The organism is Moritella sp. Urea-trap-13 (genome assembly GCF_002836355.1).
In the GTDB taxonomy this organism is placed as follows: domain Bacteria; phylum Pseudomonadota; class Gammaproteobacteria; order Enterobacterales; family Moritellaceae; genus Moritella.
The window spans coordinates 1,499,461-1,557,131 of record NZ_PJCA01000031.1 but is presented as its reverse complement, the minus strand read 5'-3'; the positions used below and the strand labels follow the sequence as shown (position 1 = coordinate 1,557,131).

Annotated in this window: 52 protein-coding genes and 5 tRNA genes (2 of these 57 only partly in view); 38 read left to right on the top strand and 19 right to left on the bottom strand. The window is 39.2% G+C overall.

The features are described from left to right. The 7 genes from CXF93_RS14950 to purF all read left to right on the top strand — a co-directional run. Window positions 1-401, top strand: the 3' portion of a protein-coding gene (locus CXF93_RS14950) for a FimV/HubP family polar landmark protein (RefSeq protein ID WP_101063265.1). It extends 1,993 nt beyond the left edge of the window; the window shows 401 of its 2,394 coding nt (coding positions 1,994-2,394); its start codon lies off the left edge, out of view; the stop codon is at window positions 399-401. Between the two features lie 184 nt (window positions 402-585). Further along, window positions 586-1,377: a tRNA pseudouridine(38-40) synthase TruA gene (truA, locus tag CXF93_RS14945; protein WP_101063264.1), complete on the top strand. Its 792-nt coding sequence runs from the start codon at window positions 586-588 to the stop codon at window positions 1,375-1,377. Window positions 1,378-1,721: 344 nt separating this feature from the next. Next, the gene (gene accD / locus CXF93_RS14940; RefSeq protein ID WP_101063263.1) at window positions 1,722-2,678 is read left to right on the top strand and encodes an acetyl-CoA carboxylase, carboxyltransferase subunit beta; all 957 of its coding nucleotides are present in this window, start codon (window positions 1,722-1,724) and stop codon (window positions 2,676-2,678) included. 23 nt (window positions 2,679-2,701) lie between these two features. Next, window positions 2,702-4,027 (top strand): bifunctional tetrahydrofolate synthase/dihydrofolate synthase, encoded by a 1,326-nt coding sequence (gene folC, locus CXF93_RS14935; RefSeq protein WP_101063262.1) that lies wholly within the window; start codon window positions 2,702-2,704, stop codon window positions 4,025-4,027. 6 nt (window positions 4,028-4,033) lie between these two features. Continuing rightward, window positions 4,034-4,645: an SPOR domain-containing protein gene (locus tag CXF93_RS14930; protein ID WP_101063261.1), complete on the top strand. Its 612-nt coding sequence runs from the start codon at window positions 4,034-4,036 to the stop codon at window positions 4,643-4,645. 104 nt (window positions 4,646-4,749) lie between these two features. Next, the gene (locus CXF93_RS14925) at window positions 4,750-5,259 is read left to right on the top strand and encodes a CvpA family protein (protein ID WP_101063260.1); all 510 of its coding nucleotides are present in this window, start codon (window positions 4,750-4,752) and stop codon (window positions 5,257-5,259) included. 58 nt (window positions 5,260-5,317) lie between these two features. Further along, window positions 5,318-6,832, top strand: coding sequence for an amidophosphoribosyltransferase (gene purF, locus CXF93_RS14920; RefSeq protein WP_101063259.1), 1,515 nt, complete (start codon window positions 5,318-5,320; stop codon window positions 6,830-6,832). 106 nt (window positions 6,833-6,938) lie between these two features. Here the strand turns inward: purF and CXF93_RS14915 are convergent, their stop codons facing one another. Then, the gene (locus CXF93_RS14915) at window positions 6,939-7,679 is read right to left on the bottom strand and encodes a UDP-2,3-diacylglucosamine diphosphatase (RefSeq protein ID WP_101063258.1); all 741 of its coding nucleotides are present in this window, start codon (window positions 7,677-7,679) and stop codon (window positions 6,939-6,941) included. Window positions 7,680-7,759: 80 nt separating this feature from the next. Beyond that, window positions 7,760-8,257 carry a peptidylprolyl isomerase gene (locus CXF93_RS14910; RefSeq protein ID WP_101063257.1) on the bottom strand — a complete coding sequence of 166 codons (498 nt, stop codon included), beginning with the start codon at window positions 8,255-8,257 and terminating at the stop codon, window positions 7,760-7,762. 246 nt (window positions 8,258-8,503) lie between these two features. Between CXF93_RS14910 and cysS the strand changes: the two genes are divergently transcribed. Together cysS and CXF93_RS14900 are read left to right on the top strand one after the other, a co-directional pair. After that, a complete protein-coding gene (cysS, locus tag CXF93_RS14905; protein ID WP_101063256.1) occupies window positions 8,504-9,895 on the top strand; it encodes a cysteine--tRNA ligase in 1,392 nt (463 codons plus the stop codon). A gap of 80 nt (window positions 9,896-9,975) precedes the next feature. After that, the gene (locus CXF93_RS14900; protein WP_101063255.1) at window positions 9,976-10,449 is read left to right on the top strand and encodes an FKBP-type peptidyl-prolyl cis-trans isomerase; all 474 of its coding nucleotides are present in this window, start codon (window positions 9,976-9,978) and stop codon (window positions 10,447-10,449) included. A 216-nt stretch (window positions 10,450-10,665) separates the two neighbouring features. On the opposite strand, the gene folD is transcribed toward CXF93_RS14900, so the two are convergent. Further along, entirely contained in the window at window positions 10,666-11,523 is an 858-nt protein-coding gene (gene folD, locus CXF93_RS14895) for a bifunctional methylenetetrahydrofolate dehydrogenase/methenyltetrahydrofolate cyclohydrolase FolD (protein ID WP_101063254.1), read from the bottom strand. Window positions 11,524-11,679: 156 nt separating this feature from the next. On the opposite strand from folD, the gene CXF93_RS14890 reads away from it, so the two are divergent. Next, window positions 11,680-12,276 carry an NUDIX domain-containing protein gene (locus tag CXF93_RS14890; protein WP_101063253.1) on the top strand — a complete coding sequence of 199 codons (597 nt, stop codon included), beginning with the start codon at window positions 11,680-11,682 and terminating at the stop codon, window positions 12,274-12,276. A 136-nt stretch (window positions 12,277-12,412) separates the two neighbouring features. On the opposite strand, the gene CXF93_RS14885 is transcribed toward CXF93_RS14890, so the two are convergent. From CXF93_RS14885 to CXF93_RS14835, 11 genes are all read right to left on the bottom strand, one after another. Beyond that, a complete protein-coding gene (locus tag CXF93_RS14885; protein WP_101063252.1) occupies window positions 12,413-12,970 on the bottom strand; it encodes a DUF3833 domain-containing protein in 558 nt (185 codons plus the stop codon). Continuing rightward, on the bottom strand, window positions 12,970-13,503 hold the full coding sequence (locus CXF93_RS14880; RefSeq protein ID WP_101063251.1) for a chalcone isomerase family protein: 534 nt from the start codon (window positions 13,501-13,503) through the stop codon (window positions 12,970-12,972). Before CXF93_RS14880 ends, CXF93_RS14885 begins: the two co-directional genes overlap by 1 nt. Next, window positions 13,496-14,014 (bottom strand): DUF2878 domain-containing protein, encoded by a 519-nt coding sequence (locus CXF93_RS14875; RefSeq protein ID WP_101063250.1) that lies wholly within the window; start codon window positions 14,012-14,014, stop codon window positions 13,496-13,498. The genes CXF93_RS14880 and CXF93_RS14875 overlap by 8 nt, the downstream gene beginning before the upstream one ends. Before the next feature lie 87 nt (window positions 14,015-14,101). After that, complete coding sequence (locus CXF93_RS14870) at window positions 14,102-15,400, bottom strand: cyclopropane-fatty-acyl-phospholipid synthase family protein (RefSeq protein ID WP_101063249.1); 1,299 nt, start codon at window positions 15,398-15,400, stop codon at window positions 14,102-14,104. A gap of 2 nt (window positions 15,401-15,402) precedes the next feature. Then, window positions 15,403-16,149, bottom strand: coding sequence for a DUF1365 domain-containing protein (locus tag CXF93_RS14865; RefSeq protein WP_101063248.1), 747 nt, complete (start codon window positions 16,147-16,149; stop codon window positions 15,403-15,405). Continuing rightward, the gene (locus tag CXF93_RS14860; RefSeq protein WP_101063247.1) at window positions 16,146-17,414 is read right to left on the bottom strand and encodes an NAD(P)/FAD-dependent oxidoreductase; all 1,269 of its coding nucleotides are present in this window, start codon (window positions 17,412-17,414) and stop codon (window positions 16,146-16,148) included. The genes CXF93_RS14865 and CXF93_RS14860 overlap by 4 nt, the downstream gene beginning before the upstream one ends. Window positions 17,415-17,463: 49 nt before the next feature. After that, entirely contained in the window at window positions 17,464-18,183 is a 720-nt protein-coding gene (locus CXF93_RS14855) for an SDR family NAD(P)-dependent oxidoreductase (protein WP_101063246.1), read from the bottom strand. Window positions 18,184-18,239: 56 nt separating this feature from the next. Continuing rightward, entirely contained in the window at window positions 18,240-18,704 is a 465-nt protein-coding gene (locus CXF93_RS14850) for a nuclear transport factor 2 family protein (RefSeq protein ID WP_101063245.1), read from the bottom strand. A 220-nt stretch (window positions 18,705-18,924) separates the two neighbouring features. Next, entirely contained in the window at window positions 18,925-19,602 is a 678-nt protein-coding gene (locus tag CXF93_RS14845) for a ChrR family anti-sigma-E factor (protein ID WP_101063244.1), read from the bottom strand. Then, on the bottom strand, window positions 19,599-20,165 hold the full coding sequence (locus CXF93_RS14840) for a sigma-70 family RNA polymerase sigma factor (protein ID WP_101063379.1): 567 nt from the start codon (window positions 20,163-20,165) through the stop codon (window positions 19,599-19,601). The genes CXF93_RS14845 and CXF93_RS14840 overlap by 4 nt, the downstream gene beginning before the upstream one ends. Window positions 20,166-20,346: 181 nt before the next feature. Further along, on the bottom strand, window positions 20,347-20,955 hold the full coding sequence (locus CXF93_RS14835; RefSeq protein ID WP_101063243.1) for an LON peptidase substrate-binding domain-containing protein: 609 nt from the start codon (window positions 20,953-20,955) through the stop codon (window positions 20,347-20,349). 184 nt (window positions 20,956-21,139) lie between these two features. On the opposite strand from CXF93_RS14835, the gene CXF93_RS14830 reads away from it, so the two are divergent. From CXF93_RS14830 to CXF93_RS14800, 7 genes are all read left to right on the top strand, one after another. Then, window positions 21,140-21,679, top strand: a complete 540-nt coding sequence (locus CXF93_RS14830) for a hypothetical protein (protein WP_101063242.1) — start codon at window positions 21,140-21,142, stop codon at window positions 21,677-21,679. Window positions 21,680-21,871: 192 nt separating this feature from the next. Further along, window positions 21,872-21,948: transfer RNA gene (locus tag CXF93_RS14825), tRNA-Pro, on the top strand. Window position 21,949: 1 nt separating this feature from the next. Next, window positions 21,950-22,026, top strand: a tRNA-Arg gene (locus CXF93_RS14820). Between the two features lie 63 nt (window positions 22,027-22,089). Further along, window positions 22,090-22,165: transfer RNA gene (locus CXF93_RS14815), tRNA-His, on the top strand. 71 nt (window positions 22,166-22,236) lie between these two features. After that, a tRNA-Leu gene (locus CXF93_RS14810) sits at window positions 22,237-22,321 on the top strand. Between the two features lie 4 nt (window positions 22,322-22,325). Then, a tRNA-Pro gene (locus tag CXF93_RS14805) sits at window positions 22,326-22,402 on the top strand. A 141-nt stretch (window positions 22,403-22,543) separates the two neighbouring features. Next, the gene (locus CXF93_RS14800) at window positions 22,544-22,879 is read left to right on the top strand and encodes a hypothetical protein (protein WP_101063241.1); all 336 of its coding nucleotides are present in this window, start codon (window positions 22,544-22,546) and stop codon (window positions 22,877-22,879) included. Between the two features lie 133 nt (window positions 22,880-23,012). Here the strand turns inward: CXF93_RS14800 and CXF93_RS14795 are convergent, their stop codons facing one another. Next, window positions 23,013-24,101 (bottom strand): cell division protein FtsZ, encoded by a 1,089-nt coding sequence (locus CXF93_RS14795; RefSeq protein WP_101063240.1) that lies wholly within the window; start codon window positions 24,099-24,101, stop codon window positions 23,013-23,015. A 293-nt stretch (window positions 24,102-24,394) separates the two neighbouring features. On the opposite strand from CXF93_RS14795, the gene CXF93_RS14790 reads away from it, so the two are divergent. From CXF93_RS14790 to CXF93_RS14745, 10 genes are all read left to right on the top strand, one after another. Then, window positions 24,395-25,234 carry a DNA translocase FtsK gene (locus CXF93_RS14790; protein WP_101063239.1) on the top strand — a complete coding sequence of 280 codons (840 nt, stop codon included), beginning with the start codon at window positions 24,395-24,397 and terminating at the stop codon, window positions 25,232-25,234. 131 nt (window positions 25,235-25,365) lie between these two features. After that, entirely contained in the window at window positions 25,366-26,187 is an 822-nt protein-coding gene (locus CXF93_RS14785; RefSeq protein WP_101063238.1) for a hypothetical protein, read from the top strand. Further along, the gene (locus tag CXF93_RS14780; protein WP_101063237.1) at window positions 26,184-29,243 is read left to right on the top strand and encodes an ATP-binding protein; all 3,060 of its coding nucleotides are present in this window, start codon (window positions 26,184-26,186) and stop codon (window positions 29,241-29,243) included. The genes CXF93_RS14785 and CXF93_RS14780 overlap by 4 nt, the downstream gene beginning before the upstream one ends. Window positions 29,244-29,294: 51 nt before the next feature. Further along, on the top strand, window positions 29,295-29,942 hold the full coding sequence (locus CXF93_RS14775; RefSeq protein ID WP_101063236.1) for a hypothetical protein: 648 nt from the start codon (window positions 29,295-29,297) through the stop codon (window positions 29,940-29,942). Beyond that, a complete protein-coding gene (locus CXF93_RS14770) occupies window positions 29,942-30,583 on the top strand; it encodes a hypothetical protein (RefSeq protein ID WP_101063235.1) in 642 nt (213 codons plus the stop codon). The genes CXF93_RS14775 and CXF93_RS14770 overlap by 1 nt, the downstream gene beginning before the upstream one ends. Window positions 30,584-30,635: 52 nt before the next feature. Beyond that, on the top strand, window positions 30,636-31,370 hold the full coding sequence (locus tag CXF93_RS14765) for a hypothetical protein (protein WP_101063234.1): 735 nt from the start codon (window positions 30,636-30,638) through the stop codon (window positions 31,368-31,370). Next, window positions 31,367-34,129 (top strand): hypothetical protein, encoded by a 2,763-nt coding sequence (locus CXF93_RS14760; RefSeq protein ID WP_101063233.1) that lies wholly within the window; start codon window positions 31,367-31,369, stop codon window positions 34,127-34,129. The genes CXF93_RS14765 and CXF93_RS14760 overlap by 4 nt, the downstream gene beginning before the upstream one ends. A 167-nt stretch (window positions 34,130-34,296) precedes the next feature. Next, entirely contained in the window at window positions 34,297-37,644 is a 3,348-nt protein-coding gene (locus tag CXF93_RS14755) for a DEAD/DEAH box helicase family protein (protein WP_101063232.1), read from the top strand. Window positions 37,645-37,775: 131 nt separating this feature from the next. Continuing rightward, window positions 37,776-39,314: a class I SAM-dependent DNA methyltransferase gene (locus tag CXF93_RS14750; protein WP_101063231.1), complete on the top strand. Its 1,539-nt coding sequence runs from the start codon at window positions 37,776-37,778 to the stop codon at window positions 39,312-39,314. After that, a complete protein-coding gene (locus CXF93_RS14745; RefSeq protein ID WP_101063230.1) occupies window positions 39,311-40,519 on the top strand; it encodes a restriction endonuclease subunit S in 1,209 nt (402 codons plus the stop codon). The genes CXF93_RS14750 and CXF93_RS14745 overlap by 4 nt, the downstream gene beginning before the upstream one ends. A gap of 70 nt (window positions 40,520-40,589) precedes the next feature. Here CXF93_RS14745 and CXF93_RS14740 read toward each other — a convergent pair whose 3' ends face one another. Continuing rightward, window positions 40,590-40,928, bottom strand: coding sequence for a YkvA family protein (locus CXF93_RS14740; protein WP_101063229.1), 339 nt, complete (start codon window positions 40,926-40,928; stop codon window positions 40,590-40,592). Between the two features lie 327 nt (window positions 40,929-41,255). Between CXF93_RS14740 and CXF93_RS14735 the strand changes: the two genes are divergently transcribed. The 11 genes from CXF93_RS14735 (at window position 41,256) to CXF93_RS14685 (ending at window position 52,192) form a co-directional block, all read left to right on the top strand. Next, entirely contained in the window at window positions 41,256-41,708 is a 453-nt protein-coding gene (locus tag CXF93_RS14735) for a hypothetical protein (protein WP_101063228.1), read from the top strand. Between the two features lie 337 nt (window positions 41,709-42,045). Beyond that, entirely contained in the window at window positions 42,046-43,455 is a 1,410-nt protein-coding gene (locus tag CXF93_RS14730; protein ID WP_157824455.1) for a DUF726 domain-containing protein, read from the top strand. Between the two features lie 329 nt (window positions 43,456-43,784). Next, on the top strand, window positions 43,785-44,081 hold the full coding sequence (locus CXF93_RS14725; RefSeq protein WP_101063227.1) for a hypothetical protein: 297 nt from the start codon (window positions 43,785-43,787) through the stop codon (window positions 44,079-44,081). Between the two features lie 129 nt (window positions 44,082-44,210). Next, window positions 44,211-45,152, top strand: a complete 942-nt coding sequence (locus CXF93_RS14720) for a DUF726 domain-containing protein (protein ID WP_101063226.1) — start codon at window positions 44,211-44,213, stop codon at window positions 45,150-45,152. 41 nt (window positions 45,153-45,193) lie between these two features. Continuing rightward, on the top strand, window positions 45,194-46,078 hold the full coding sequence (locus tag CXF93_RS14715) for an EcsC family protein (protein WP_101063225.1): 885 nt from the start codon (window positions 45,194-45,196) through the stop codon (window positions 46,076-46,078). Window positions 46,079-46,213: 135 nt separating this feature from the next. Beyond that, the gene (locus CXF93_RS14710) at window positions 46,214-46,852 is read left to right on the top strand and encodes a hypothetical protein (RefSeq protein ID WP_101063224.1); all 639 of its coding nucleotides are present in this window, start codon (window positions 46,214-46,216) and stop codon (window positions 46,850-46,852) included. 208 nt (window positions 46,853-47,060) lie between these two features. After that, entirely contained in the window at window positions 47,061-48,179 is a 1,119-nt protein-coding gene (csm6, locus tag CXF93_RS14705) for a CRISPR-associated ring nuclease Csm6 (RefSeq protein ID WP_101063223.1), read from the top strand. A 192-nt stretch (window positions 48,180-48,371) separates the two neighbouring features. Continuing rightward, entirely contained in the window at window positions 48,372-49,448 is a 1,077-nt protein-coding gene (locus tag CXF93_RS14700) for a hypothetical protein (protein ID WP_101063222.1), read from the top strand. A gap of 159 nt (window positions 49,449-49,607) precedes the next feature. Then, the gene (locus tag CXF93_RS14695) at window positions 49,608-50,510 is read left to right on the top strand and encodes a YafY family protein (RefSeq protein WP_198551666.1); all 903 of its coding nucleotides are present in this window, start codon (window positions 49,608-49,610) and stop codon (window positions 50,508-50,510) included. Between the two features lie 175 nt (window positions 50,511-50,685). After that, window positions 50,686-51,636, top strand: a complete 951-nt coding sequence (locus CXF93_RS14690) for a sensor domain-containing diguanylate cyclase (protein WP_157824454.1) — start codon at window positions 50,686-50,688, stop codon at window positions 51,634-51,636. Window positions 51,637-51,856: 220 nt separating this feature from the next. Beyond that, window positions 51,857-52,192: a hypothetical protein gene (locus CXF93_RS14685; protein ID WP_101063219.1), complete on the top strand. Its 336-nt coding sequence runs from the start codon at window positions 51,857-51,859 to the stop codon at window positions 52,190-52,192. Between the two features lie 119 nt (window positions 52,193-52,311). On the opposite strand, the gene CXF93_RS14680 is transcribed toward CXF93_RS14685, so the two are convergent. The 3 genes from CXF93_RS14680 to CXF93_RS14670 all read right to left on the bottom strand — a co-directional run. After that, complete coding sequence (locus CXF93_RS14680; protein WP_101063218.1) at window positions 52,312-55,287, bottom strand: Six-hairpin glycosidase-like protein; 2,976 nt, start codon at window positions 55,285-55,287, stop codon at window positions 52,312-52,314. Between the two features lie 310 nt (window positions 55,288-55,597). Next, window positions 55,598-56,929: an AarF/ABC1/UbiB kinase family protein gene (locus CXF93_RS14675; protein WP_101063217.1), complete on the bottom strand. Its 1,332-nt coding sequence runs from the start codon at window positions 56,927-56,929 to the stop codon at window positions 55,598-55,600. 159 nt (window positions 56,930-57,088) lie between these two features. After that, window positions 57,089-57,671, bottom strand: the 3' end of a protein-coding gene (locus CXF93_RS14670; RefSeq protein WP_101063216.1) for an FAD-dependent oxidoreductase. The gene runs 728 nt beyond the window's last position; the window shows 583 of its 1,311 coding nt (coding positions 729-1,311); its start codon lies off the right edge, out of view; the stop codon is at window positions 57,089-57,091.

Genomic DNA, 57,671 nt, shown 5'->3' with positions numbered 1-57,671 from the left:
ATGATATTGAAGCGATGCTAGCAGAATATAGCCCTAATGCATTTAGCGAAGCACCAAGCCAGCAAGCTCCCATTGATGTTGAAGCGGCAAAAGCGGAAGAGTTTATTGATATCGACAAATTGTTGAATGACGCCTCTCAGCAGCCAGCATCGATTGAAGATGAACCTTATGATCAAGTGAAACTAGATGTCGGCCTTGATGAGTACAGTAATTCACTGTTTGATAGCGATACAGCGGCTATTGATGACGATAGTAACCGCCTAAGTGCACAATTAGACCTAGCGCGCGCTTACCTTGAAATTGAAGATACAGATGGTGCTAAATCTATCTTAGAGCCATTAGCAGGTGTCGGTGACGCTGCTACGCAAGCTGAAGTGAGCAAGCTTTTGAGTAGATTGTAATTATTTTATAACGCCGAGTAATGTAAAGTTGAACTGAGATTATTGAACCTTAGCTACTTTCAAGTTTTACCTTGAAGCGTTATAATCGGCAGATAGAAGTATTGTGTTATATAGCGTAAAGCGGTGGCGAAAGTCACCGCTTTTTGTTTTTAAAAATTAATGAAAGTATAAAGTTGGAAGAAAAATGCGAATTGCACTGGGTATAGAGTATGACGGTAGTAAATATTACGGCTGGCAGCGTCAAAAAGACGTGATGAGTGTACAACAAAAGCTGGAAGAGGCTTTATCTCGAGTTGCCAATCATCCTGTGATCGTACATTGTGCGGGACGTACTGACTCTGGTGTACATGGTACCGGTCAAGTTGTTCATTTTGATACCGACGCTGTGCGCCAAGACGTTGCTTGGACATTGGGTGTTAATGCTAATCTACCAGATGATATTGCGGTTCGTTGGGCGCAAGAAGTGGATGAAGAATTCCATGCCCGCTTTAGCGCTACAGCTCGACGTTATCGCTATATTATCTTTAACAGCCAATTACGCCCTGCAATTTTAAGTTCTGGTGTTAGCCATTACTATGGTGACATTAATGTTGATTTGATGCATGAAGCTGCACAGCAACTAATTGGTGAGCATGATTTCACCTCTTTCCGTGCGAAACATTGTCAGGCCAAAAGCCCGATTAAAACCATGCACCACATTAACGTGATACGCCAGAATTCGTACATTATTATTGACGTCAAAGCGAACGCGTTTTTACACCATATGGTTAGAAATCTCGCGGGTTCATTAATGGAAGTGGGCAAAGGTAACAAACCTGTATCTTGGATTGCTGAGATATTAGCCGGAAAAGACCGTTCAGTTGCCGCGGCAACAAGTAAAGCTGCAGGCCTGTACATGGTCGAAGTTGATTACCCAAGCCAGTTTAACTTACCAAGACCTGCAGTGGGTCCGTTGTTTTTACCGGAACAGTTTTAACTGATTGCTTTGATTGAAATAAAAAAGATTACACTGTGAACTTTTTAGTATTGTCAGCATCCAAAAAAAAGCGTTATAAATGACTAATATTTATTTCGCTTTATGATTTTTTATTAAATTTGGATGGAAAGTCACAAGGGTATGACCAGTTTTATATAAACATATTGTAAAATCTGTGATTTAATTGTGATACACGATAAATGTGGAGTATTGTTGAGTTTGATAATCATCGACTTAACGCATTAATTTTTGTTAATTGATCCGGGATGTTTTTCCTGATCTTATTAGCAACGCATTTAACATCATATACTTCAATTAATTAGAATAAATTATAAGTAGGGTTCATGAGCTGGATTGAAAAAATACTACCAAAAAGCAAGAGCGCAACGGCGCGCCGTAATATCCCTGAAGGTGTTTGGACTAAGTGTGGCTCTTGTGATCAGGTTTTATATCATGCAGAACTTGAGCGCAATTTAGGCGTCTGCCCTAAGTGCGATCACCATATGCGCGTGAATGCACGTGAACGCCTGAATAAATTACTTGATAAAGATGGCCGTATTGAAATCGGTGCTGAATTTGAACCAAGTGATAAATTAAAATTCCGTGATACCAAGAAATATAAAGATCGTTTAGCGAGTGCACAAAAGGCAACCAATGAAAAAGATGCGTTGGTTGTTGAAAAAGGCACAATAAAAGGTATCCCTGTTGCCGTGTGTGCGTTTGAATTCTCATTTATGGGTGGTTCAATGGCGACGGTTGTTGGTGCACGTTTTGTTGCGGCGATTAATGTATGTATGGCTGAAAACCGTGCACTCATTTGTTTTTCTGCTAGTGGCGGTGCGCGTATGCAGGAAGCGTTATTCTCGTTAATGCAAATGGCAAAAACAAGTGCGGCATTAGCAAAACTATCAGCGAAAGGTCTGCCTTATATCTCTGTGCTTACTGATCCTACCATGGGTGGTGTATCGGCAAGTTTAGCTATGCTAGGTGACATTAATGTTGCTGAACCAAAAGCATTAATTGGTTTTGCTGGTCCACGTGTTATTGAACAAACAGTACGTGAAAAATTACCTGAAGGTTTCCAACGTAGTGAATTTTTGCTAGAAAAAGGCGCGATCGATATGATTGTTGATCGTCGTGAAATGCGTGATAAACTTGCAGGCTTATTAGCGAAGATGATGAACTTGGAAACGTCTGATAACATCGCGACTGCAGTAGCAAGTTCAGAAGCAACGCCAGTTATTGTACCTGCCGCCGATGAAGTTAAGACGCCAAGTGACGCTACCGATAATCACGCGTAAACACTGACGAGTAACTATTACCGATGTTGAACAGTATTAATAAAAGCCAGTCTCTTGCAGACTGGCTTTGCTATTTAGAAAGTATCCATCCCGTTAATATTGAAATGGGCTTAGGGCGTATCGGACGCGTTGCTGCTGACTTAGCATTAACGACATTTGATGCCAAAGTAATTACGGTTGCTGGCACCAATGGTAAAGGTTCTACTTGCGCCTTCTTAGAGCGTATTTTACTTGATGCAGGCTTCAATGTCGGTGTTACCAGCTCTCCACATATTCAAGATTACCGCGAGCGCGTTCGCGTAAACGGTAATATGCTAACCGCACAAGCACACGCTGATTCATTTGCATTTATTGAAGCTGGGCGTGGCGATACTACATTAACTTATTTTGAATTTACGACATTGTCAGCCTTGAAGCTATTTCAAGATGCCGCCTTAGATGTGGTGATCCTTGAAGTCGGTTTAGGTGGTCGTTTAGATGCATCAAACATTGTTTCGGCTGATGTGGCCGTTGTGACGACCATTGATATTGATCATGCTGATTGGTTAGGGTCGGACAAAGCGATTATTGCCCGCGAAAAATCCGGTATCTTCCGTGCAGGTAAAAAAGCTATCTGTGGTGTGATTAATCCGCCATTAACGATTGCAGCCTATGCCGATGAAATCGGTGCCTACCTGATCGCGGTTAATCGTGACTACCATTACACGCCACATGCGAACAGCTGGGATTGGCAATTAAGTGCTAGCGAACAGCAACATGATCCTGTATTGGCATTTACTGGATTAGCCATTCCACAATTACCATTACAAAATGCCGCGACTGCGATTGCAGCAGTACAAGCTTTGGGACTAACAGTACCTGAACGTGCAATTCGTAGTGGTGTTGCTAACGCAAGATTACCTGGGCGCATGCAGCAACTGGGGTCATCTCCTCAGCAGTATTTAGATGTCGCACATAATCCTGAATCAGCGCGTTATTTGGCAACTCAGCTTAGCGGCTTAAAACAACAAGCCAATTCAGCCGTTAAGGTGATAGCTGTTGTTGGTATGCTTAAAGATAAAGATATCGCCGCAAGTTTAGCTGCGTTAACAGGTGTTGTTGACAGTTGGCACCTTGCGCCATTGCAAAGTGAACGTGCCGCGCCCTGCCAGCAGATAGAGCAGGGATTAGCTGATGCAATGGCGCAGAGTGGTAAAACCCGTGATAGCTTTAGGCAGCAGCCTATGAGTCATGATACAATAGCGAAAGCTTGGCAATCAGCAAACCAAAGTGCTGATTGTAATGACATTATTATTGGTTTCGGCTCATTTTTCACCGTAGCGGAAATTACCCAACATATAAGTGGTTAAATAAACGTGGCATCGACATTTCAACATCGCTTAGTCGGCACTATTATTTTAGTGGCGATTGGCATTATCTTTTTACCTGACTTACTTGATGGTCAGAAGATAACGTATCGTGAGAATACCGCGAGTATACCTTTGCGCCCAGCGCTTGTTGAACTTGCTGATCCGGTTAACTTTGATTCACTCGACAATGCTTCTATCGACAAAGAGTTAGTCGATACTGAATTACTGGTTGAGCCTGCACCAACAGTCAACTTAACCTCTGCAAAGCAGGTTAATAAAACGGAAGGAACACTCAAACCTATCACTAAAGCGCCGAAGTTGGTGCCATTAGTTAAACCTGTTACTACGGTAAAAGTTATCCCAGCCGTCGGAAATAGTTGGAATGTTCGCTTAGGCACATTCAAAAATTCTGCAGCGGTCGATGATCTGGTCAAGAAGATCAGGAAGTCTGGTTTTGATGCTTATCGACTACCACGCTATAAACAAGCTGGGCAGTTAAACAGGTTATATGTTGGCCCCAATACCGATAAAGATGAACTAAAACGTTTATTGCCAAAACTACAAAAAATCACTGGTTTAAAAGGCGTTATTGAAAAATTTGACCCTCGAGACAAGTAATTAAAAAGCCGACATTTATGTCGGTTTTTTTTGTTTATAACTATTATCAATCTGGTATTTTAGTTGTTACAATGGCGCGAATTTCAAAATGAGAAGAACAAAACATGGCGTGGATTGATTACCTGATTATGGGGATAGTTGGTTTATCTTCAGTAATAAGTTTAGTACGTGGTTTTGTCAAGGAAGCGTTCTCTCTTTGCACTTGGTTCTGTGCTTTCTTTATATCTCGTTTTTATTATCAAGATATTGCTGCTTACTTAGAAAATTTTGATGCGTTTAGTGCCGCATTCAGTGAACAGTTAGTTAAAAATGGCGTTGCGATAGCGCTATTATTTATTTCGACCCTTATTTTAGGGGCTTTGCTAAATTACATACTTGGTCAGCTAGTGGATAAAACCGGCTTGTCAGGTACGGATAGATTGCTCGGTGTATGTTTTGGCATTGCCCGAGGAGTATTAGTGGTGTGTGTGTTACTGTTATTTTTACAGTTATTTACCAGCTTCCCGGAAACGGTTTGGTGGCAGGGCTCGCCACTAATAACAGAGTTGAAACCACTCATTAAATGGTTTTTTGAACATCAAGCTTCTGCATGGGACAATATGCAGGGTTTATGACAAGCGAAACGTTATAAATAGCATTTTATCGAAAGCACAGTAAACGAGGATTTAGGTTATGTGTGGAATTGTTGGCATTGTTTCTACAACCCCTGTTAATCAGTCTATCTATGACGCATTAACAGTATTACAGCATCGTGGACAGGATGCTGCAGGGATTGTAACCTTAAGTGATGGAAACTTTAGGCAGCGTAAAGCAAATGGTTTAGTGAGCGATGTATTCGAAGCTAAACATATGCAACGTTTGAAAGGTAATATTGGTATCGGTCATGTTCGATACCCGACAGCAGGAAGCTCGAGCGCCGCTGAGGCTCAACCTTTCTATGTTAACTCTCCGTTCGGTATTTCCCTTGCTCATAACGGAAATCTAACCAACGCCGCGCAATTAAAAGAAGATCAATTTCATAAAGCCCGTCGTCACATTAATACCACGTCTGATTCAGAAGTATTACTTAATGTTATGGCGCATGAATTAGATAAATGCCCTAGTTTACATTTAACTGCAGAGGATATTTTCACTGCAGTTAAAGCGGTACACAAGCAAGCACGTGGTGCTTATGCTGTCGTAGCTTTGATTATCAATCATGGTCTTGTTGCGTTCCGCGATCCTAACGGTATTCGTCCGTTAGTATTAGGTATGCGCACAGAGAATGGCCATCAAGAGTATATGGTTGCTTCTGAATCTGTTGCACTTGATGCAGTTGGTTTTAAGTTTTTACGTGATGTTGAACCAGGTGAAGCGGTTTATATTACTGACGAAGGCGAGCTATTTAGCGCGCATTGTGCTGAGAATGCACAACACAGCCCATGTATCTTTGAGTTCGTTTATTTTGCACGTCCAGACTCTACAATAGACAAAGTATCGGTTTACGAATCACGCCTTGCTATGGGCGAGAAACTCGGGCATAAAATTAAGCGCGAGTGGGCAGATGTTCAAATTGATGTTGTGATCCCTATTCCTGAAACATCATGCGATAGTGCGTTAGAAATTGCCAAAGTACTGGATTTACCATACCGCCAAGGTTTTGTTAAAAACCGTTATATTGGCCGTACGTTTATCATGCCTGGACAAACGTTACGTCGTAAGTCTGTACGCCGTAAATTAAACGCAATTTCATCGGAATTTGTCGGTAAGAACGTACTGTTAGTTGATGATTCAATTGTCCGTGGTACTACATCAGAGCAGATTATTGAAATGGCTCGTGAAGCGGGTGCTAAGAATGTTTATTTAGCTTCAGCTGCGCCAGAAGTGCGCTATCCGAACGTTTACGGTATTGATATGCCAAGCACTGACGAGCTCATTGCACATGGTCGAGATGTCGAGGAGATTGCCACGATGATCGGTGCTGATGCACTTATTTTCCAAGACCTCGATGATTTAATCGCTGCTGTGTCAAAATGTAATCCTGAAATTAAGCGATTCGAAGCTTCTGTGTTTAGCGGAGAATACGTGACAGGTGATATTGATGCGGATTATTTACAGCGTCTTAACGATGTTCGTAGCGATGGTGCTAAAACAGTCAAAGAAAAAGAAGAAATTGCTAATTTAGAAATTCATAACGAAGGCGAGTAAGCTTTACTGTGAATGGTATAATTTAGTTTATTACTTTAAGCATAAATAGATCGTAAAAGGAGCGTAATGCTCCTTTTTTACAGCTGTAATTTATAAAAAGTGTAATTTATTCAAGGTCTTTTAAAAATGCCCGCTGTTGCAGATCATATTGACCCTCGTTCCAAACAAGTACACTACCTTGTTCAAACCAATCACCTAACACAATACGCTTGCCTATTTTATCACTCGATAAAGACACATCATGAATATTAGGTTTGTGGGTATGGCCATGAATTAAAATATCACACTGGTATTCTTGCATTTTATCAATCACTTCAGACTCAGTTACGTCCATGATTGTCATGCTTTTTTGTTGATTGCCTGCTTTACTTTTGCCACGTATTTTATCGGCGATGGCTTCGCGCACAAAGATAGGTAAGCAGGTAAATAGTGTCTGGCGCCAAGGGATATTAACCGCAGTTCGAAACGCTTGGTATTTTTCATCAAGGGTACAGAAAGTATCACCATGGGCAAGTAGGACTTTTTGACCATCGAGTTCTATCGCGGTGTAATCGCCGAGAATGGTAATGTTTGTGCGTTTGGCAAAACGTTTGCTCACCAAGAAGTCACGGTTACCTTTTACTAAGAAGCACTTAACGCCGCTTTCGGTTAAGGCTTTAAGTCCATCTTGAACGCTATCGTTAAGTGGGTTGCTAATATCATCACCGGACCAAAATTCAAATAGATCGCCTAAAATATAGAGTGCGTCTGCTTGGCGTGCTTCTGTAGCAAGGAAATGCAAAAATAATGCGGTAATTTGCGGACGGCGTTCATCAAGGTGTAGATCTGAAATAAATAAAGTAGTCATATTGGTGCTTTCATCCTTGTCGAGAATAAAAAAATACACTACCTAAGCAGTGTATTTATTTTAAGAGACTGAGTGAGCGATTAAGCTTCTTCTACAGTTACTTTAGTGATGATAATGTCTTCTAGTGGTACGTCACCGTGGCCACGTTTGTTGCCTGTAGCAACTTTTTTCATTTTTTCAACAATGTCCATGCCTTCAACAACTTCAGCAAATACACAATAACCCCAACCTTGTGACGTTTTGCTTGAGAAGTCTAGGAAGCTATTGTCTTTTACGTTAATGAAGAACTGCGAGCTTGCTGAATGCGGATCAGAAGTACGTGCCATTGCTAATGTACCTAGCTTATTAGACAGACCGTTGTCTGCTTCATTTTCGATACATGCATTTGAATCTTTCTCTTCCATACCAGGAAGCATGCCGCCGCCTTGAACCATGAAACCATCGATTACACGGTGAAAGATAGTACCTTCGTAGAAGCCGCTTTTTGCGTATTCTAGGAAGTTAGCAGCTGTTTTTGGTGCAGCTTCAAAGTTAAGTGCGATTTTGATATCACCGAAATCTGTATGTAGAGTTATCATTTTAATGATCCTTTGGTTAATTAACTGCTAAATTCTATCCTAAAGCCCTGCGATCGAAAAGCCTTAACCTTCACAAGCAAGCTCTGCGGTTCAATTTATCCTGCCATTTGGCTGATTTATACACTTTTTTAGTGGTTGAGCTAAATTTAGCGGTTTTATGCTACTGCAAAGCTAGTAATCATTAGTGCGAATGGTAAAATCAGTCAATTAATTGCATTTTACTGTTTGCGCAAGGATCACTATTCGATGCTGAAGATTTACAACACACTGACTCGCCAAAAAGAACAATTTAAACCTATCACCGAAGGTGAAATCGGTATGTACGTATGTGGTGTGACTATCTACGATTACTGTCACATTGGTCACGGTCGTACTTTTGTGGCGTTTGATACTGTGGTGCGTTACCTTCGCCATCGCGGTTATACGGTGAAGTTTATTCGTAATATTACCGACGTTGATGACAAGATTATTAAACGCGCTAACGAAAACGGTGAAACTTGCGACCAGTTAACGATGCGTTTTACGCAAGCAATGCACGAAGATTTTGATGCGCTGCATATGCTCCGTCCAGATGTCGAACCTACGGTAACAGGCCATATGCCTGATATTATTGAGATTATCGAAAAGCTAGTCGCTAAAGGCCATGCCTATGTCGCTGACAGTGGCGATGTGCTGTTTGAAGTGAAGACATTTGCAGACTACGGCAAACTAAGTGGTCAAGACTTAGATATGCTGCAAGCTGGCGCGCGTGTTGAAGTTGAAGTTGATAAGCGTAATCCAATGGATTTCGCATTATGGAAAATGGCGAAACCGGGTGAACCAAGCTGGGTTTCTCCTTGGGGTGAAGGCCGTCCTGGTTGGCACATTGAATGTTCAGCAATGAATAATAAACTATTGGGTGACGTATTTGACATTCACGGTGGTGGTTCTGATTTAATGTTCCCACATCATGAAAATGAAGTCGCACAATCATGCTGCGCGCACAACGGTGAGTACGTAAATACTTGGATGCATTCAGGTATGGTGCAAATCGATAAAGTGAAAATGTCGAAATCACTGAATAATTTTTTCACTATTCGCGATGTATTAGAAGAATACGATGGTGAGTCTGTACGCTATTTCTTATTATCGGGTCATTATCGTAGCCAGTTAAACTACTCTGAAGACAATTTAAAGCAAGCGCGTTCAAGTTTAGAACGTTTGTATACCGCATTACGCGATGTAACTGTGGCTGACGTTGATGGTGTTATACCGGGCTGTGAAGCTTATGTTGAAACATTCAAAGCGGCAATGGATGATGACTTCAATACACCTGAAGCATTTCCTGTGTTATTTGAGCTTGCTAAAGAAATAAACCGTATTAAAGAAACTGATGCGCAACGTGCGGGCGAGCTAGCTGCACAATTAATTCGTTTTGGTGATGTACTTGGTCTGCTGTCACAAAACCCTGAAGCTTTCTTGCAAGGTGATGCTGGTGAAGATGATGAAGTGGCAGAAATTGAAGCGTTAATTAAACAGCGTAATGATGCACGTGCAAGCAAAGATTGGGGTATGGCGGATGACGCGCGTGACAAGTTGAATGCATTGGGTATCGTCTTAGAAGATGGTGCTAACGGTACTACTTGGCGTCGAAAATAAAAAATTACGATTTTTAATGCCATGCTCTGTTGTTTAAATCTAAGCAGTAATTGGCATTTTTATTATATAAGGGATTAAACATGTTTAAAGTTATTTCGGTTATCATTGGTTGTGCGTTGATTTTCTTTGTGATGCAACGTATGGGTGGTAACAAGAAACAAGCGGCGGAAAACATTGAAGCGGGTAAATTGTTTTTAGCGGCGAATTTAGAAAAAGAAGGCGTTGAAGCAACGGCTTCTGGCTTGCAATCAATGGTATTAACAGAAGGTACTGGTACCGAGCACCCAACGGGTCGTTCTAAAGTAACGGTACATTATCACGGTACGTTATTAGATGGCACTGTGTTTGATAGTTCTGTACAACGCGGCGAGCCAATTACGTTTGGTTTAAACCAAGTGATCCCGGGTTGGACTGAAGGTGTACAGTTAATGGTCGTGGGTGAGAAGCGTCGTTTCTTTATTCCAAGTCGTTTAGCGTATGGCAACCGTGGCGCGGGTAGTATCCAAGCCGGTTCAACACTGATTTTTGAAGTAGAGCTGATTAGCTTTAAATAAAATGATAGTTCGATAGGCGTATTGGTTGAAGACGCTCTGCACGCCGTAAACCCATCCCTGGGGGCTTGAGGCTGAGCAACAGCAGACTTACTTCAACGAATACTCTATGCAGTATTGTGGCTTGAATTTAGCTCACAAAAAAGCCGCATGACCTAAAGGTTATGCGGCTTTTTCTATTATTGATTATCTACTATTCTCTATATTACTGCTTAGTAATTACTTTGAATGGTAATCACGGCAAGAGATTAGGGTATTTTCAATCAAGCTTGCAACTGTCATTGGACCAACACCACCTGGTACAGGGGTAATGAAAGAAGCGTTTTCTTTTGCTACTTCAAAGCCAACATCACCAACAAGTTTGCCATTTTCTAAACGGTTAATGCCCACATCGACTACCATCGCGCCTTTCTTGATCCATTCACCTGGAATAAAGTTAGGGCGGCCAACAGCAACCACAACTAAGTCAGCACGACGTACATGCTCTTCTAGGTTCAGGGTGAAGCGGTGACATGTCGTGGTGGTACAACCTGCAAGTAATAATTCCAGCGTCATTGGACGACCAACAATATTAGATGCGCCAACAACAACAGCGTCAAGACCATGTAGGTCAACACCTGTTGATTCAAGTAGCGTAATAATACCTTTTGGTGTGCAAGGACGTAATGCAGGAATACGTTGTGATAAACGACCGACGTTATACGGATGGAAACCATCAACATCTTTGTCTGGGCGAATATGTTCCAACACCACTGTTGTATCAATATGCGCAGGTAAAGGCAGTTGCACTAATATACCGTCAATTGTGCTATCTGCGTTTAGCTCATCAATCAATGCTAATAAAGCTTCTTGTGAGCTATCTTTTTCAAGATCATAAGATTTAGAAACGAAGCCTACTTCTTCACAGGCACGACGTTTACTCCCAACATATACTTGTGATGCCGGATCGGCACCCACTAAAATCACAGCAAGACCCGGAGCGCGTAATCCTTGTGCAGTACGCGTAGCCACTTCTTCAGCAACTTTCTGACGAACTTGCTGAGAAATATTTTTTCCATTAATGATTTGAGCAGTCATTGAGTTTTATTAATCTCTTGGTTAGAAAGTTGCGCTATTTTCGCACTAATATACTTGTTTGTCAGTAAATGATATGGATAATTAATCATCTAATAAGGGTGACAAATAGGGCATATTTAGTTATAAAGATGCTTTGAATTATTTAGGTATATAACAGTGAAACACCAAGAGCATATTATTTCCGTTTTTGCAGACGTAGCAGCACCCTCAACCCGTTTAATTGACAGCGCGACTGTTAATATCGAAAGTAAAGATGTTGTTATTATGCAGCGTGCGCTGTTAGAAACGAATCCTAAATTTCGCCAACTTATTCCTTATGTAGTGGTAAAGCAAGGTGATAAATATTTAGCCTATGAACGCTCTAAAGCAGGCGGCGAATCACGTTTACATAACTTATTCAGTATCGGTATTGGCGGGCATGTTGATGCCGTTGACGCTGTTTATGATGCGAAAGGTGTGTTCCAATTAACGGATACATTACGTGCCGGTATGTATCGTGAATTGCACGAAGAGTTAGGCTTAACAGAAGCTGACTTTTTGGGGATGACGACAATTGGTTATCTTTCTAAAGATGTAACACCTGTAGATGAAGTACATCTTGGTATTGTACTGGTTGCTGAAGTACATGCAGACTTAGTTATTACTAGTAAAGAAGATGCATTGAACTTAGCGGGTTTCCTGACTGCAGATGAATTGGCTAAGCTAAACTTAGAATCATGGTCTGAAACTGTGGTTGATCATCTAACTGCCTAATTATTACCGCAGTTATTATCGCTATTGTAGTAATTATTGCAGTCGTTATTGTAGTAATGGCCGTTATAAATAGTAGCGATATGAGTAAAGAAGCCATGCTAACCAATAGCATGGCTTCTTTGTATTCTGAGGAACACTAGTTTTGCTTTTCGATGACGAGGTTGATCTCACCGACCTTAATGCCAAACTTGATAATATCGGTTTTGTTGAATAAACGTTTCTCATCTAATAAATACATCCAGTCATCAAGCCCAACTTCATAGTCAGACCCGTCGACATTTATCACTAAATCATACTGCCAATGTAATGCCGCACCTTGGGTCCTGCCTTGGGCAATGCCGATTACATCGCTGGCTGTGCCTTCATATAAATTAGCTGACTGTTTGGTTATGCTCCAAATGCGTGTTGATTTCTCTCCATCATCAAAGGTAAACCATTCTTTAATTGTGCCCTGGTTACCTTGCCATTTCGCGGTTAGATCAACATGAAAACGGCGTGTCATTTTACCGTCGCGATCAAATACAATGCCATAGGCAATAAGTTCGCCATCAAAGAAGGAGTCGAACGCGAACACCGGGGTGGTTTGTTGATAATCCTCTAGTGTCGGAGAGCTGCAGGAGACAATAAACAACAGCGCAAATAATGCTGTTGTTATCGGCTTTATTTTACCGCGCATATGGTTTAATAATGTCATTATTCATATCCTATTAGCTGCGTGCGTAATTCAGGTCGTGATGTGTTTTTTGATAACCAAATGGCTAAAAACGATGAGCCGAAGACTTGGTTATCGAAGCGACCCAATGTCGTGACGTCATTGTTGTTGGATAAATAAAAATGACTCACTTGCTGTTCATCAACAATCAGGGTGATGACATCACCTTCGTTAACGTCCGGCCATATGGTGCCTAAATCCTTAAGCCATTGGTCTTCATCGGGTAAGTTTAATCCCAGTTCTTGCCACTGTTTTTGAGTCGCTTCAATCAAGTCTTGTTGTGATATATCGCGTAAGTAAGTTATTTTTAACGCTTGTGGATAGCGCTTAATATCAAAATCTGGTTGGCTCGAATATAGTTCTGCTTTATACAGCGTCCAAAACAGAAAACTCATCTCGCCTTCACCATGTTTGTACATGTCATTGAGTAACGGCATTGCAGCTACACGCAATGGCATAAATAGCTGTAATAATAACAGTGCCAACAGGCAAATTATCTGAGTTATTTTACTCATGGCTGATCCTATGGTCATACGTAATGATTTGAGCTAAATGGCTTAATAACGGCAATAGCAGCAGCCATACAAGTGCATAAATGGCCACGTAACCGACTGTCGTTATTGGCGTATCTAATGCCCCGGTTTTCAATGCTGAGTAATAGCTGAGTGGACCCGCTATTGCCCCCGTCAGCATGATATACAAAGGTCTTAGTGTTGTTATCCAGCGCAGACTATGATTAAAGGTTAGAGCTAAGGCACACCATAGCAATAGCAGGTAAAATGGAATAATGCCGCCATCTACATCGAGTACATTCATGGCGACTAATACTTGGTCTACAGTTGCCCCAATCAATGCTAATAACATAAATTGCATGTCTTGTTGTCGACTAGGGCTAAGCACAAAGTGTAATACCAGCAGCATTAACATAAAGTTCACGGCGCTATGCTGGTAAAATAGCGCCAGTAGCAATGCTGCTTGATAGATAGCAAAATTGATAATGTTGAAGTAACGATGAATCATGGACATTTTTAGCAGACCCTGTATTTGTCACTAGCAATCGAGACAACAACGCTTTGCTTAATACTGACCGCGTTATTTAGCCCCGTATTTAGCTCATAAGTAGTCAAGTATAACTTCATCATCATATTCCTTATTGAGTGGCTTTCTGGCGACGATATGATGGGTACTAATCACCCGTTCAATAAATGCACCTTCGCAATAGCCAAAGTAGTAATGCCACAGACGTTTAAATGCATCATCGTAACCAAAGGATTGTATTTCGCTCCAATTGTCATCAAATTTAATACGCCAATCATTTAAAGTTCGCGCGTAATGTAAACCTATATCTTCAATATTATCGATCATCATATCGGTCGATTTGGCAATATGTTGACTCATCACAGATACAGAGGGCAGGCAGCCACCCGGGAAGATATATTTTTGGATAAAATCAATGTTCTGTCGGTAGCTATCGTAGCGTTGGTCGGCAATGGTGATCGCTTGAATGAGCATCTTGCCATTGGGTTTGAGTAAGCTATTACATTTCTCAAAAAAGCTGGGCATAAATGCATGGCCAACGGCTTCAATCATTTCGATAGAAACTAATTTATCGTATGTGCCTTCCAGCAATCGATAATCTTGTTTTAGCAGGGTAATTCGATCGTCGAGTTGCAGTGATTTTACCCGTGCTTGTGCGTAGCTATATTGCTCTTCAGATATTGTCGTCGAGGTGACTTTACAGCCATAATTACTGGCGGCATATATGGCTAACGCGCCCCAACCTGTGCCGATTTCAATCAGCGTGTCTGACGGTTTTAAATTAAGTTTGTCGCAAATGGTTTTTAATTTCAGTATCTGCGCTTGTTCTAAAGTGCTGTGCTGCGGTGAATATATCGCACATGAATACATCATTTCAGGGTCTAAGAAACGCGTGTATAAATCATTACCAAGATCATAATGGGCGACAATATTTTTCTTTGAACCCGCTTGGGTATTGGTATTTTGATAATGTAAAAATTTATCTTTGAGCTTATTAACTAAACTACCGTTATTTTCAATATCATCGAGGGCATTTTGACTGCGCGCACAAACGCGTATCACCGCAGTTAAATCAGGACTTGACCATTTTTCGGTGAGATAACCCTCCGATGCACCAACACTACCACCACGAATAAAATCAATGTATAACGAGGGATCGTGAACAATCATCGTCGCCTTAAGGTTAGCATTAGGGTTACCTAGCTCAATGATGTCGCCATGCTCTTCAATTTGTAAGCAGGCATCTTCCATCTTATTTAATGTCGATAAGACTAATGAGCGGCATTTATTATTAAACCAACTTAATTTTGTTTTCACATTCGCACGTTCAGTGCTCGATGCTGGTTTTAAGCCTAATGTATTAGATGTTGTCATTATTAATCTCCGTGCTTTTGATAAGAGATAAAGGGGATACGCTTGGCCACTAATTTAAGTGCTTGCCAGTAAATAAGGCACAGCACTTTGATGACACTAAAAGGTAACGTTATCCAGCTCTTACCGAGTTCAATTGTGGTTATTTTAGTTTTGTCTAAGCGCATTGATACAGCAAACAGCTTATTATCGTTTAAATCAATGTTGTCGATGTTGACCTTCACTTTCTGTCCAGGTGTGGTTAATCGCCAGCGGTACTGCATGTCCAATGTCATAAACGGTGATACATGAAATTCCTTTGGCGTTAGCGCGCTAGACTGCATATCAACTAGATAGTAGTGGCGTTGATTCCAAGGGGTGTTACTGACTTCTGCTAACATGTATTTGCAGTCACCTGATTGCTCAAAACAGTAGTACAAATTAATCGGGCTAAAGTAGATCCCCAAACAGCGACATTGCGCTAACATCAACACTCTTGAACCATCCCAATCGCCCCCGAGTTTCGCTACTTTATTGTTAATACGTTGGCGCAGCGTACCAGGATCATTTTTTAGGTAATCTTTTTCAAAAAAGCGGATTGGGTTAAACCAGTTCTTACCCAATAACCAATGCTGGTCAATGACATCCTCTAGCTCGTCCAGATCTAGGCCGAGCATGGCGATCTGATAGGTAAAGCTGTTTTTCCTTGGGCTAAACCGACGATGTGTGACTGAGCCTTGGTAAAGGCCACTGTGATGGGTTATGTCTGTCATAAGCTAATACCAAAACGTTGGGCCACGATAACGGCACTGTTGACGCCGTCTTCATGGAAACCATGGTGCCAGTAAGCGCCAGTGAAGTGGGTGCGATTTTGACCACAGATTTCTACTCGACGTTGTTGCGCGGCTAAGCTGAGGTGATTAAATACGGGGTGGTGATAGACAAATTTCTGAATGATCTTTTGTGGTTCTATTTGTTCGGTTTGATTCAATGTCACACAGAAGGTATGTTTTGATTCAATGCCCTGCAGTATATTCATGTTGTAAGTAACACAAGATGGCTTGGTTAATTGTGCTTGTTTATCTTCACTGAGTAAGTAATTCCAGCTTGCCCATGAACGGGTGTTTCTAGGCAGAATATTAATATCTGTGTGCAGTACTACTTCATTTCGGCTATAAGGAATAGCGCCTAAAATAGCGGTTTCTTGCGATGATGGATCGCCGAGCAAGGCTAACGCTTGATCGGAGTGACAGGCAAACACCACTTCATCAAATAGTTGTTCACAGCCATCAGCGAATTGTATGCTGACATGAGTAGAGGTTCGGGTGACACGGGTAATATTGATGTTTAGCTGGATCTTGTCTTTAAATGACTCAATTAAAGGGCTGATATATTCTCGTGAACCACCGGGTATCACATACCATTGTGGTCGGTCTTGGATATTGAGCAAACCATGATTAAAGAAAAAACGTACAAAGAATTTAAGCTGGAAGTCTTTCATTTCGTTTAAGCTGGTGGACCAAATAGCAGCGCCCATCGGCAAAATATAATTCTGACAAAAGTAATCGGAAAAACCGTTATCAGTTAAGAATGCGCCTAGCGTGTGTTGGTCATTAATATCATCGGCATGATAGTGGGCTTTACAACGTTTATTAAAATTCAAAATTTCTGTGATTAACCGCCAAAATTTCCAATTGAAAATATTCCGACGTTGTGAGAATAAGCCATTTAAATCACAGCCGTTGTATTCCAAATTATTATTCTTATTGAATACACTAAAGCTCATCTCGGTATCTTGCAGTGGCACATTGAGTTGCTCGAGTAGCTTTAAAAAATACGGGTAGGTTTTGTTATTACAGACGATAAAACCGGTATCAATGGCATAATCTTGGCCATCATAATGAATGTCTTTGGTTGCGGTATGGCCGCCGATGTAATCATCTTTTTCAAACACAGTGATATTATGCTGCTGATTTAATAAATAAGCACTGGTGAGTCCAGAGATGCCAGTACCAATAATCGCAATATTTTTTTTCATCGTAAGACTTCCTTGTAGTGCTATTTGTAGATGTATCTGTAAATGTTGGTTAGGACATTCTCAGGGCGATTTTTTGCCACAATGAGAAAGGCAATAAACGTATGATTTTCATGATCCAAATAAAATAACGTGGAAAGTTAATTTCCATCTTATTGTTATCAAGTCCTGATGCGATATAACTCGCGGCGCGTTCTGCAGTGACAATTTGTGGCATAACAAAGGTGTTTTTTTGCGTTAATGGCGTATCAACAAACCCTGGGTGAATAACTGATACATGGATGTTATGCGCTTTTAAATCGATGCTTAATGTTTTTGCTAGATAGCTAAGACCGGCTTTTGAGGCACCATAAGCTTCGGCGCGGGGTAGGGGCAAAAAAGCAGCACTAGAACTGGTTAATGCTAGCTTGCCACCTGACTTGATTAACTTTAACCATGCTTGCAGGCAGTAGCCGACGGAAATCAAATTGGTGGTGATGATACGGGCAAACAAATCACCATCAAAATCCTTGGCATCATCAATATATTCACAGTCCCCTGCATTGAGGATCAGTACATCTAATGGCGGTAAGCTTAAACTTGCCTCTCTGATACTTTGTTTAGATGTCACATCGCAAACTAAGGGGGTAATATTGTCATAACCCGCGCTGAGTTTATTGAGGCGTTGTATATTACGACCGCCAGCAAAAACCTGATAACCCTTGTCGGCATAATGAGTCGCTAACGCTTCGCCAATACCAGATGACGCCCCTGTAATTAATATCGATTTCATTATTTAATACTCCTAATTCAATATCCTTTATTCAATATCTGTTATGAAATACATTCTCATCCAATATTATTTTTTACATAACGCACCATGTGACCCAGTACTGGCACATGTTCATATAACATAGCGCCGACATCGAGATAATCGCGATGGTAGATGACTTTACCGTCAAGCGCTTTAAGGTGTGAATGGCCAGATACTGTGATTGCTTTACCGGCATTTAATTTAGGGTGGGTGTAGGTCATATCCCAGTAAATAGCGGCTTCTTTATCACTAAGGATTTGGTAGGTAATATCGAATGTACAGCTGGCTAAGTTGGTGTAGAGGTTTTCAAAATAGCTGATTAGTTGGGCAATGCCTGCTACTTTATGCAAGGGATCTTGAAATTGAATATCACTGTGATAAATGTTTTCAAGTGTGTGTAAATTGGTTTTATTTAAGCTCGTATAGGTATCAGCAAAATTTCTGAGCCACAGTCCCTGATCTTGTTCCAACTTGGTATTACTTAGCGTGGTATTTATCATTGTCAATTCCATCTAATGATTAAGCTATGTTAATAAGTGTTATGTCTTTAATACGGTTGGAAGTAGAGAAGGGATCACATCAATAACTATTTTAATGAGAAAGCAGGTTTAATCAAAAACCAGTTTGAGTGACAAATACTATTTTAGTGAAGAAAATGACAAGCTGCATATTAATTAGTGACAGTTTATCAATTGATTATCGATAAACTGTCACTCAGTCTTAATAAATAAAGTTACCCAGTGGATTGAGAATTTTCGCCATGCCTTCAGTGAATGTCAGCGGACTATCAACTACGGTATAGCAGAGGCAGCCATGTTTGGTAATAGGGCTGTGAGTATGGTCACTATTAAGCAGAATAAAGTCGCCTTTATTGTATGTGCCCATTTCGTCTTCAAAACTGCCTTCAAGCAACAAGGTTAATTCGCTGCCTTTATGCGTATGATTGGGGATACAGCCGCCAGCTTGAATATGCAGTAAACTTACATGTATCGCGCCTTCATTAAGGTCTAATCGAGATCGCGTCAACTTGCCTACGTGAAGTTGTTTACCTAAGACGATATGTTGCAATGCACGAGGTAGCTGATATGCAGTGTCATTAAAGCTTACCGATTGCGGCGTTGTTGCTGTCGCATGAATGCTCTCAGTGTCGTCAGTTATAGCACTGATCAAACTGTCCATTTCCCAGTCATTAAATAACATGTCCGCTGTTAAATAATGATCTTCATCGGCAACAGAGGTGAAGGTATTATTTGCATGGGTAGACTCTAACTGCGCCACCTTGTTGCGACAAATATCGCATAGCTCAGTATGTATCGCGATAGCAGCACTGAACGAGGCTGGTAGTTGACCCGTAACGAAGGTGTCGAGTAACTCATGGCTAGGGTGATATTTAATCATGAATCTTCTCCGATATACTGTTTTAATTTGGCGAGCGCTAAGCGTAATCTTGATTTAACGGTACCGACGGGGATATCAAGTTGCTTAGCCAGTTGTTCTTGAGACAGTTCGTTGAAGTACACACCTTTAATTATCTGCTGTTGATTTTCGGGTAACTGATTCACATGCACAGACATGGTGCGGCTCATCAGGTGATCTGGGTAAGCATCTTCACTGCTATTTTCATCGCTTTCGAGCATCGGCCAGATATCATCACTGAGGGTATCCTCTTTGTTAGATTGGATCTTTCTGAGCATATCAAAAGACACATTCCGCATAACGGTATAGACCCAAGTACTGGCTTTACCTTTAGTATCGTCGTAGGTGTGGGCTTTTTTCCATACTTTGGTCATTGTTTCTTGCAACAATTCTTTGGCATGGGCTTCGGTATTTAATGTTTTTATACCAAAACGGATTATTTTTGGCGCAAACCATTTGAACAAAGTTGCAAAGGCTACTTTATCTCGTTCACTACCGATTTTAACTAAGCAGGTACTTAGTTGCTGTGTATTGTCATTTTCCATTATTGACTTTTTAATTACGTAATTGACGCTAGGTGAATTACTTATACTGATAGGATTTATCATCTGGATCCTTCATATAATGTAGCCATGCTGTGTTAAAGAGTAATACGTTGTGATGAATAACATCGATCACTCTATTTTCGAAAACATTTTATTTTCGACAACACTTTATTTCGATAAATCAGGCAGGCGCATTATTATGTCCATTAATTGTAGTATGCAAGAAGGCTAAGCATTGATCAAAACTTTCTGGCGCCATAAAATTAATTTTATGTTTCATGTCTAAGGGTAATAGTTCGATAAAGCGCGCGCATACCCAGCGTAAATCCTGCCCATTAGCGTGGGGGTAAAGCGCCGCTAAGCTTTGATGTTCTTCAAAAATTGCATTTAATACAGACATTAACTTTTTATTTTCTTTATTATTTTGTTCCGTTTTAGTCAATTCGTTTTTGTCTGGCCAATGCTGAAGCTCTTGATAGTCTGCTCTTAGCAGACCATCGGCGGCAGATTCGACCGAGGTGATTTCAATTAATCGCTTGGCCTTAATATCTATGCTGAGCAAGCCCTCTGCAGATGTACTAAAATCAACAATCTCGACCCAAGAAGCAATACTATGCTGGGCTGTGGCTAAGGCTGTATCAGATGTTGATTGTTTATAAGGTAACAAAGCAAACCCACCGTCTCGATAAGACTCTGTGACTAGGCGCATGTATCTAGGTTCAAATATATTTAAGCGTGTTATACCGCCGGGCAGTAATACGATAGGTAAGGGAAAGATTGCTAACATCATAAATGTATCCTCGAGTTAATCTTACATTAACTAATACGAGGCAATAGCAGTAATCGATCATTTTAGGATGGGGGTAAATTTAAATAATACGTTAATAAAGTGATCGAAGTTATAAATAGTGCGTATATATGAAATATACAATGACTTAAACTTAATTTCTAACTCGAACTATAAGCAGGTAAACATGGATAAATTAAAGTGGATCTTTATCGTATTAACAGTATTACTGGCTGGCTGCTCGTCGAGTTATAGCAACCAATCGTTAGTGGGACAAACATTGCCCACTTTTTCTGGTCAGACATTAGAACAGCAAGATGTGTCTATGCCCGGTTTATTTGCTAATAAACCGACGTTATTGCTGGTGGGTTATAAGCAAGATACCCAGTTTGATATCGACCGCTGGTTAATTGGCTTAGACATGAGTAATGCGCTTGTTGATGTTTATGAACTACCTGCTATTCAAGGTATGTTTCCAAAAATGTTTAGTTCTATGATTAATAACGGCATGCGACGTGGAATACCCAAAGAATTATGGGGTGGGGTGATCACTTTATATAACGATGGTGAAAAAATGCAGCAATACACAGGTAATGAAAATCCGAATAACGCGCGTGTTATCTTGCTTGATGCTAATAGTGAGATTGTTTATTTCTATGATCGCGGTTTTTCGGTGGACGCCTTGAACAAGCTAGGAACCGCGTTGGATAAACTAGAACTAAATTGATTAAATCGCTCAATAAGTGAATGAAAACAGCGAACAATCATTATTTTGCAGTTAAATTCTACATATTGCGGTGTTTATTACATTTGTCGTATAACTAATGAGCAGATTGAATGGCGGCATTAAAAAGGTTTGACGAGTTCAGTTCAACTCTGTAATATCCACCCTCGTTGACAGACGTTGTCTTCAACAGTTCGGTGATTAGCGCAGCTTGGTAGCGCACCTGGTTTGGGACCAGGGGGTCAGAGGTTCGAATCCTCTATCACCGACCACGACTCCTTAGCTCAGTTGGATAGAGCAACGGCCTTCTAAGCCGTAGGCCATAGGTTCGAATCCTATAGGGGTCACCATATTATCTATGTAAAAGTAGAAATCGATTCGTTTACCAAAACGGGTTGATGTAAAAGTTTGTGGCGGTTGTAGCTCAGTTGGTAGAGCCCCGGATTGTGATTCCGGTTGTCGAGGGTTCAATCCCCTTCAGTCGCCCCATATTTGATAGCTCACTACGGTGATGTTATCGACCCTTGTCAGTATTACCTGCTGATAAGTTGTAAGTTAGTGCGGGAGTGGCGGAATTGGTAGACGCGCTAGATTTAGGTTCTAGTATCTTAGGGTGTGAGAGTTCAAGTCTCTCCTTCCGCACCATGTTCGGTGATTAGCGCAGCTTGGTAGCGCACCTGGTTTGGGACCAGGGGGTCAGAGGTTCGAATCCTCTATCACCGACCACTTATTTATTCCAAGCAATTGGAATTCGAAAAAGCCTGCTCATTGAGCAGGCTTTTTTCGTTATACTGTTTTTAAAAGTTGCTGCTTATTGGTTTGAGTCAGCAGTTCAAATAACGCCTACTTATCAAGGATTAAAGTATTATGACTGACAATACACAATTTTTAGAAAAGCTAAACAACGACATCGACGTTAAATTACAATTTGTTGATTACGCTGAGTTAAAAGTAAATAAACACTTAGCGAAAAAAGACCAACCAGAAACACAACATTTTGCGATTAACATTGCATTATTAGCGTTAGAAGAAGAGCAAAACACAGCGACTTACTCAGCGTTATTAAAATTATTAGTAGTACAGTTAGAAATCTACCTAACATTACCTGCTACAACGGTTGCTGATGATTTCCGCGCTGAACTGAATGATACTATCGCGCAATTAAACGCGCTTGTAGCTGAAGTAGAAGCTGCCGCACTTTAGTCTGTTACAACATAGACTGTTTTAACTTGAATGTGGCGTCATGTTTGAGTTAATGGTGTGATAAAGAATAATGATGAAAGCCTGCTTAGATAGCAGGCTTTTTTGGTTTTAGGCGTTATAAAAAAGGTATTTATTACGCGCCTTTATTACGAATAAACGCAGGGATATTGAGGTATTCATGTTTTATTTGCGGTTTAATTTCTTTCACATTGTCTGATGTTCTGGCTATATCGTCAGACGTTATCTGCGTTGCCGGAGTACTTTCTGAGACTGTTAGACCTGTACCAATAACAAGTACTTCGACATAACAATCGAGGTGTTGTTTTTTCGAAATACCGCAAATCATCAATGCGTGCTCATCTAACATGTTATTTACTAGGCCTGTGATCTTGTTGTATTCAGCTAAGGTGATCTCTTCCTTACAATTTACTTGAATAATGGCACCTTGCGCTTTGCTTATATCAATATTTTTATATAACGGATTTTTAAGTGCTTGTTCAACGGCGTCTTCAATACCCTCAGGGTTATCACTGTGACCAATACCTAAAATAGCATCGCCTTTTTGATTCATGATCTTGCCAAAATCATTTAAATCAACATTGATGAAACCAGTCGTGGTGAGCATATCAATTAAAGAGCTGATGGTATTTTTAAGCGCAGTATTGGAGAACTTAAACGCATCAAAAATACCCACCGTTTCGCCCAGTACTTCAACAAGGTTATCATTGGGTAATGTAATAAGCGCATGGGCGCGTTCCCGCAGTAGTTCCAACCCTTGTGTCGCGTAGTTCATCCGCATTTTACCTTCTGATTGGAAAGGAAGCGTCGCAACCACAATACAAGGTATTGCTAGATCTCGAGCGATCTTGGCGATGTGTGGTGTCGCACCTGTGCCAGTTCCACCGCCTAGGCCTGTCGTTAAGATCAAAATGTCGTTACCAATTAATAATTCTCGTAACTGTTTTTCATTCTCTTCTGCGGCGGCAAGCCCAACTTCAGGTGCAGAGCCTGCACCAAAGCCATTAGTCAGATTTTTACCTATAAGGATATTGTCACCAGAACTGCAGTGATCTAGTGCCGCGGCATCGGTATTAATGTTAATAATGGTTAAATCGTCAGACTGAATTTCTGCGCCAAGTAAGCTAGAGGTATTGCATCCACAGCCACCTACACCCGCGAGAAGAACTGTCATTTTTGCATTGTTAGATTCAGGTAAAAACATAAAGTGAACGATCCTTTGTTATGGCCAAGATATTGTTTGTGGACAACATATTGCCACTATATTGAGTCATTTTAATTTTAGTAAGCTTATGAACATAATGTGGATTTTAAATGTGGTCTGATTATCTGCATGCAACTTAACTTAATCGCGAGCTGCTTGGGTTGTGCTTATCTATTAACAGAATGATGAGGCGACAGTAATGAACAGGCATACTCATAAGCTTACAAACCTCTCTTACGACAACCATTTTATATACTTACCCCAATCAAGATAACAGTATATAAAAGGTTACTATGTCTACTACCGATAATGTTAACGCCGAACACTTGAATTCAGTCTTAGCCCTGCTTAATGCCAACAATGATGTACTTACGGTTGCAGAAGATACTGTCAGCCGCACTCACTTCGATCATTTCATTAAGCTAGTCGGCAAACAGTTTCTTAAAACCCCACGTGAGTGTGTTTTAGCGCTCTGTGGTGACAAAAAAGAAATTCTGATGCGTAAATTGTGGGATAGGACTTGTAACCAGCTGGATATCGAACGCAGCATCAAATCGCTATCAAACTTGGTTGAAGTTGAAAGCACACAAGTCGCCAATAATACCTTTGTGTATTTATCCCTGCCAAGCAGCAGTGATGCGGGTCGAAATACCACTGCGGTGATGATTATTGATACCCTCAATATCAGTATTTTACAAAATGAAATGTTACATCCGCGCTTTTTTATACTACAACCATCCGAGATAGTGTTAGGTGATGCCACGTTAATTGAACTCGACCATTACCATGAATATCAATTAGATGATCAGGTGTCTGGGAGTTGCATATTGTCGATGAAATCAGTGGTTAATAGCTTTGTTTTATCGGCTTTTATTGAACACAAATTCAAGCCTGTGAGTTTAGCTAAAATACAGCTGTTTGAGTTAAATGAGCAAAACAGTCTGTTCTCTCAGGTATATATTTTCACAGCACAAATGAGCAATATCAGCGTATCTATGCTGCAGCGACAATTCATCATAGGTTACAACCACGCTGTTTGGTTTATTGAGTTGATGGAGTCGTTAGGACTTGTTGTAAAAACAGATACCTACATGCGTAAAGTGGTGATGAAAAGAGTTCCGCTGCTGGTGTGAAACTATACTAAATAGGTATGGTTAACATTAATGGTGTTTATTTTATGTAAATATATCATTTAGAAGGTTTTTTACACATATAAACCAATGCTATTTTACGGTTGAGTTATTCACAAGAGAGTAATTAATAGATGAAACTAAATTGTTTTATATTACAGAATCACCTTGTCGTAACTAAAGAGTTCGCTGGTGAATTTCAGTACCACTATATACGTGGAGAAAAGTCTACGCGAATTGAAGCGTGGATACTTGATGATTGGAAGAAGTTAAAAAAATACTTATTTGGTACATTAGGTGTATCGGATAAATTGAATATTACGCTGTATTCATTTAAGCACGATCATTATATTTCAACTACGTTTCTTAGTATTTTTAATGGATCTACATCGAATGACTTTTTATCTTTACTTAAAGATAAATTATTTAAAGTTAGTGACAAAGATTTAGGGTTATTAAACTTTGAACCTATGAGTGGAAGACTGGTAGTAAGAGGTGTATCTACTCAATTATTATCTTTATTACAAATTAAAAAGTTAAGTAAAGATAATGATTTTAATCAAAATAAAAATATGAAAAACAAAAACACACGTTCAAGTAATGTTAATACTCATACCAAGAGTGCACCTAAAAAAAATACGGTAGATAATGATTCTTATGAAGGTGTTTGGGTAAATTCATACCATAGTCAATCGGAATTTTCAGATGTTGTTTCCGTAGTGAAGGGAAATGAAACCCAAGGTCTGGTCATGCGTGTAAGCGGCTCTGGTTTTTATCTTTACGTTGAAAATGTCAGCTTGTACGTGCAAAAACGTAAGGTTAGAACAGCATTATATACTTTAAACTCTCGATCTAAAAAAAGCTACACCGTTGAATTCCCTAAAAATGGAGATGTGCTTAGCGTTAAGTTGAACAAAGAAACAAATAATTTATTGGTTAAGGTTGGTGCGGTATGAACAGTAAAATAAAATCTGAATTATCATTTATTGAAGAAGTGCATAATCCAAAACCATTCGATTTAAATATGTTTATGGCAACAGATGTCGTACAGGATGAGATCAAATTTTCCCCTGCGATACTGCCAGAGCAATGTCATTTTATTAAAATTAATGAGATTGGTCATGAAGATAACATGCCACGTAGAGAAACGTTTGAAAATGTAATATCTACGATGAATAATCCAGAGTTTAACTTTGTATATCTATTGTCTGGTAGTGATAAGGGCATTGAGTTGTTCTTGGGTGTAACTCGAGATTATCATCACCCTGACTGTGGACGACTACATGCTTATGATTACGGTGAACTATTACGCGAAAGTTTTATGGGTAATTTTCACGGTAGTTCAGTATCAGATATCACTACTCAGCAAGAGTTAGACGAAACTGTCCTCGGATTAATCGCGAAAAGTAAGCGAGGCTCTTTAATTACTGGTATTCCTTCTGTGAACGAAACTGGAGAAGGTAAAGATTTATATACTCAAAAATTAGATAATTTAGCTAATAGTATGTTGGGTGTTGACGGTTCATGGCAGTTATTAATTGTATGTGATGCAATGCCATTGAAAGAGAAAAATCGATTAAAATCAGAATTGTTTGATATTTATAATAAAGTACACTCGTCATCTAAAACAACGATGCAACAAACGTTTGGTGAAAATAAAGGCACGAGTGCCTCTAAAAGTGATGGCTCCAATAAAGGTGATAATACTGGTACTAATAGTTCTGATACCAAAGGTACTAATAAAAGTAATAACGGTTCTTCAAGCTCTAATGGTTCAAGTGATTCGCATTCAAAAGGTATTTCTTCAGGGATTTCAAAAGGAACAAATAAAGGGACATCTACATCGAGGAGTGAGGGGTCATCAAGTAGTGAATCAGCAAGTACTGAGCATATTAATAAAGAATATCAGGCATTACTCAAGTATATGGATGAAGAACTATTTGAGCGAATTAATGTTGGATTAGTTAAAGGTTTTTTTAAAACGTCTATCTATGCACTAGCTGAAAATCATCTATGCCATCAACGCTTAGTCAGAAATTTATGTTCGATGTGGCAAGGTGATAGTTCAAGTTTTAGTCCATTAAGAGCAACTGAGTTACCGCAAGGCGTGACCGGAGATTTGAAGAGTATCCTGGCTCATTTCCAGAGTATCGAAACAAAAAATAATATAGGGCAAGAGTTACCCCTGATCTTTGGACACCCACAAAACACAAATAAAATAGAACTCAGAACTTGTTTAACAAGTCGTGAGCTAAGTTTAATTTGTGCGTTACCAAGTAAAGAGTTACCTGGGTTACCGCTTAGAAAAGCTGTTGATTTTGGTTTAAACCCTAAGGAAACAAATGAATCGGATGCAATTAATCTCGGTAATGTAATGCATCAAGGAAGTGAACTAACGAATCGTCCGTTAAGCATCAATAAGGAAATGTTAAGTCGACATGTCTTTATTGCAGGGGTTACAGGTAGTGGTAAAACTACAACATGCCGTCGATTATTAACCGAATCAGCATTACCATTCTTAATTATTGAACCAGCTAAAACTGAATATCGTTCATTATTAAGTGAAATAGAAGGGATGGAAGTTTATACCTTAGGTAATGAGAACTATGCACCATTCAGATTTAACCCTTTTGAATTAATGGAAGGGGAGTCGATAACTAGTCACGTAGATTTATTAAAAGCTGCATTCACAGCTGCATTCCCAATGGAAGCTGCGATGCCGTATTTATTAGAAGAGGCTATTTATGAGTGCTATAAAGATTATGGCTGGAATACTGGTGGTTGGGAAGAACCTGAAGATGCAAATATCTATCATGAAAACCCGTGGGGATGTAATGGCACTTATTGGCCCACAGTCGATGATTTACTGAAAAATATGGAACGTGTTGTTAAAAGTAAAAACTTTGATCAACGTTTAGAGTCTGATTACACAGCCTCATTGGTTGCTCGCTTTAAAAACTTAACCGTCGGTGCAAAAGGTAAAATGCTTAACTGTAAAGTTTCAACAGATGTGACCCAATTATTAGATAAAAAAGTGGTTTTAGAATTAGATGATCTAAAGTCACCTGAAGATAAATGTTTGATGATGGGGCTTATCATTTCTCGCTTTGCTGAAGCGATTAAATTACGTTTTTTACAACAGCCAGATTATAAACATATTACCTTGATGGAGGAAGCTCACCGTTTACTTGAAAAACCATCACCTGGTGAAGAGGGTTCACGTAAACACGCGGTTGGTATGTTTACTGATTTGCTCGCAGAAGTGCGTAAATATGGTGAAAGTTTAGTTATTGTCGATCAAATCCCTAATAAACTGGCACCTGAAGTACTTAAAAATACCAATACAAAGATTATTCACAAGCTTTTTGCTCGGGATGATAGGGAAGTCATTGGCGATACCGTTGGACTTGATGAAACTCAAAAAGATTTTTTAACTAATTTACGTATTGGTGAGGTTATCGCTTATTCAGGTGATTGGACTAAAGCCGCACATGCAAAAATAAATCGAGTTGAATCAGATGATAGCGCAACAGATGCTGAGCTAATGGTATTAGTAAAGAATATCGGTTTAGCACAAATGACCGCACAACAAATGAAATACTTCCCTGAACTAAGTATGGAAGATATAAGGTTAACTCCTCAAGAGATTGTGCAGTATCGCCGACTTAAAAATAAGTTTTGGTTAGCTTTAGATCGCCTAGTTGAAAAATCAATTAGAGTAACAGAAGTACCAAGTAAAGCAGGTGACAGTATCCATTCAAAAGCAATGGAAGTTATCGCCCAAGATATGCTGTTTGTTGTTAATGTGATCGATGATACTCATCAATATGATAAAAATATCATTAGCGATATTATTTTAAAACTTCCTTATGAAACAAGCCGTAGTGATAAAAAAGAATATATTGACGTTTTGGATATTTTATTTAATTGCACCTCTCAAGATGCAATAGATAATGTGTTGGATTTTGATAATCAAGCAATATTCAGAGAGCTATTAAATAAAATCTATTAATTAACTACTATATGAGGGGCATAAATGTCTCTCTCAAAAAAGGTAAAGATTATGATCCCAGCAGTAATTATTGCAGCTATCCCACAGATAACTGCAATGGCCTCGACGCTAATAGCAACAATAAGTAAAGCCAGTATTGCGGTACAGGCATTTGTAACAAAACTACCAATGTTAATTGAAAAAATTAAACCTATAGCCGACACTTTATTTAAAGCTATGGAAGTTATGGATGAATTAAAAAACATTCAATCAGCAAGGGAATTAGGAGAGAAAACGTTATCAACAGCACATTCAAAAACGGATTTTGAAAGTGGTGATATATCTAAGAATGTAAAGGATATAGAAAAAACAACTGTTGATCCTGAAGTTATAAAAGAGGTGTCTGATGAAGATATACATGCAGTCGCAACCTCTCTGATGATTTCGGTATTAGAAAGTAAATACGGCCCATGTGCTGAAGACCTAGTTACTTTAATTGCTCGCAGCCCAGTCTTCTTTAATAGTGAACGTTTAGGTATGTATTTAACATTGTGTGATAACACTGGCCTTACAGTGAAAGATATTAGTGATTACTTTTCATCAAATTTGGATAGAAAAGATGTTGCTAAAGTAGAAGATTTATTAATGCAGGCTGAAGGTGACTTACAGCAAGATGAAGTAGTATCAATATTAAAGAATGTTAGACAGGAGAGAGAATAATGGGATTTTGGAGTTCAGTGGGTAGCGCTATTAGTTCAGCATGTAGCTCGGTGTGTAGTGCTGTTAGTTCATTCACATCAACAGCTGTTAATTTAGTGCGTGAAGTCGGCAATATGGCTGTCGAAGGGTTAAAAAGTGTTGCAAATGTTATTTGCAACATAGCTAAGGCACTTGGTTTTATGCAGGTAGATGAAGATCCTGAAGAAGTTGGCGATAAAATTATTCAAGCCGAAGAAATGGGCATTACGTTGGATTCTTGTGAAGGCGACTATGAAAAATATATGGAAAATATCCGTAATTTTAAAGTTGATCCTGAGAAGTCCAAAGAGATATCAGAAAAAGATAAGTTAGTCGCTTGCTCTGTAGTAATGGGAGCTCAGATTGAAGAGCACTATGGTACTAGTATTGCGCCATTAGTTCCTATGATGGCAAGAATGCCTGAATTTTTTAATGGCGGCCGTTTGAAAAGCATGCTTGATGCAGGTTTGTCTATTTCAAAAGTAGGGGACTACTTTAACTCTAGCTTAAATAGAAAAGAAGTTGCCTCAGTTGAAGCTGATCTAGTAAAGCAAGAAGCAAAGACTGCACCAGATAGTGACGATGCACAATTACGAGACATGCTACGTTCAATGCGCGAATAATGATAATAAAGCCACATGATGAGAGACTATTGTGTGGCTTTAGGTAAATAAAATGAAAAGTAATGACGATAGATTAGAAAAAATAAAACATGGCAATTTTTTCGCTGAAAAGCTCACTTATGATGACTTGTGCTTAATCTTGTCACAAGACTCTAAGATCCAATCATTAATACGGCAATGTGCATTAAATAATCAAGAGCTTAATTCAACTGGTAACCAATCAATAAAAACTTCAAAAGTCGAAAATGTGACTGAAACTGAACGAGTTGTTGATTTCGAAAAACTCATAGCAGTTGAAAAAATAGTTGAGGTAGAGAAAGTCATTGAAGTAGACAAATTGATAGTAAAACCTGATCCAATAAGGGCTGAGCTATCACTGTTATTCTTAACGATTAAAACGTTATTGGAAGATTCGGAGTTAAGTTTAATTTTTCGCCTTAATTCAAGAATGTCGGAATCACAGCAACTCACGACCTTCATTATTCAGTGTGCATTATTTATCACACTCGAGCAGTTATGGGAAACGATCGTTCGCCGTTGTAAAGCTGATGCCCGTTGTGCGACTGCGGCTGAAAAAGCATTAGCCATTCAAGTCGTCTCTTTACATAACCAATCATACGTTAATGATAAGTATTCAGTTGTTGATGTACCAAGTGGTGATGATTTTGATTATGAAAACCATCAACGATTAAACTCTAGAGGTGACATCGTTACTGAATTAGCTTTTTATGGATTGAATAAAGAACAACAAATAGAATACAAACCGTTAGTGGAAACCAAATCATGAGTTTAGATGCATTAATTACGAACAGTGTTGTGAATGAATTTAAAAGACAGTTATCAGCGAATCAATTTTGGAAAGTATACGATGAAAATAATAAGGAAATTGCGTTATTTGATAGGTTGACTCACGATTTGTGGGATGGAGTTTCAGATGTAAACACATACTCATATTTAGATGCGAATAAACGAAGTGAACAAATTAATTCAATGCAATTGCCTGAATGGAAAGTCCCTTCTTACTATCAATTAAATGAATTTACAATTAATAGACTTAATCCATATCGTAGTGGTGCCTGTAACCGTTTATTTTCTATATATGGTTTTATTTATGATAGCGGTTATAGTGATGTAGACTCGACACCTATAAGTATATCTGATGGGAGCGTTAATCCTGCTCGGGTGGTCTTTGTAAATAAAGAGTTTGAAAATAAAACTATCAATTTATTTATTAAAAAATTAATAGTTTCAAAATTATATTTAAGCATTAATAATGAAAAAATTGAACCTAGCAGGTTAATTGAATCTACCTATAAGAACCTTGACTACTCTTCAGTACGGTTACCTAAATTAGACGATATTAGCTTAACAGATCCAAATAAAGGCTTATGGGAGTTTCATGGTGACGAATATCAAGAGGGTATAAAACAACTTGGTATTCAAAGTCGCGATCCTGCACAAGATGTAAAAAAAGGCGTTTATGTTGCGATTGATTTTGGCACCAGTAGTACGGTTGTTGCGTATGAAGATCAAAACCAACATAAACTATTACGTATTGGTGTTCGTGATTTCTATGCAGAGCCAAAAGCATCGCATTATGAAAATCCAACGGTATTAGAATTTTTGAATATTCCATCGTTATTAGAACAATGGAGTAAAGATACTTACCGACCGAATGTCAGTTGGGATGATGTGCGCTGCTCTCATGAAGCTCAAGCAAACTTCAGAGATAATGAAGGTGACTCGAAGGTGCTCGCAAGCATATTGCCTAAGATGAAACAGTGGGCATTACGTAGTGCTGAAAATGATGCAATGACACGTATTACCGACCGAGAGAATGGTGAAGAACATATTCTGTCACCATTAGAAGCGAAAGAGTTAAGTGATTTAACTGAGCTATCTGTTAGTAATGCTGATGAATTTGATCCAATAGAGCTTTATGCTTGGTTTTTAGGAATGAATATTAATTGGCGTCAACGCGGTATCTTCTTAAATTACTATATGACGTTTCCTATTGATTACCCTAAAGAAGCGAAAGCGAAGATACTATCGTCATTCTCGCGTGGCTTACAGCGTAGTTTACCAAAAAGCTTAATTTCACAACCTATCTTTAAAGATTTTTTTGTTGAGGAAAGAGCATCTGAACCAGCCGCTTATGCTGCTAGTGCATTAGACCGCTTGAATATAGAACCAACAGAAGAAGGCACCCCTTATGCAGTCTTTGACTTTGGTGGAGGTACCACAGACTTTGATTTTGGTTTATACCGTTGGGCTGACGAAGATGAAGAAAATCTTGGCTACGAAGAAGTCTTTGAGCATTTTGGTTCTGCGGGCGATAAATTTTTAGGAGGCGAAAACTTACTTGAAAATATGGCTTATTTAACGTTCCAGTCTAATTTGAAAATATGTCGAGAACATAAAATAACGTTCACGAAACCTTTAGATGCTAAAGAGTTTTCAGGCGCTGAAATGTTTATTGATAAAACACAAGCGGCACAAACTAATACATTAATGTTGATGTCTGCTTTACGTCCTCTATGGGAAACTGGCGAGTTACCTAAAGCGAACAATGGTGTGATTAAATTACACTTGTTGAAGCGTGATGGAGATAATCAAAGCTGTGACATTGAAATAAATAAAGAAGAATTACTTACTTACTTACGTAATCGAATTTTTGAAGGTGTAGATAACTTTTATACGGCCATGAAAAAAGCTTTTACTGGTGAACAGATTGATAAAGTACATGTATTGCTTGCTGGTAACTCGAGCCGTTCAGACATAGTTACTGAAATTTTCGATAAAACAGCTGAGATACAAGGCTTAAACCGAAAAGATAACGTTGTAGAAACTAATGTGTCAGAGTTGAATGATATTGAGTTAAAACAATTATATATTGATAATGTCGGAGAGTTAGCTTTTGCTCAGTTATTAGATGTTTACTCTGAATCTGATGTATTTACTTATATTCGATTATTTGGTTTGCGTCCAGTAAGTGAAATGCTTCAAGAGATCAACTTTTTTAATAAAAAGAAAATGGTTTGGGGTGAGAATAGCCCTGATATATTGGTCTATTTACCGCTTGAATATGATAAAGACGATTTATACCAACCAACTTGTAAAACAGGTGTTGCCTTGGGTTTACTTAAGCTAACTCCAGGTTCAACAACCAAAGTCATTAACCATACAGCGGTACAAACTGGTGGTCAGGCTCCATTCGCTTATTCGATAGGTCGTATACGTCGTAAGAAGTTTGAAGTCAGTATTGCTCAAGGAGATGACTATCAAGAATGGGTACAAGTTGGCCCTATTCGTGAAGGAACTTTCCGGATTGTAACGACTCAAGCAGCGGTGGCAAATACAGGTAATATGTCAGAGGATGATCCGAGTTTAAATTATACTCGAGTTGTCTTTGATGGACCAACCGATGGCCATAAAGTATTTGTTAAAGCTATATCACCTGCGGTGGTCGAATTAGTCACGGGGGTATCAATGGAAGCTATTGAGCAAGGTGAACTTGCGCATAGCCGAGAACTCTCGTTTAGCTAAATTTAATCAGCAGTCTAATTATTTATATTACGATATAAAACCAACTGTTAACCATAAAAGAACACCTGACTTTAGGTGTTCTTTCTTTCAATCCCAACTCCTTCAGAACTACCAACCCCCACCCATATCAAGTACACTATAACTACTTGTTAATGTAAGGGTATTCCATGCAGTCTCTTAATTTTGAATTAATTCGTGGTCACAACGAAAAGCTCGCTAACTTAGGGATGCTGGCAGAACAAATCATCCATCTTGATCCCGGTAGTGCGATCACGCGCTTACGTGGCTTCGCTGAAGAAGTGACAAAAGAAATTTATGACATCGACCGCTTGGCGCGCTTGCCACAGTCGAGTTTCATGGACTTGCTGAAGAATGATGCCTTTATCGATATAACTGAATCTCGTTTACGCGACCAAATTCACTTCCTGCGTATTGAAGGTAATAAAACCGCCCACGGTGGTGATGGCTCATTAAATAAGGCCTATGAAGTATTAGGCACTGCGCATAATCTCAGTCAGTATTTGGCGGTAAACTACTATGGTTTCCAAGTTTCCGATCTGACCGAACTCGCGTATCCAGAAAAACCTGCATCAGCAGTCATTACCCAAAAGCAGTTTGAAAAAGTATTAGAGCAGAATCAAGCCGAACAAGACAAGTTAATTGAACAGCTTGATATTGAACGTGCTGGACGTGAAAAAGCCGAAGCGACGGCAGAGCAATTACAACAAGCAAAATACCGCAGTAATCAAACCGCGAATAGCCTAGAGTGGGATGAAAACAAAACCCGTCAGTTATTAATTGATAGCCAGTTAACGCAAGCGGGTTGGAATATCAAAGATCCCGAGCAAGTGGGTATCGAAATTGAAGTTCAGCATCAACCAACTAATTCAGGTATTGGTTATGCCGATTACGTGTTGTGGGATGATGATGGTACGCCACTGGCTGTTGTTGAAGCTAAGCGGGCCCGAGAGCATATGCAACAAGGTCGCGAACAAGCGCGTTACTACGCCGAAGGTTTAGCGAAACAACACAACTGTCCGACGCCGATTGTGTTTTATACCAACGGTTACGAGATCTGCATTTGGGACACCAAACAATATAATACCTATCGCCAAATCTTTGGATTCTATTCTAAAAATAGCCTTAAATTTTTGCAGTTTCAGCATAAGCATAAAGAGCCTAATTTAGAGTTATTAAACCCGAGCGAGAGTATTGCTGGTCGACCTTATCAAATTGAAGCGATTAAAGCAGTTACCAACCGCCTGCAAAACCAACGTCGTAAGTGCTTAATTGTGCAAGCAACGGGCACAGGTAAAACCCGTGTATCGATTGCGCTGGTGGATCTGTTATTACGTGCGCGTTGGGCTAAACGTGTGTTGTTCCTGTGTGACCGTAAAGAGTTACGTCGCCAAGCGGACAATGCCTTTAAAGAGCATCTACCAAGTGAACCGCGTTGTGTGATTGGCGAGAAGAATGCCGTTGACCAGTCAGCGCGTATTTTTGTATCTACATACCCAGGCATGATGAATCGTTTCTCGCAATTAGATGTGGGCTTTTTCGATCTTATCATTGCCGATGAATCACACCGCAGTATCTATAATCGTTACCGTGATATTTTTGATTACTTCGATGCCAGCCAAGTGGGACTAACCGCAACGCCAGTTAAGTTTATTGCCCGAAATACCTTTGATTTATTTGGCTGTGAGAATGGCGACCCGACGTTTAACTTTGACTTAGCGGAAGCGATTACGCATGAACCGCGTTTCTTAAATAATTTCCGCGTTAAAGAGTTTACTACCGAATTTTTGCGTGATGGTATCCATTACAACAAATTGTCTGACGAACAAAAAGCGCAACTTGAAGCAGACTTAGGTGAAGAAGAGGCGCAACAAACCACAATCAAAGGTAAACAAATTGGCAAAAAGATCTTCAGTGATGAAACCGACAGCAAGATCTTAGAAAACTTGATGGAAAACGGCATTAAAGATGCAACCAATTCACTCGTTGGTAAAACCATTATCTTTGCCCAAAGCCAAGCCCATGCTGAACGTTTAGAACACTTGTTCTCGCAAGAACTGTATCTTGAATACGGCACCAAAGTATGTAAAGTGATCCACAACAAGGTCGACCGTCCTGAAGCGCGTATTGATGAATTCAAGAAAGGCGACAACGATTTTCGTATCGCTATCTCGGTCGATATGATGGATACCGGTATCGACGTACCAGAGATTGTAAACCTTGTATTTGCTCGTCCGATCCGTTCGTGGGTTAAATTTTGGCAGATGATTGGCCGTGGAACTCGTTTATGCGAAAACCTATTTGGGCCGGGTAAGGACAAACAAGAGTTCTTAATCTTCGACCATTACGGTAACTTTAAATTTTTTGAAGAAGAGTATACCGAAGCAGAACAAAGCCAAAGCCGTTCATTATTACAAACAGTCTTTGAAGCGCGTTTAGCCTTGGCTGATGCCGCATTGAAAAAAGCCAATGTCAGCGTATTTGAAATGGTTGCGGCTCAGCTTAAAGCGGATATCTGTGACTTACCCGATGGCACTATTGCTGTACGCCGTGAATTACGCAGTGTGAAGCAGCTACAAGAAACCGATATGCTGTTGAACATGGACGCGCATATACGTCATATTTTAGTCGATAAGATCGCCCCATTAATGGGTTATCGCACGCTACAAGACAAAGATGCGGCGATGCTTGACCGCTTACTCGCGCAACTTCAAACGGCACAATTACTCGGTAACACTGAGGTTGAAACCTTAAAAGCAGAATTGATTCAGCAAGTACAAAGCCTAGCCATTAACATTAATGAAGTACGTAAACAGGGCGAAGCTATAGCAGTGGTGCAGACTCAAGAATACTGGGAAACACTCAATGTTGGTAAGTTAGAAAAAACGCGTCAAAGCTTACGGTCGATCATGAAGTTTAAAAAGAAAGAAAGTACGCCATATCAACAGACACAAACGACATCAACGCCGGATGGTGATGAGCAGATGCATGATCGTCTCGTGGTGATTGGTGATAACAACGAAGCCATGGCGTATCGTCAGCGTCTTAAAACGATTTTAGATACCATGTTAGCAAACAATCCAGTATTGCAAAAAATACACCGTAACCAAGCGGTGACAGAGGCTGAGTTGAAATCATTAACCTCTACTATTTTGACGCAACATCCAGGTGTAGATGCTAACGCGCTAAATACGTTTTATGGCAATACTCCTGCTCAGTTAAATGAAACCCTGTGCAAATTAGTAGGCTTGGATGCTGAAATGGTCAGTGAAAGTTTCACCCAGTTCATTATGACGAATCAGTTAACGTATCAACAAACGCAATTTTTGAATCAATTAAAAAACTTTATTTGCCGTAATGGTCGTATCAAAATGGCACAGTTGTACGAAGGGCCATTTGAAAGATTAACTAATGGTGAAGGCTTAGATATCTTTGATGATGTACGTGCCGATGAATTAGAAGTGCTGATGCAACCATTCTTACTGCCTAACGGCTAAAATACCGACAAACTTGTCGACAAAAATACCCCTCTAATGTGTCACTCACGATCATCGCTTGTGAATTACACATGGAGGGTTAAACTCGCTACTATTGAAATAGCCCCCAAACATTATTACAGAGAACACTTATGCTAACTGGTCAAATTCGTAACGACATCGATTCCTTGTGGGAAAAATTCTGGACTGGCGGCATTACTAACCCGTTATTGGTGATCGAGCAGATCAGTTACTTAATGTTCTCGCGTTTACTTGATATGCAAGAAACCACAGCAGAGAAAAAATCAAAACGTTCGGGACAAGCTTTCACACGCCAATTCCCTGAAACACCAGAAGGCCAGTTATTACGCTGGAATAATTTTAAAAACATGTCTGGTCAAGAACTGCTGCCACATTTAAAGAAAAATGTATTCCCACACTTTTCACAAATTGAATTAGCGGGTTCTGATATCGCGCAGTTCATGGCAGATGCGGACGTTGAAATTCGCAGTGAGTCAGTATTAATTGCCGCAGTAGAAATGGTAGACAAGTTACCGCTAGAACAGAGTGATGTGAAAGGTGATATTTACGAATACTTATTAAGTAAATTAGCTTCTGCGGGTATTAACGGCCAGTTCCGTACTCCACGCCACATTATTGACATGATGGTGGAAATGATTGATGTGCAACCAACAGATGTGATTTGCGATCCAGCCTGTGGTACAGCAGGTTTCTTATCGCGCACAATGGAATATTTGACGCGCGTTAACTCAAGCCCTGAAAGTATTTATCAAGACGAAGACGGTAATCCTGTGTATACAGGTGACTTATTAGCGCCGTTTAGTGAGCATATTAATAACGATATGTTCTGGGGTTTTGATTTTGATAACACCATGCTACGCGTATCAGCAATGAACATGATGTTACATGGTGTCAGCAGCGCCAACATTACTTATCAAGACAGCTTAAACAAAAGCTTTATGGACAAAGATCAGGAAGAAAATTTCTTCGATAAGATCTTAGCCAATCCTCCGTTTAAAGGCAGTTTAGACGAGCAGTCTGTTAACCCTGAAGTATTGAGTACGGTTAAAACCAAGAAAACAGAGTTACTATTTTTAGCTTTGATTTTACGTATGCTAAAACTCGGTGGCCGCAGCGCAACAGTCGTGCCAGACGGTGTGTTGTTTGGTAGTTCAAAAGCCCATAAAGATTTACGCCAAGAGCTAATCGAGAATAACCAATTAGAAGCAATGATCTCGCTGCCAAGTGGTGTATTTAAACCATATGCAGGTGTATCAACAGGTATCTTGATTTTCACCAAGGGCGGCACTACTGACAACGTATTGTTCTATGATATGAAGGCGGATGGTTACTCGTTAGATGATAAACGTCATCCAATTGCAGATAATGATATCCCAGATACGAAAACTAAATGGAAACGCTATTCTGAGCTTTATCAAGCAGGCGATACGGATGCGTTAGCGGCTGAATTTGGTGATAAAACCCAAGCTGCTTTCATGGTAAGTGCTGAAGATATTAAAGCGCAGAAATTCGACTTGTCGATAAACCGTTACAAAGAAGTAGTTTACGAAGAAGAGACTTACGAAGAACCAAAAGTTATCTTGGCTAAACTGAAAGCATTAGAAAATGAGATCCTAGCTGACTTGAATGAGTTAGAGGCGATGCTATGAGTTGGCCTATGGTGAAGCTGGGTGATATAGCTACTTTTATTAATGGTGATCGAGGTAAAAACTATCCTTCAAAGGGTTCTTTTGTTGATACTGGAGTTCCGTTTATTAATGCTGGTAATTTATCTTCAAATCATACTATTAAAGAAAATGAACTGAATTATGTTACTCAAGAAAAATATGATTCATTAAGTAGTGGGAAGATTGACAAGAATGATATTTTATTTTGCTTAAGAGGTTCTTTAGGTAAGTTTGCTATTGTTGACTCGACTATGCAAGGTGCTATTGCATCGTCACTCGTTATTATTCGTTCAAATGAGAAAGTTAACCTGAACTATTTAAAACATTATTTAGGTAGTGTTCTATGTCAACGAGAAATTAATTTTTTTGAAAATGGTGCCGCGCAACCTAATTTGTCAGCAACAGATCTAAAAGGGTTTAAGGTTCCACTTCCACCACTAGAAGGACAAAAACGTATTGCAGCGATTTTAGACAAAGCTGATGGCGTGCGTCAAAAACGTAAACAAGCTATCGATCTAACTGATGATTTTTTGCGTAGTGTGTTTTTGGATATGTTCGGTGATCCGGTTAATAATACTCGTAGATGGACTAAGAAAAGCCTCAACGACGTTTTAACTTCGATTGATAGTGGGAAGAGCCCTGTATGTGAGTCTCGTCCAGCAGAAGGTGATGAGTGGAGCGTACTCAAATTAAGCGCTGTAACATCTGGTAATTATTTAAGTTCGGCTAATAAAGCGTACTTACAGGCGTCAGAATTGAGCTATAAGCATGAAGTTAAAAAAGGTGATGTATTATTTACTCGAAAGAATACAAAACATCTTGTAGCTGCTGTTGCTTATGTATTTGAAAGTGAAGAAAGAAGGCTAATGCCGGATTTGATCTTTAGATTGAATGTAAAAGATAAAGAAATACTTGATCCATTGTATTTATCTGCGGTTTTATCGAATACATCGCAGAGAAGCTTCATTCAATCTCTCGCTGGTGGAGCCGCTGGTTCAATGCCTAATATCTCTAAGGCTAAGCTTATTGAAGTTGAAATCCCTATCCCTCCTATAGCATTACAGCGTAAATTTGCATCTATAGTTCAACATGTAAGAGATAACAGTAAAAAGAAACAAGAAAGTCATGATGTTGCTAACAGTTTTTTCGATTCACTAAGTCAAAAAGCCTTTTCAGGCCAATTGTAATTTAAGTGCCACTCTCTGAAAGGGAGTGGCATTGATTATTTATAGCGTCGACTTAAATCGTGAACCGCTATTAACTAAATAAATCAGCTACTTTATTTTTAGCTTTACCCTTCACTTTTTTATCAATGCAGGTTGCAACGCTCGTTAAAGCTAATGCGATTACACCCATATCATCAGTGTAACCAAGGATAGGTGTTAAATCTGGTATAGCATCAATAGGTGAAACTAAATATGCTAAAGCACCGTAGATTGCAGTTTTGTGTGCAAGAGTACAGTTTTCACTTTCAGTAGCGTAGTAAAGAGTAAATGCTTTTTCTAAACATTCCTCTCCGATTGCGACAGCATATTTCTTACATTTATTAAAAAATCCATCTTCAGAGTAGTCCTTCGCATTATCTTTATCTGACATTTTCATTCTCATTTAATATGTAGGTTAATGGTTTTTAACACGGTTTATTTTAAATTAAATTTATAGAGTAATAAATTTATTTTTTTAATATTGTGAAAGTTTATAATTCATCTTTATTATAATATATAGAACTATTGGGGGATTATAATATTTGTCTGTTCGTGACTGATTACGACCCAATACATTCAATATTAGGCATTCAATATCAAGGCATGACAATATTGTATTTTATAATTTAAATTTTATTCACAAGCTTATGAATACCTCAATATAACCGCCATCTTTATACTCAGTTAATATCCTAAATTTAACCACTGGTATTCATTAATGACTTTGTATTTCATCTTCGCCGTCCTCGCTATTATCGACTTGTATTTTGTATCCATGCAACGCTCAAGCATCAAATTAATCCGCAACGCAGACATGCTATATGGCACTGATATGTTCACGCGATTTAAAGAATCAGGTGCACTACGTATCATGCTGCCTTTGTGGGCGAATACCATTTGGGTGGTTAAAGCAGTGAAATTAATGGTGTTGTATTACATCTATATGGAGTCGGGGGCTTACATCGCATATGCTGTATTCAGCGCACCTATTGTTATCTCTTTTATCTTATCCTTACCGTATTTATGCCACCTGTTTCATCGTTTCTATCTAGAGATATTTGCAGCAAGGTTAAGCTACCTTGACTCGGTGACGATCGTGTTATCTGCGGAAGAGGTGCAAGCGTTGAGCCAAACGATTGATAACGCGAAGGAGTATTACAAAATGTATTGAAGTGAGTTTGTAAAGATATTGGGAATTAATGAGAACAATAGATTAAGTATTTAGCTCAATTATTAAGCTGCGGTATGGTGAATGTACGATTGCGGACATTATTTTTATTCGATAAGCAGTATGATCTTAATATTTATAGTTAATTTATAAAAATATATCGTATAGATAACTTTTTTTATAAACGTAATATGTAAACATTACATAAATTGTAAGCTTATGGTTGTGAAAAATTATTAACTACCTCGCTATACTTTAAATAATTATATAACCGTATTCATAGTTTGAATTAATAGCGTAATACGGTGAACTCATTTTGATTTTACATGGGAAAAGAAGTATGTCTGATGTTACTGCGTATTGCTCTTGGTGTTTTAGTAAAACTAAACACGAGCTTACCTTTAGAAATATGTTCACTCGTAATGTTTATAAATGTACGTCCTGTGAAAACCATACATTAACTTGTCGTTATTGTAGTGAAATGACAAAGGGGCAGCCAAGTAATCAAACATTAAAAGAAATGGAGCTAAGTGGCTTAACTAAAATAGCTCAGTCTTGGGACAATGAACTGTGCGCTGAACACGATGGCTCAATTGCATCTTTTTCTACTTTAGACATGAAAATCACTGATATTACTGAATATGAGAATATTTTTCTGAGAGATAAATATAATCTTGCTAAAGCAGGGAAATATGCAGGGTTAGGTGTTGCGGGCGTCGTCAGTGTCGCTGGTGTTGCTGCCACAGCTGGGGCGGGAGCTGCTCCTATGGCTGCAGCTATGGGACAAATGGGTCTGTTAGGCACTGCGGCAACTGGTACCGTAATTTCGACATTATCAGGGGCTGCACTTACAAGTGCATCTTTAGCTGCCGTAGGGGGGTCTGTTGCAGTTGGAACAGCTATAATATCTGCAAGTGGCCTTGCTTTAGGCGGTGTCATGGGGGGGGTGATCGCTAATCAATATCATGGGGAAGATGACAGTTTCGCTATATCTAAACTTAGGAAAAGTAGCTCAAAAACAAAAACTATTTTTATTAATGGTTTTACACAAGAAAATGAAACAGATTTTTATGACTGGCAATGCGGACAATTAGCTTTTGACTCATCTCATACAATGTATTCAGTCAATTGGGGAGCTAAAACGAATGCGAAGCTTGGGATGGCATTTGGTAAGGGCGTTGGAACTCAGGCGGCCAAGAAAATGTTAATTGAGATGGCAAAAGTGGGGGGCAAAGGTGCTGCGGCAAAACTAAACCCGCTTGGTCTGCTTGCTATGTTTGGTGATCTTTTAGCTAACCCTTGGCATAGCTCGATGTTGAGAGCGGCACAAACCGGAATTCAGGTTGCTGAAGCTATATCAAGAACAGAGGGCCAAAAATTTAATTTAGTTGGGCACTCATTAGGTTGTAGGGTTATTTATTATGCATTAGAAGCTTTATCCTCTAAAGATAAAAAGTATATTAATGACGTAATCCTATTAGGTGGTGCGGTTGGACGAAATGATAAAGATGGTTGGGAAAAGGCTTTAACTTCAGTCGATGGTAAAATTTATAATTGCCATACGAATCAAGATAAAGTGCTTTCAGTCATTTATAAGACCGCTAATGCTGGTTTAAGTGATCCTATTGGTATTAGTCCAATTGAAATAACAAATTCAAAACTCAGGAATATCAATTGTGATTATTTAGTTGATTCACATATGAATTGGAAAAAGCATTATGAAGAAATACTTAATATGATTTATCGCTAAACTAATAAGCTTACGAACCTCCATTGAACCGACCATTCGATATTCTATGCATGAACGTAATAACGCAGACTATTAAGACGTTATTACTTATTTTACAGCGATAGAAAGGTTGGTTATTTATGACAGTACTTAAGTTTAAATGTTTAATTAAAATGGGTCGTGGCGGTACTGCTTGGAGAGTTATCCAATAATCTAACGCATTAGCCGCATGTGAAGAATTCACCATGCTTTACGGTAAAGAAAATATGAAGTCAGGTATTTTTAGTGCGAAGTAGCGTTACTTTTCGTACCTATTTAGACTCTACGATTCAGTACATTCCAGGTTGATCATGATTGATAATATAGAAAAACGCTTTGAAAGTGCGTTAAATAAATTTGATGAAACGACTAATAAAGCCAAGCAAGTCGCTGAGTCGACCAAAGAGATAGAGTTTGATCCGACTAAGCGGGATGCTATTTTGGAAGTCGTTGATGATCGAATTAGCAAGGTCACGGCAGATTTACGAAAAGAAATGGCAGAAGAACGTAAGTTAATTATTAAACATCAGAAAAAATCACTCATGATTAATATCGGCATTACTAGCATGGTGGTAATCGCTTTTGTGTTTAACTGTTTCTTGGGGTAGTCAATGAAACTAATCGCGATATTTATTTTTATCATGTTCCTTTATGGCGTGATTAGCCTTGCGTTTAAAGTTCGAAATTCAGTTAAGTAGTTTGGTGTATTGTTATTGTTTTATTAGGATTAGTTAATAATGAAAAAGTTATTTGGTAGTGCGCTAGAAGCGGTGAAGAACGTCGATACAAATCAATTAGCTAATCAAGCGAGAGCGTTTATCGCTGAAAATACTGAAGCAAAGTTTGTTGCAAGAGAAACACCATCAATAACATTAGCAACAGTAAGAGAAGGTAAATCACCAAGCGTACTGGTTATTAATGGGTTTCTATCACAGCGTGGTGAAGATGTATCGGATTGGCTTAGTGTTGTTGATGAACTATATCCTAAGAACAATGTGATACACGTGCAATGGAGTGCGGGTAACTTAACTGAAATGGCACTGGGTGACGGTATTGTTGCTGGTGGTGTAGGCGGCGATAAAGGTGTCGGGAAGCTTTTAGCTGCTGCAAAGCTAGCAAGAGGTGTGACACCAGCTGGTATCGCAATGATTGCTGGCGGTGTCGTAGGGGATAAGTTTGTCGGACACTGGAAAAAATCATTTAACGAAACTCTACATGTAGGTAATGATCTAGCCAAAGCAATACAAGGTGATGAAAGCTTACAAGGTTGTATCTTGATGGGACATTCATTAGGTGCACGGGTTATTCGTCATACATTGAATAACCTTGATGCAAATAAAGTTTCAGCAAGTTACCTATTGGCTGGCGCGGTGTCTGCGGAAGCTGAACAATGGGCTGATATTCTAGAAAAACACACTGAGCACCGTCTTGTGAATTGTTATGGCGATAATGATTATATTCTCAAAGGCGGCTACCGCGCTGGGACTTTGTTTAACCATACTCCGGTAGGCCTTACTGAAATTGGAAACAATAATACGAAACAAGTGATGAACTTAGATGTATCAGAATTTGCATCAGGGCATACAAGCTATAAAAATGAAAAAGTAGGAAAAGCGTTAGCTGGTATTTTAAATCAATTAACGTTTGGTAAAAAATCAGAATTATCATTGCGTTATTAGGGTATATCTAAAAGCTATCTAAATATAAGGTAATATTATTAATGTCATATGAATTATCGGTGTATGAAAAAAATGCAATTCAATCAATCTTTGAATGGAAAAACCCGCCAGTAACTTGGTGGACAAAAACAACAGGTGCAATCTCAAAACCTTTTAATTTCGTAGGTGATTTATTTACTAAAGTACCGGGTGTTGACTGGGTTCTTGAAAAATCTGTTGGTGGGTTAGTTGACCTGCTAAATGATTTTGCTCACTGGAGCGTAAGACCTGAAGCTATATATAAAGAATATAGAGCTGCAGGGCATGCAACAGTAAAAACTCCCCAAGATATATTCAAGTTAGATTTGGAAGATGCTGATAAAGTTAACGGTTATTTAGGCGCTAAATATAAATCGCTGGCAGCTGCTGAAGGTGCTGCTGCAGGTAGTGTTGGTTTAGTCGGTATTGCCCCAGATATTGTTGCGATAATTGCACTTAACCAAAGAGCAATTGCTGAGTATGCGACTTATTTTGGCTTTGATATATCATCGCAACAAGAACGGTTATTTGCATTAAATATTTTAGGCTATGCCTCAAGTCCTGATGACTTAGCAAAACAAGTAGCAATGGCGCAGTTAGTTAAAATTGGACAAGATGTAGCTAAAAAGAAAACTTGGAAAGTGTTGGAGCAGCACACCTTTGTTCAAATTATCCAAACAATAGCAAAGTCGTTAGGTATTCGTTTAACAAAAGCAAAATTGGCTCAAGTAGTTCCAGCAACTGGCGCTATTGTTGGTGGTGGGTTTAATGCTTATTATACAAGTAAAGTTTGCGATACTGCATATTATTTATATCGTGAGCGATTTTTAGCTGAAAAATATGGTGCAGATATTATTGACTCGTCAGTGGCACCAGCTGACAGCATCATTCCTGATTATCAAGATTAAAGTAAATTTCACAAGCTTATAAGTTTCACTATAACTCATAAGCTTGTGAATATATCTTCAAACCAAAAATCTTTTACACTGCCGTTATAGTGAATATCACCCTGATAGTCACAGAAGATGTAAAAGGTTATTTTCATGCAAGCACATTTCTCTTATCACGCATTCCAACGTGTTAAAGGTCGTATCTCAATGCCACATTATGAATTAGCAAAACGTTTAGATGATGACCTTGTGATTAATATCGGTGACGAGCCAAATACCAATCGAGTGCATAAACTATTTTACAGTGAAGCGGATTACATGTGCTTCGTGGCGGTGCAAGACTGTCATACAGGCATGATAATTACTATTTTACCTATCGACTATCATGAGAATATAGCCTGGTCAGTCCCTATCGAGCTGCAACAACAAGCGAAGTTACTCATTCTAAAAGAAGCCTACATCTCTATGCCTGTTTCAGACACACCACCGACCGATTATTCTAATCAGCTCGAGCCTCAGGTATTTAAAGTATCTGCAACTGTAGTTAATGAGTACGGTGAGCGTGTACGTAGCATGACGCTAGGCAGTTGGCAGAGTGGTCCTTATGGGCAGAGTATTGATGCGTTAGTTGATGACAAAAAATTTGTTAGTAATTTGAAGCAGATTATTGACGATAAACTTGCTTGTACTGCTCAGCTTAAAGAATTCGTGCAAACCATTATTATAAAATTAGGAAAAAAGGGCGATTCCGTACTGTATGCAAAGTCTGATTTGATCTCAGCGGGGGCTTAGCACAAGCATTATGATTACTTCTTACCAAATGGCGATAATTTAAAATTATTATGACTGTAAAAATATAAAAAAATTAAGTCAGTTATTGTTTTACGTCAGATCTTATTGCGTTTAACGTAAATAACTACCAAGCGATATACCTAAGCGATTGTTTACATGAGATAATCCATTTAATCTTGCTAAGTCATTGAATAGGTAATGAACAACCATGAAAAATATTCTTGTTGCAGTTACGGGCGCTAGCCCACAAGTATTAACCGAAACCTTATACGGTTTGCATACGCAAGGTAAAGCATTCCCAGATGAAATGTATGTCATTACAACGCAAGATTCGAAAGAGATGCTGATGGATGGTCTATATACCCGCGGACATTTACAAGCTTTGTATGATGAATACCAACTGCCTGCCGTTAAGTTTGACGAATCACATATTTGGGTTATTGAAGACGAAGACGGTAATTTACTTCATGATGCTAAGCGTGAAGAAGACCAATCGGTGATGGCTGATTTTATCACCCGTAAAGTTGCCTGGTTAACGGAACAAGATGATTGTGTTATTCATGCGTCAATTGCTGGTGGCCGTAAAACCATGGCATTTTATATGGGTTATGCCATGTCATTATTGGGCCGTGAACAAGATACCTTAAGTCATGTATTTGTGAATGACGAATTTGAATTTGTCAGAGACTTTTACTTTCCGACGTTAAAGGACAACTGGATCACAGGTAAAAAACCAGGCGAAACGCTTAATACCAAAGATGCTGAGATCACCTTTGCCGAGATCCCGTTTGTACGTATGCGCAAGTCGTTATCTAATGATCTTATCGGTCAGATAGACCAAGCTTCATTCAGTAAAACCGTCGCAAAAATGAATGCTGCAAATCAAAAGTTATCAGTGAAAGTATCAATGAATGCTAAGACACTGTCAGTTCTTGGCATTGATATTAAATTAACCCCGAAAGAAATAGCGTTTTATCAATGGTTATTACAACAACCAAATCGCTCCATTTTGGCAGACCGTGTATTTACTGATAACAAGCAACACAGTATTAATTATCTCGATATTTACACCCAAGTCGGCGATGATCCTCGCGTATTAACTGGCACATTTGGTATTGAAAATACTATCGCTTGGAAGGAGGGCGATATAGCTATGTTAAAAACGATGGAAGTTGAATTTATTCAACCGATTAGATCATCTGTGAACAGTAAATTAAAGAACGCATTACCTATTGATGTACTTGAGAAAGTGAAGATCCAATCAAAGAAACAAAAGGGTATTGCAACTTATTGGATTGAACCTGAACTGATATTAATTTGTGATTAATCATTAGTAACAGTTCCGCAAACCTTCAATGACAGGTTTTTATCTAAATATAAACTAGGTTAAGCCTGTCACTCTGCCATCCTGAATCTTGTCATACTTCATATCATAAGCTTACAAACGACAGCCTAAATAAATTTAACGTATATTCGATTCATACCAACGAAACATACTTAAATTTAAAGGACGCCAGACATGAACAGCAGCCCACAAGCAAGAAAATTCAGCAAGTACCAAAAAGACATAATCAAAGAGCTAACAAAGACATTAGGCCTGATCCCTTTTACATATCAAAAAGCAAAAAATAATCATTTAAAAGTACTTATTGATGGTGTTAAAAAACCACTTTATACCGACTGCACGCCTTCTGACTACAATTCTCAACATAATTTCATGTCGATGGTGAGACAAGAGGTTCGGGGGATAGGTAAAGACGTATCGTACGGACCAACAATGCAGAAAAATAACAGAATTGATCTGCAAATGAATAAAAAACTCAATACTGAAAAGATGTTAAAAGCCATTCTTAAATCATTACGTCACATAGCTACTTCAATTGAAAAACGCGAAGAAAAATTGGTTATTGAAGCGGGCACAATAAAGCCGATTAGTGAGCACCGTAAGGTACTTATCACTGACTCGATTCAACGTGCAAAGCGTGACAATTCAGGTCTAGGCTATCTGACTAACAAAGAAATGAACGCACTCGAAAAAGAGTTAAAGATACATATAGATTTCATGCTGCCAAATGTTGCTTATTATGCACTGAAACTGAGTGAATTAGGTAAGGTGAAAACACCAAATCAAAATGATACTGGGATAGCAAAAGATGAAGCAATTACTATTGCATCAAGTAATCAAATAACAGAGACAAGTTGTAGCAAAATGAATAATGAAAGCATGGATGTTGGCACGGTGGATGGTACTAATACGAAAGATAGTACTAATACTGTGAGTGAAATTAACATTGAGTCATCCGCTAAATCGTCAGAACAGAGCGCGGTAATCGATAATCAATCTGCAGATATCCACACAGTTACATCATTAAGTGATAGTGCTCGTATTGCAGTGTTACTGCAATTGACTAACAGTGAAGCGGCACAATTAATCGCAGATATTACTCAAGCTGTAGAACTTAACCGTCAGGCTGATATGCAGCATGTGTTGAGCTTTATGCAAGAGAAAGGTATTTCACTAGATGATATCGCCGCGCAGTTATCAGAAGTTCGTGCTGCAAATGAAGAATCACCGAAATTACATTCAATCGCATAAATAAAGCAATATTGAATAAAATAGCGATAAATATGGTCGAGATATTGAATAGAACTAGTCTGTGATTTAATAAAGCATCAATCGTGCGGTACATGCTGACATGCTGACATGCTGATATGTGGCATAATGTGTCTAAGTGACTTATATATGGTAATAAATGTGCATAATACGACTGGTGGAATGAAGCAAGGCGATAGAATTGCTAACATGGCTAAAAGGTTGGTTGATGGTGACACGCTAACTGTTAATGCAATGACAAAAGAGTTTAATGTCGATTCAAGAACAATAAAACGAGATTTTAAGCATTTAGATATATTTGGCTTAATCCGAGATAAATCTGGGGTACGAATGTCAAATTCGTACCACTCTCAGCTTTTAAAAATTCGCATCGAGGCTGGTTTACAGGAGTTTTATGATCTTACCGATGTAAATAATAACGGTAATAACAAAGGTAATATAAAGCATGAGTCAAAAGATATTGATTATGTGGAGAATGTGCCGAAGACGGGATACCAGAAACTGAATAAGCATGAATTTTCAGGTAATAACTATTCTAAAGTTATTACTGCGATTGAGAACAAGCAACTTATTCAGTTCGAGTATATTAAATCGAATGGCAATAAGGCTTCCTTTAAAGATGTTCAGCCATACTTGATCAGACGTTTCAATGAAGCCTATTACCTAATTTCAGTTCATGAACATAAAATTAAGCCCTTCAGATTAGAAGGAATGAAAGTGCTTTGGCCATATTCTTCTTTTAATTACTGTCCAATCAAAGATAAGCAGATACATGATAACAAGACAATTTATTATGGGGAAAAAACTAAGGCTGAAATAAAAGTGGATGGCAATGCGATACATTATTTTGAGCGTAAGACCATACTTCCTAATCAAGGTAATATTCTTAAACAAAGTGATGGTAGTTACATTGTTGAATGTTTTTATGCTGCAGAATTGGAAATACTACCTGTTATCAAATGGTGGATACCCCGAGTTCAGATTATTTCACCGATTAAATTAAAACGTAAACTTGAAAATGAGCTGTATGAATACCTCAAATAAAAAATATGTAAATAGCAAATCTTAATATTATATTCAGGGGGTGACATATGGTGTCTATACCTACAGTGCATAATGTACCTGTACTTTGATGACGACTTTAATGTAGGTGTTCTTCTGCATTAGCTTTCTTTGAATCATTATTTTTATTGGAATGGTATTTCCTAGACGGGACATTATGAACATACAGCTTAATATTAATTTATGTTTTCTAAAACAAGTGGCCGATACTCTTGAGACAGGCCTTATGATTATTGATCAAGATTATCGCATACTGCTATGGAATAATTGTATTGAAAATCATACGGATATTTCATCTGAACAAGCCATAGGTCGAGACGTAAATACTCTGCTGCATCGAAGACCTGAACAATGGCTAACCCATCAAATACAGATGGTTTTAAATGCTGGTAAGCCATCAATAACTGACGCCAATATCTTTAACGCTATTAATGATACAAGGTTACAATTTTTTCCAGAGGTGAAAGCTTTTACCTTATCGACAGACTCGTCGGGGCAAGAGTACATCTGTTTAGTTGTGAATGGGATCTCTTCATCGGCTAAGAATAATTTATTACTTCATGGTGAAAATGAAAGATTAAAAGAGCAAGTACAACGAGATTCTGCGACTCAGCTCTTAACGAAAAATTACTGGTGGCAATGTTTAATAGAGCAGTTCAACCATAGCAAAACCTTCGGCGTATCTTCTTCACTGGTTATTTTTGATGTTGATGAGTTTAAGCGTATCAATGATCAACACGGACACTTAGCGGGAGATGAGGCAATTAAAAGACTGGCTTACAGTCTCCGAAAAACGATAAGAAATAGTGATATAGCGTGTCGATTTGGCGGTGATGAATTTGCAGTTATATTGCCTAATACCAAAGTTAATGAAGCATATGCCTTTGCAGAGTTACTTCGAACAAAAATAATGAATTTAGATAAAACCCCGAATCAGCCTCAGATTTCAATTAGTGTGGGTGTATGTGAATGGACTGATGAAATAGTATCAGAAGATGAATGGTTTGATAAAGCCGATAAAGCTTTATACATTTCGAAGCAAAAAGGGCGAAACCAAACCACTGAGGCGATAAACATAGATGACGAGGAAGAAATCTTTGCTAGATAACTCTGGATACCTTCTCTGTATCTCAATCTATTTTATCAATCAGGAACACTGTAATGAAATGTACTAGTTGCCACGATTTTGTCACTGTATTCAGAATCCGCAGAACTTTCATCGAGCGTAATATTACCAAACGCAGAAGAAATAAATATAAGTGTGGTTCATGCCATGCCACTTTCTTTATTTAATGTGTGGCAGAGTGGAGTGCTAAGGTAAACGACATGTGACTGACAATACACAATTTTTAGAAAAGCTAAACAATGACATCGATATCAAGCTACAGTTTGTTGATTACGCTGAGTTAAAAGTAAATAAACATTTAGCTAAAGCAGACCAGCCAGAAACACAACACTTTGCAATTAGCACTGCATTATTAGCACTAGAAGAAGCACAAAACACAGCGACTTACTCTGCGTTATTGAAACTGTTAGTTGTACAGCTTGAAACTTACCTTACGCTACCTGTTAAAACGGTTGCTGATGATTTCCGTGCTGAAATGACAGACAATATCGCGCAAATAAACGCGCTTGTAGCTGAAGTAGAAGCTGCTGCACTTTAGGCTGCTGCAATATAGTCTGTTTTAACTTGAATGTGGCGTCATGTTTGAGTTGATGGTGTGATAAAGAATAATGATGAAAGCCTGCTTGTTCAGCAGGCTTTTTTGGCTCGGATTCTCTATTAGTGAGTAGTCATTCCAATGCTGATCACATCGGCATAGTTCACAAAGCCTTTTAAGCCACCAACTGCGCTGTAAGTCTCGTTAGATTCTAGGTAGCTCATGTTGAAGTGGTCAGACAGTTCAAACGTATATTGACCTACAGGCAAATCCGCTGCTACCGGTGCAGAAGTCAGGATATCCCCCTTGTTTAGACCGTGAGCCATCTGCACTATGCCTGTATGAACCACCGCACCATCTAGCGTTTTGATAGTCAAACGCTTAACGGCATTGGTAATACCTGTGTTAACTGGCCCCTGATTGTTGATGTACTTGATCGCAAAATCATATTTGCCAGCAGTTTCCACATTAAAGAATTTGCCGTCTTTACCTTGAAGAACATCACCAGGCTTACCAAAGTCTTTAATCACCTTAGTACCGTCCTCTAGCTCTTCGTAAGCAAACGAACCGTTTGGTTGGAAAGCCATCTCTTCTACTTCACCAACACAAACTGGCTTGCTGAGGTTAGAACGCCATCCTTGTTTGCCAATGGCCTCAGCAACAAAACAAGTGGTAGATACGCCGTCATAAGGAAAGACGTTATTGGTATCAATCAACTTACCATTCGCAAACAGCTTGATGTCATAATCATGATTTTCAATATCTAGAAGAACCTGTTCGCCCTTAATGGTCGCAGAGATAGCCGGCTCTACTGGTGAGAAGACAGACTCGTTGGTCAGGTCATACGGCATGATAGAAGTATCAACCAATGTTATTTTGCTATCGTCTTCGATAACATCACCAAGTTGAACCATAAATGAGTCATCAGTGCGAACAACAGACTCTACAGCATAACGACCCTTACCAACGGTGTCGCCCTCTGGAAGCTTAATTGTAATCTCGTGAGATACGCCATTATGCATGATGCCAGAAATGCTAATCTCGTCTTGATCGCCAAATACAACTTCTTTCATCTCAGTAGTGATGAATGGATTAACGCTGATTTCGCCTTTAACAATATCAAAGCCAAATACATCATGAATTACCATTCCGATGTAACCACCTACTGACCACAACTGACGTTGCGAGTTGATAACTGGACCATCTAGATTCTCTTGGCCATCAACAAGGTAGTCACTATGTGTGAATTTAGGCTTACCAGATAACCACTCTAGGTTTTCCATGTTAGACAGGTTTAGAGAGGTGCCACGAACCAATGAATGAAAAGCATTGTTAACAGCAGCTACGTTACCGGCTTCAACGCCAGCTCTTAAGCTGTATGCCGTAACAAATGGCCAGATACCTCTGTTGTGATAGATAGGAGTGTCAGGCTGTTGTGGGAAATACACTGGAACACCGTATTGAGCATGCGGATAGTGGCTCATCGATGACTTGGCTTGTTCAGGTGAAGCAATTCCTTCTAAAATAGCCAGAGAAATACCAAGCATGTCGTACTTATCGACTTTGATATTTGATTTGTGACCAAAAATGTAGCTCGCGTACATGCCACGTTCTGCATCCCAGAAATTCTCATTGATAGACACTTTAAGATCATCTGCTTTAGAACCTAGTTCAATTGCCTCTGCATCATCACCAAACTCAATAGCAAGCTTCTCAGCCAGTCTAATAGCCTTGTAATGCGCGACGTTAGTAGAAAGCGATTTACTTGTACCAACATAGTTCACATCTTCAGGGCTCCAAGATGAGTACGTCTGCTCACGCCAATCTAGGAATGATTGCTCACCCGTATACAAACCAAGTGTTGGGTCGAAAGCAGCAATGCGATCGGCATTGATTGTATTAACCAAAGCCTTATACGCTCGCGTAGCAAATTCCGTTCTTGCATCGCCAGTTAGAGACTGTAGGAGTTTATCTGCACCAAATGCCCAAGTCACACGGTCAGTACTGATAGGCCAAGAGCCACCTGTACCCGTATCTTGAATGATTTGCACACCATGTTGGTTTGTACCATCTCGGAAATCTGAAAGCTTAAACTCTAATGAATTTTTAACGCGTTCTGGGTCCATAAAGGCTAAAGATAGATTCGCCGCATATGACAGATCACGAGTCCAAACGTAATGCCATTTCGCACCAGTCTCAAACGCCTCTACAGATAGAGGTTGGTTATTATTGTAGTTGCCATCTTTGATTTCAGAAACGCTAAGCTGCTTCATTTCGTTGATGCTAATCGCGAAGTTGGCATCAAATAACAAACTGCCTGTGTGAATAACAGGAAGATTAGCAAGCTCTTTGACAATGATCCCCTGTTCTACACCATCGCGTAGCTCTTCCGTTGAACTGATACCGAATTCGCGCAACGCTGCCGAACTATCCTTTACTGAGGTCTTAACTGTGTAGTTAGTACCATCAAATGCTGGGAATACCTTGATGACTGAAAATTCATGTTCGGCATGGATATTTGAGCTCAAAAGTAAATCACCCAATTCGTCTTCATTGACTTTTTTGATGGTGATTTTACCGGACTTAACATCGACCAAATCTAGAATGAACTTGTAATAGCCTTTCGCTGGGAAAGTCACCATAGAATTACAGTCGGTATCGTTAGTGCAGTCATCAGTCACATCAGGCTTAGGTATCATTGTTTCTTGAACGCCTAGCTCTATGATCTTTCCGGGCACCGTCTGCTCGTATCCCCAACTGTCGTTAGCAACCTTGAATCGGTGACTACCACGATCCACTCGAAGGATAGATAGGTATGTGTTGTTGCCAACATAAGTCAATTCGTTAGATGCATCCCATTGACCATTAACACCGCGAATAAACAGTCTGTCTGGGTGTGGTGGTAGCACAAGTGGGAATGTATTGTCCGCTTCTTTTTCTGCTAGCTCTTCTAGCGCTTGTTGGTACTCAAGCTCTAGCTGCTGCTTTTCTTGAGATATCTGGCTTAGCTGATTTCGTAATGCTTGATCATCGCTATTGTTACAAGCTACCAAGCCCAGAATTGCTGCTACGACTAAAGCAACTTTCGTTACTCTCATGTGATTTACCTTCTATAGCATAGAGTGAAAAATAACTCATCAGTGAGCCATTAAAATACCTGCTATACTTTAGTGGTAGTCATGTTTGTAAGCAACTGAATTGTTTAAACAAAATAAACTCCTTGTCACGTGAGACGAAAAAACCCACCAAAATGGCTAATGCCGTTCACTTAAGGTGATAAAGCCTTGTACATGTCGAAGCAAAAAGGGCGCAATCAAACAACTGAAGCGGTAAGTATAGATGATGAGGAAGCGGTTTTTTCTAGATAACCCTAGAACGCCCTCTGTAGTTTTAACTCAATCTATTTTATCAATCCCTTACATTAATTTGTTCCTGATAAGGCTTGAATAACGCTGACACATTCACTTTGGCGTTTAGTTTAGCCGCCAATAAATATAGTCCTGCTAGTTTACGATGAATAAAAATCGCATCGACAGGAGGTGTATGCCATTGGTCTTGTCTGTTATTTATCGCCATGCCAGCTTGTTTAATACGATAAGCTAAATCAGTACTGGCAAAGTCATACTCTCCCTGGCACTGCAAAGGCTCGGTCGCGATGATAAAGGTGCTTAAAACCTGTTGCAGGTAGTCTTGATCTATATCTTGAGCAAAGAATCCGATATCTTCGGCTGCCGTTTGCATCGCAGGGCGATCGCCTAAGCTGGCGGCATGAATCAAAGCGAGGTAGCCTTGGCTAATTCCGGGTGGAATATCGCGAGTTGCACCGAAATCAAGTAATACTATTTTTTCTTGTTCGGTTTGGTATAGATAATTAGCAAAGTTAGGATCGGTTTGCATTAGTTTAAATTCAAACAACTCAGCAAAAAATAAGCGGATAAGTTGGGTTGCTATATTATCTCTTTGCGCTTGAGATTGATTAACAGCTTGGTCTATGGTTTTACCGTTAACATAAGTCATTAGGAGAATATTTTTAGTACTATTATCTGCTAATACTTCCGGGATTATAAAATGCGGATCGTCATGGAGTAATAAACTATAGCGACGACTAAAGTCAGCTTCTTGGAGGTAATCCGCTTCGACTTTAAGTTGTTTTTTAGCTTCATTGAGTAAAGAGTCTAGTTGAATTTTTTCTGGTAATAAGCCTGATAATTTTAAAAGTGTAGCAACATTGTCGACATCAGCATCGATTGATTGACGGACTCCTGGATATTGCACTTTAACTGCAAGTTTTTCGCCACTGTCGCCGTAAGCTAAATGAACTTGGCCGATAGAAGCTGAAGCGAAAGGTTTTAATTCAATGTGACTGAATTGATCAAGCCAGTCTGGTCCCCAGTTATCTGTGAGTACTCGCAGAAGTTGCTTACGCGGCATAGGCTGAGCATCAGCACGTAGTTTACTGAGTAACGCACTGAGTTCTTTTGGCAGTAAATCGCCAGCATCCATCGATAACAATTGTCCGACTTTCATGGCCGCACCACGTAATTGGGCTAGCTTATCCGCTAGGTTCTCAATATTTCTAGGTGTTAACAGTAGTTTAGAGAATGTTGGTGTTTTCCCTTGAGAAAATTGCTTAACACCCTCAAAGGCCACATTTCCGGCCACTTGCACAACTAAACTGCCCAATTTTGAAATGCGAGAAAGCTTAGAGGTCGGTACTTTTTTACCCATGTATTTTGTCATCGTTTACTCGCTACCTAAGATTGAATGCTGGTATGATTAGTACGTTATCAAGGTATAAAAAGATCACTCTGAATTGCGAACCTGTTGGAGAAGCATATATAAATACACCCGCAGGAAACGAGCTGGATGCTGTTTGTTATGTCTGGTGTTCCCATGGTATTAAAAATAGCGATTTACGATATATTCCGCATATTCGCTGGTAAATCCCACGCAACTAAAATTGAGTATCTCGCCAGCATAGTATGTATGTTGACTACCTTGCATATTTTCTAGTTTGTCATAAAAACCATTATTCATCTCCTCGGCGTCGACATGAGGAAAATATTTCCAATGAACAAATTGATGAACCGACTCAACCTGCGCGCCCATTGCTCCTACAAAATTTTTCAGGTTATCGATTACTCTCGTCTCATCGAATGCTTTCGCTTGATTAAAGAGCTCACTCTCGTTGATGACTTCTCCACTCATATCTCTATCTGTTAATACATAAAAAGAATAGACGGGTTCTCCAACTTGTCGGTAATACCAGAATACCGGGTGTCCGGCGCGATCACTGATAAAATTCTCTGGTACATAACCCGTCTCTTCCACAAAGTGATTAACCGTACAAAGAATAGTTTGATAGTCCAGATACTTAATTTTTTTAAATAGCGCCTGCTCTTGGGGTCTCATATCCATCAATAATGACATTTCGTCCAAAGGCGTCGTGACAATAAGTCGATCGAATTGTTCGGATCCTGCC

Bases quoted from the DNA above. Each gene is read 5' to 3' on its own strand.
- CXF93_RS14860 (WP_101063247.1), bottom strand. From the start codon at position 17,414: ATGAAAAAAAATATTGCGATTATTGGTACTGGCATCTCTGGACTCACC.
- CXF93_RS14840 (WP_101063379.1), bottom strand. From the start codon at position 20,165: ATGGAAAATGACAATACACAGCAACTAAGTACCTGCTTAGTTAAAATC.
- CXF93_RS14875 (WP_101063250.1), bottom strand. From the start codon at position 14,014: ATGTCCATGATTCATCGTTACTTCAACATTATCAATTTTGCTATCTAT.
- CXF93_RS14795 (WP_101063240.1), bottom strand. From the start codon at position 24,101: ATGTTTTTACCTGAATCTAACAATGCAAAAATGACAGTTCTTCTCGCG.
- CXF93_RS14865 (WP_101063248.1), bottom strand. From the start codon at position 16,149: ATGACAGACATAACCCATCACAGTGGCCTTTACCAAGGCTCAGTCACA.
- CXF93_RS14710 (WP_101063224.1), top strand. From the start codon at position 46,214: ATGCAAGCACATTTCTCTTATCACGCATTCCAACGTGTTAAAGGTCGT.
- csm6 (WP_101063223.1), top strand. From the start codon at position 47,061: ATGAAAAATATTCTTGTTGCAGTTACGGGCGCTAGCCCACAAGTATTA.
- CXF93_RS14790 (WP_101063239.1), top strand. From the start codon at position 24,395: ATGTCTACTACCGATAATGTTAACGCCGAACACTTGAATTCAGTCTTA.
- CXF93_RS14785 (WP_101063238.1), top strand. From the start codon at position 25,366: ATGAAACTAAATTGTTTTATATTACAGAATCACCTTGTCGTAACTAAA.
- CXF93_RS14800 (WP_101063241.1), top strand. From the start codon at position 22,544: ATGACTGACAATACACAATTTTTAGAAAAGCTAAACAACGACATCGAC.
- cysS (WP_101063256.1), top strand. From the start codon at position 8,504: ATGCTGAAGATTTACAACACACTGACTCGCCAAAAAGAACAATTTAAA.
- CXF93_RS14915 (WP_101063258.1), bottom strand. From the start codon at position 7,679: ATGACTACTTTATTTATTTCAGATCTACACCTTGATGAACGCCGTCCG.
- CXF93_RS14835 (WP_101063243.1), bottom strand. From the start codon at position 20,955: ATGATGTTAGCAATCTTTCCCTTACCTATCGTATTACTGCCCGGCGGT.
- accD (WP_101063263.1), top strand. From the start codon at position 1,722: ATGAGCTGGATTGAAAAAATACTACCAAAAAGCAAGAGCGCAACGGCG.
- CXF93_RS14735 (WP_101063228.1), top strand. From the start codon at position 41,256: ATGACTTTGTATTTCATCTTCGCCGTCCTCGCTATTATCGACTTGTAT.
- CXF93_RS14680 (WP_101063218.1), bottom strand. From the start codon at position 55,287: ATGAGAGTAACGAAAGTTGCTTTAGTCGTAGCAGCAATTCTGGGCTTG.
- CXF93_RS14880 (WP_101063251.1), bottom strand. From the start codon at position 13,503: ATGAGTAAAATAACTCAGATAATTTGCCTGTTGGCACTGTTATTATTA.
- CXF93_RS14850 (WP_101063245.1), bottom strand. From the start codon at position 18,704: ATGATAAATACCACGCTAAGTAATACCAAGTTGGAACAAGATCAGGGA.
- CXF93_RS14725 (WP_101063227.1), top strand. From the start codon at position 43,785: ATGATTGATAATATAGAAAAACGCTTTGAAAGTGCGTTAAATAAATTT.
- CXF93_RS14730 (WP_157824455.1), top strand. From the start codon at position 42,046: ATGTCTGATGTTACTGCGTATTGCTCTTGGTGTTTTAGTAAAACTAAA.
- CXF93_RS14780 (WP_101063237.1), top strand. From the start codon at position 26,184: ATGAACAGTAAAATAAAATCTGAATTATCATTTATTGAAGAAGTGCAT.
- CXF93_RS14845 (WP_101063244.1), bottom strand. From the start codon at position 19,602: ATGATTAAATATCACCCTAGCCATGAGTTACTCGACACCTTCGTTACG.
- CXF93_RS14870 (WP_101063249.1), bottom strand. From the start codon at position 15,400: ATGACAACATCTAATACATTAGGCTTAAAACCAGCATCGAGCACTGAA.
- CXF93_RS14745 (WP_101063230.1), top strand. From the start codon at position 39,311: ATGAGTTGGCCTATGGTGAAGCTGGGTGATATAGCTACTTTTATTAAT.
- CXF93_RS14690 (WP_157824454.1), top strand. From the start codon at position 50,686: ATGAACATACAGCTTAATATTAATTTATGTTTTCTAAAACAAGTGGCC.
- truA (WP_101063264.1), top strand. From the start codon at position 586: ATGCGAATTGCACTGGGTATAGAGTATGACGGTAGTAAATATTACGGC.
- CXF93_RS14755 (WP_101063232.1), top strand. From the start codon at position 34,297: ATGCAGTCTCTTAATTTTGAATTAATTCGTGGTCACAACGAAAAGCTC.
- CXF93_RS14765 (WP_101063234.1), top strand. From the start codon at position 30,636: ATGAAAAGTAATGACGATAGATTAGAAAAAATAAAACATGGCAATTTT.
- CXF93_RS14855 (WP_101063246.1), bottom strand. From the start codon at position 18,183: ATGAAATCGATATTAATTACAGGGGCGTCATCTGGTATTGGCGAAGCG.
- CXF93_RS14900 (WP_101063255.1), top strand. From the start codon at position 9,976: ATGTTTAAAGTTATTTCGGTTATCATTGGTTGTGCGTTGATTTTCTTT.
- CXF93_RS14760 (WP_101063233.1), top strand. From the start codon at position 31,367: ATGAGTTTAGATGCATTAATTACGAACAGTGTTGTGAATGAATTTAAA.
- CXF93_RS14720 (WP_101063226.1), top strand. From the start codon at position 44,211: ATGAAAAAGTTATTTGGTAGTGCGCTAGAAGCGGTGAAGAACGTCGAT.
- CXF93_RS14910 (WP_101063257.1), bottom strand. From the start codon at position 8,257: ATGATAACTCTACATACAGATTTCGGTGATATCAAAATCGCACTTAAC.
- CXF93_RS14770 (WP_101063235.1), top strand. From the start codon at position 29,942: ATGGGATTTTGGAGTTCAGTGGGTAGCGCTATTAGTTCAGCATGTAGC.
- CXF93_RS14740 (WP_101063229.1), bottom strand. From the start codon at position 40,928: ATGTCAGATAAAGATAATGCGAAGGACTACTCTGAAGATGGATTTTTT.
- folC (WP_101063262.1), top strand. From the start codon at position 2,702: ATGTTGAACAGTATTAATAAAAGCCAGTCTCTTGCAGACTGGCTTTGC.
- CXF93_RS14700 (WP_101063222.1), top strand. From the start codon at position 48,372: ATGAACAGCAGCCCACAAGCAAGAAAATTCAGCAAGTACCAAAAAGAC.
- folD (WP_101063254.1), bottom strand. From the start codon at position 11,523: ATGACTGCTCAAATCATTAATGGAAAAAATATTTCTCAGCAAGTTCGT.
- purF (WP_101063259.1), top strand. From the start codon at position 5,318: ATGTGTGGAATTGTTGGCATTGTTTCTACAACCCCTGTTAATCAGTCT.
- CXF93_RS14675 (WP_101063217.1), bottom strand. From the start codon at position 56,929: ATGACAAAATACATGGGTAAAAAAGTACCGACCTCTAAGCTTTCTCGC.
- CXF93_RS14750 (WP_101063231.1), top strand. From the start codon at position 37,776: ATGCTAACTGGTCAAATTCGTAACGACATCGATTCCTTGTGGGAAAAA.
- CXF93_RS14775 (WP_101063236.1), top strand. From the start codon at position 29,295: ATGATCCCAGCAGTAATTATTGCAGCTATCCCACAGATAACTGCAATG.
- CXF93_RS14925 (WP_101063260.1), top strand. From the start codon at position 4,750: ATGGCGTGGATTGATTACCTGATTATGGGGATAGTTGGTTTATCTTCA.
- CXF93_RS14885 (WP_101063252.1), bottom strand. From the start codon at position 12,970: ATGACATTATTAAACCATATGCGCGGTAAAATAAAGCCGATAACAACA.
- CXF93_RS14830 (WP_101063242.1), top strand. From the start codon at position 21,140: ATGGATAAATTAAAGTGGATCTTTATCGTATTAACAGTATTACTGGCT.
- CXF93_RS14715 (WP_101063225.1), top strand. From the start codon at position 45,194: ATGTCATATGAATTATCGGTGTATGAAAAAAATGCAATTCAATCAATC.